At 43.2% G+C, this 57,671-nt stretch carries 53 protein-coding genes, 5 tRNA genes and 1 pseudogene; 44 read left to right on the forward strand and 15 right to left on the reverse strand.

Annotated features, from left to right (window positions below):
- Window positions 1-276: 276 nt before the first annotated feature.
- The 3 genes from Q7S57_05350 (at window position 277) to Q7S57_05360 (ending at window position 2,161) form a co-directional block, all read left to right on the forward strand.
- Window positions 277-864 (forward strand): hypothetical protein, encoded by a 588-nt coding sequence (locus tag Q7S57_05350; protein ID MDO8512677.1) that lies wholly within the window; start codon window positions 277-279, stop codon window positions 862-864.
- A 238-nt stretch (window positions 865-1,102) separates the two neighbouring features.
- Complete coding sequence (locus tag Q7S57_05355) at window positions 1,103-1,324, forward strand: helix-turn-helix transcriptional regulator (protein ID MDO8512678.1); 222 nt, start codon at window positions 1,103-1,105, stop codon at window positions 1,322-1,324.
- A gap of 3 nt (window positions 1,325-1,327) precedes the next feature.
- Window positions 1,328-2,161: a hypothetical protein gene (locus Q7S57_05360; GenBank protein ID MDO8512679.1), complete on the forward strand. Its 834-nt coding sequence runs from the start codon at window positions 1,328-1,330 to the stop codon at window positions 2,159-2,161.
- A 1-nt stretch (window position 2,162) separates the two neighbouring features.
- Here Q7S57_05360 and lexA read toward each other — a convergent pair whose 3' ends face one another.
- Window positions 2,163-3,740 (reverse strand): transcriptional repressor LexA, encoded by a 1,578-nt coding sequence (gene lexA, locus Q7S57_05365; protein ID MDO8512680.1) that lies wholly within the window; start codon window positions 3,738-3,740, stop codon window positions 2,163-2,165.
- A 130-nt stretch (window positions 3,741-3,870) separates the two neighbouring features.
- On the opposite strand from lexA, the gene Q7S57_05370 reads away from it, so the two are divergent.
- From Q7S57_05370 to Q7S57_05405, 8 genes are all read left to right on the forward strand, one after another.
- The gene (locus Q7S57_05370) at window positions 3,871-4,068 is read left to right on the forward strand and encodes a hypothetical protein (GenBank protein ID MDO8512681.1); all 198 of its coding nucleotides are present in this window, start codon (window positions 3,871-3,873) and stop codon (window positions 4,066-4,068) included.
- Between the two features lie 145 nt (window positions 4,069-4,213).
- Window positions 4,214-4,684: a hypothetical protein gene (locus tag Q7S57_05375; GenBank protein ID MDO8512682.1), complete on the forward strand. Its 471-nt coding sequence runs from the start codon at window positions 4,214-4,216 to the stop codon at window positions 4,682-4,684.
- A gap of 95 nt (window positions 4,685-4,779) precedes the next feature.
- Entirely contained in the window at window positions 4,780-5,343 is a 564-nt protein-coding gene (locus Q7S57_05380; GenBank protein MDO8512683.1) for an HDIG domain-containing protein, read from the forward strand.
- A 26-nt stretch (window positions 5,344-5,369) separates the two neighbouring features.
- Window positions 5,370-6,029, forward strand: a complete 660-nt coding sequence (locus tag Q7S57_05385) for a DedA family protein (protein ID MDO8512684.1) — start codon at window positions 5,370-5,372, stop codon at window positions 6,027-6,029.
- 149 nt (window positions 6,030-6,178) lie between these two features.
- Window positions 6,179-6,391 (forward strand): helix-turn-helix transcriptional regulator, encoded by a 213-nt coding sequence (locus Q7S57_05390; GenBank protein ID MDO8512685.1) that lies wholly within the window; start codon window positions 6,179-6,181, stop codon window positions 6,389-6,391.
- Between the two features lie 141 nt (window positions 6,392-6,532).
- Window positions 6,533-7,105, forward strand: coding sequence for a hypothetical protein (locus Q7S57_05395; GenBank protein MDO8512686.1), 573 nt, complete (start codon window positions 6,533-6,535; stop codon window positions 7,103-7,105).
- Window positions 7,106-7,618: 513 nt separating this feature from the next.
- Entirely contained in the window at window positions 7,619-7,876 is a 258-nt protein-coding gene (locus Q7S57_05400) for a GIY-YIG nuclease family protein (GenBank protein ID MDO8512687.1), read from the forward strand.
- Window positions 7,867-7,939 (forward strand) — tRNA-Lys (locus Q7S57_05405). The genes Q7S57_05400 and Q7S57_05405 overlap by 10 nt, the downstream gene beginning before the upstream one ends.
- A 22-nt stretch (window positions 7,940-7,961) precedes the next feature.
- Here Q7S57_05405 and Q7S57_05410 read toward each other — a convergent pair.
- From Q7S57_05410 to Q7S57_05430, 5 genes are all read right to left on the reverse strand, one after another.
- Complete coding sequence (locus Q7S57_05410; protein ID MDO8512688.1) at window positions 7,962-8,531, reverse strand: hypothetical protein; 570 nt, start codon at window positions 8,529-8,531, stop codon at window positions 7,962-7,964.
- A 64-nt stretch (window positions 8,532-8,595) separates the two neighbouring features.
- On the reverse strand, window positions 8,596-9,528 hold the full coding sequence (locus Q7S57_05415; GenBank protein MDO8512689.1) for a hypothetical protein: 933 nt from the start codon (window positions 9,526-9,528) through the stop codon (window positions 8,596-8,598).
- 204 nt (window positions 9,529-9,732) lie between these two features.
- Window positions 9,733-10,494, reverse strand: coding sequence for an SPFH domain-containing protein (locus Q7S57_05420; GenBank protein MDO8512690.1), 762 nt, complete (start codon window positions 10,492-10,494; stop codon window positions 9,733-9,735).
- Window positions 10,495-10,570: 76 nt separating this feature from the next.
- The gene (locus Q7S57_05425) at window positions 10,571-10,849 is read right to left on the reverse strand and encodes a hypothetical protein (protein MDO8512691.1); all 279 of its coding nucleotides are present in this window, start codon (window positions 10,847-10,849) and stop codon (window positions 10,571-10,573) included.
- A 107-nt stretch (window positions 10,850-10,956) separates the two neighbouring features.
- Window positions 10,957-11,805, reverse strand: coding sequence for a BRO family protein (locus Q7S57_05430; protein MDO8512692.1), 849 nt, complete (start codon window positions 11,803-11,805; stop codon window positions 10,957-10,959).
- 138 nt (window positions 11,806-11,943) lie between these two features.
- Here Q7S57_05430 and Q7S57_05435 point away from each other — a divergent pair, with 138 nt between their 5' ends.
- Entirely contained in the window at window positions 11,944-13,077 is a 1,134-nt protein-coding gene (locus Q7S57_05435; protein MDO8512693.1) for an ATP-binding protein, read from the forward strand.
- Window positions 13,078-13,093: 16 nt separating this feature from the next.
- Here Q7S57_05435 and Q7S57_05440 read toward each other — a convergent pair whose 3' ends face one another.
- The 3 genes from Q7S57_05440 to Q7S57_05450 all read right to left on the reverse strand — a co-directional run bounded on the left by Q7S57_05440 (window position 13,094) and on the right by Q7S57_05450 (window position 14,864).
- Window positions 13,094-13,687 carry a nucleoside triphosphate pyrophosphatase gene (locus tag Q7S57_05440; GenBank protein ID MDO8512694.1) on the reverse strand — a complete coding sequence of 198 codons (594 nt, stop codon included), beginning with the start codon at window positions 13,685-13,687 and terminating at the stop codon, window positions 13,094-13,096.
- A 319-nt stretch (window positions 13,688-14,006) separates the two neighbouring features.
- Window positions 14,007-14,091, reverse strand: a tRNA-Ser gene (locus Q7S57_05445).
- A 44-nt stretch (window positions 14,092-14,135) separates the two neighbouring features.
- Window positions 14,136-14,864 carry a phosphoribosyltransferase family protein gene (locus Q7S57_05450; GenBank protein MDO8512695.1) on the reverse strand — a complete coding sequence of 243 codons (729 nt, stop codon included), beginning with the start codon at window positions 14,862-14,864 and terminating at the stop codon, window positions 14,136-14,138.
- Window positions 14,865-14,990: 126 nt separating this feature from the next.
- On the opposite strand from Q7S57_05450, the gene Q7S57_05455 reads away from it, so the two are divergent.
- Window positions 14,991-15,428, forward strand: a complete 438-nt coding sequence (locus Q7S57_05455) for a hypothetical protein (protein ID MDO8512696.1) — start codon at window positions 14,991-14,993, stop codon at window positions 15,426-15,428.
- A 176-nt stretch (window positions 15,429-15,604) separates the two neighbouring features.
- Here Q7S57_05455 and Q7S57_05460 read toward each other — a convergent pair whose 3' ends face one another.
- Window positions 15,605-18,157 (reverse strand): ATP-dependent Clp protease ATP-binding subunit, encoded by a 2,553-nt coding sequence (locus Q7S57_05460; protein ID MDO8512697.1) that lies wholly within the window; start codon window positions 18,155-18,157, stop codon window positions 15,605-15,607.
- A gap of 181 nt (window positions 18,158-18,338) precedes the next feature.
- Between Q7S57_05460 and Q7S57_05465 the strand changes: the two genes are divergently transcribed.
- Together Q7S57_05465 and Q7S57_05470 are read left to right on the forward strand one after the other, a co-directional pair.
- Entirely contained in the window at window positions 18,339-18,833 is a 495-nt protein-coding gene (locus Q7S57_05465; protein MDO8512698.1) for a RecX family transcriptional regulator, read from the forward strand.
- Window positions 18,834-19,151: 318 nt separating this feature from the next.
- Window positions 19,152-19,589 (forward strand): annotated as a pseudogene (locus Q7S57_05470) (Clp protease N-terminal domain-containing protein).
- Between the two features lie 357 nt (window positions 19,590-19,946).
- Here Q7S57_05470 and Q7S57_05475 read toward each other — a convergent pair.
- On the reverse strand, window positions 19,947-20,834 hold the full coding sequence (locus Q7S57_05475) for a M48 family metallopeptidase (GenBank protein ID MDO8512699.1): 888 nt from the start codon (window positions 20,832-20,834) through the stop codon (window positions 19,947-19,949).
- 158 nt (window positions 20,835-20,992) lie between these two features.
- Complete coding sequence (locus tag Q7S57_05480) at window positions 20,993-21,544, reverse strand: LemA family protein (GenBank protein ID MDO8512700.1); 552 nt, start codon at window positions 21,542-21,544, stop codon at window positions 20,993-20,995.
- A gap of 298 nt (window positions 21,545-21,842) precedes the next feature.
- On the opposite strand from Q7S57_05480, the gene Q7S57_05485 reads away from it, so the two are divergent.
- The 11 genes from Q7S57_05485 to Q7S57_05535 all read left to right on the forward strand — a co-directional run bounded on the left by Q7S57_05485 (window position 21,843) and on the right by Q7S57_05535 (window position 36,587).
- Window positions 21,843-27,965, forward strand: coding sequence for a DUF2341 domain-containing protein (locus tag Q7S57_05485; protein MDO8512701.1), 6,123 nt, complete (start codon window positions 21,843-21,845; stop codon window positions 27,963-27,965).
- A 308-nt stretch (window positions 27,966-28,273) separates the two neighbouring features.
- The gene (gene pilM, locus Q7S57_05490) at window positions 28,274-29,491 is read left to right on the forward strand and encodes a pilus assembly protein PilM (GenBank protein MDO8512702.1); all 1,218 of its coding nucleotides are present in this window, start codon (window positions 28,274-28,276) and stop codon (window positions 29,489-29,491) included.
- A 232-nt stretch (window positions 29,492-29,723) separates the two neighbouring features.
- Complete coding sequence (locus tag Q7S57_05495) at window positions 29,724-30,374, forward strand: hypothetical protein (GenBank protein ID MDO8512703.1); 651 nt, start codon at window positions 29,724-29,726, stop codon at window positions 30,372-30,374.
- Between the two features lie 4 nt (window positions 30,375-30,378).
- Window positions 30,379-31,026 (forward strand): hypothetical protein, encoded by a 648-nt coding sequence (locus Q7S57_05500; GenBank protein ID MDO8512704.1) that lies wholly within the window; start codon window positions 30,379-30,381, stop codon window positions 31,024-31,026.
- Window positions 31,027-31,043: 17 nt separating this feature from the next.
- Window positions 31,044-31,337, forward strand: coding sequence for a hypothetical protein (locus Q7S57_05505; GenBank protein MDO8512705.1), 294 nt, complete (start codon window positions 31,044-31,046; stop codon window positions 31,335-31,337).
- A 74-nt stretch (window positions 31,338-31,411) separates the two neighbouring features.
- Window positions 31,412-33,157, forward strand: coding sequence for a GspE/PulE family protein (locus Q7S57_05510; GenBank protein ID MDO8512706.1), 1,746 nt, complete (start codon window positions 31,412-31,414; stop codon window positions 33,155-33,157).
- Between the two features lie 39 nt (window positions 33,158-33,196).
- Entirely contained in the window at window positions 33,197-33,586 is a 390-nt protein-coding gene (locus Q7S57_05515) for a response regulator (GenBank protein ID MDO8512707.1), read from the forward strand.
- A gap of 29 nt (window positions 33,587-33,615) precedes the next feature.
- Window positions 33,616-34,713 carry a PilT/PilU family type 4a pilus ATPase gene (locus tag Q7S57_05520; GenBank protein ID MDO8512708.1) on the forward strand — a complete coding sequence of 366 codons (1,098 nt, stop codon included), beginning with the start codon at window positions 33,616-33,618 and terminating at the stop codon, window positions 34,711-34,713.
- 23 nt (window positions 34,714-34,736) lie between these two features.
- Window positions 34,737-35,945 (forward strand): type II secretion system F family protein, encoded by a 1,209-nt coding sequence (locus Q7S57_05525; GenBank protein MDO8512709.1) that lies wholly within the window; start codon window positions 34,737-34,739, stop codon window positions 35,943-35,945.
- Between the two features lie 103 nt (window positions 35,946-36,048).
- Entirely contained in the window at window positions 36,049-36,180 is a 132-nt protein-coding gene (locus tag Q7S57_05530; protein ID MDO8512710.1) for a hypothetical protein, read from the forward strand.
- Entirely contained in the window at window positions 36,177-36,587 is a 411-nt protein-coding gene (locus Q7S57_05535; protein ID MDO8512711.1) for a type II secretion system protein, read from the forward strand. The genes Q7S57_05530 and Q7S57_05535 overlap by 4 nt, the downstream gene beginning before the upstream one ends.
- Window positions 36,588-37,046: 459 nt before the next feature.
- Here the strand turns inward: Q7S57_05535 and Q7S57_05540 are convergent, their stop codons facing one another.
- Entirely contained in the window at window positions 37,047-38,270 is a 1,224-nt protein-coding gene (locus tag Q7S57_05540; protein MDO8512712.1) for a hypothetical protein, read from the reverse strand.
- Window positions 38,271-38,417: 147 nt separating this feature from the next.
- Here Q7S57_05540 and Q7S57_05545 point away from each other — a divergent pair, with 147 nt between their 5' ends.
- The 10 genes from Q7S57_05545 to murD all read left to right on the forward strand — a co-directional run bounded on the left by Q7S57_05545 (window position 38,418) and on the right by murD (window position 48,406).
- Window positions 38,418-38,855, forward strand: coding sequence for a type II secretion system protein (locus Q7S57_05545; GenBank protein MDO8512713.1), 438 nt, complete (start codon window positions 38,418-38,420; stop codon window positions 38,853-38,855).
- Complete coding sequence (locus tag Q7S57_05550; protein MDO8512714.1) at window positions 38,855-39,610, forward strand: prepilin peptidase; 756 nt, start codon at window positions 38,855-38,857, stop codon at window positions 39,608-39,610. The genes Q7S57_05545 and Q7S57_05550 overlap by 1 nt, the downstream gene beginning before the upstream one ends.
- 15 nt (window positions 39,611-39,625) lie before the next feature.
- Window positions 39,626-40,246: a prepilin-type N-terminal cleavage/methylation domain-containing protein gene (locus tag Q7S57_05555; protein ID MDO8512715.1), complete on the forward strand. Its 621-nt coding sequence runs from the start codon at window positions 39,626-39,628 to the stop codon at window positions 40,244-40,246.
- A gap of 8 nt (window positions 40,247-40,254) precedes the next feature.
- Window positions 40,255-40,971 (forward strand): prepilin-type N-terminal cleavage/methylation domain-containing protein, encoded by a 717-nt coding sequence (locus Q7S57_05560; protein MDO8512716.1) that lies wholly within the window; start codon window positions 40,255-40,257, stop codon window positions 40,969-40,971.
- Window positions 40,968-41,576 (forward strand): prepilin-type N-terminal cleavage/methylation domain-containing protein, encoded by a 609-nt coding sequence (locus Q7S57_05565; GenBank protein MDO8512717.1) that lies wholly within the window; start codon window positions 40,968-40,970, stop codon window positions 41,574-41,576. The genes Q7S57_05560 and Q7S57_05565 overlap by 4 nt, the downstream gene beginning before the upstream one ends.
- Window positions 41,576-42,022 (forward strand): hypothetical protein, encoded by a 447-nt coding sequence (locus tag Q7S57_05570; GenBank protein ID MDO8512718.1) that lies wholly within the window; start codon window positions 41,576-41,578, stop codon window positions 42,020-42,022. The genes Q7S57_05565 and Q7S57_05570 overlap by 1 nt, the downstream gene beginning before the upstream one ends.
- Window positions 42,023-42,077: 55 nt before the next feature.
- Entirely contained in the window at window positions 42,078-44,072 is a 1,995-nt protein-coding gene (gene ligA / locus Q7S57_05575) for an NAD-dependent DNA ligase LigA (GenBank protein ID MDO8512719.1), read from the forward strand.
- 99 nt (window positions 44,073-44,171) lie between these two features.
- Window positions 44,172-44,462 carry an Asp-tRNA(Asn)/Glu-tRNA(Gln) amidotransferase subunit GatC gene (gene gatC, locus Q7S57_05580; GenBank protein MDO8512720.1) on the forward strand — a complete coding sequence of 97 codons (291 nt, stop codon included), beginning with the start codon at window positions 44,172-44,174 and terminating at the stop codon, window positions 44,460-44,462.
- A gap of 1 nt (window position 44,463) precedes the next feature.
- The gene (gene gatA, locus Q7S57_05585) at window positions 44,464-45,885 is read left to right on the forward strand and encodes an Asp-tRNA(Asn)/Glu-tRNA(Gln) amidotransferase subunit GatA (protein MDO8512721.1); all 1,422 of its coding nucleotides are present in this window, start codon (window positions 44,464-44,466) and stop codon (window positions 45,883-45,885) included.
- The gene (gene murD, locus Q7S57_05590) at window positions 45,878-48,406 is read left to right on the forward strand and encodes a UDP-N-acetylmuramoyl-L-alanine--D-glutamate ligase (protein ID MDO8512722.1); all 2,529 of its coding nucleotides are present in this window, start codon (window positions 45,878-45,880) and stop codon (window positions 48,404-48,406) included. Before gatA ends, murD begins: the two co-directional genes overlap by 8 nt.
- A 236-nt stretch (window positions 48,407-48,642) precedes the next feature.
- Here the strand turns inward: murD and gpmI are convergent, their stop codons facing one another.
- A complete protein-coding gene (gpmI, locus tag Q7S57_05595; protein ID MDO8512723.1) occupies window positions 48,643-50,238 on the reverse strand; it encodes a 2,3-bisphosphoglycerate-independent phosphoglycerate mutase in 1,596 nt (531 codons plus the stop codon).
- Window positions 50,239-50,350: 112 nt separating this feature from the next.
- Between gpmI and Q7S57_05600 the strand changes: the two genes are divergently transcribed.
- The 4 genes from Q7S57_05600 to Q7S57_05615 all read left to right on the forward strand — a co-directional run bounded on the left by Q7S57_05600 (window position 50,351) and on the right by Q7S57_05615 (window position 52,180).
- A tRNA-Met gene (locus tag Q7S57_05600) sits at window positions 50,351-50,424 on the forward strand.
- A gap of 625 nt (window positions 50,425-51,049) precedes the next feature.
- Window positions 51,050-51,122, forward strand: a tRNA-Met gene (locus Q7S57_05605).
- A gap of 65 nt (window positions 51,123-51,187) precedes the next feature.
- Window positions 51,188-52,114: an LAGLIDADG family homing endonuclease gene (locus Q7S57_05610; protein MDO8512724.1), complete on the forward strand. Its 927-nt coding sequence runs from the start codon at window positions 51,188-51,190 to the stop codon at window positions 52,112-52,114.
- A tRNA-Asp gene (locus Q7S57_05615) sits at window positions 52,105-52,180 on the forward strand. Before Q7S57_05610 ends, Q7S57_05615 begins: the two co-directional genes overlap by 10 nt.
- 45 nt (window positions 52,181-52,225) lie before the next feature.
- Here the strand turns inward: Q7S57_05615 and Q7S57_05620 are convergent.
- Entirely contained in the window at window positions 52,226-52,915 is a 690-nt protein-coding gene (locus tag Q7S57_05620) for a thioredoxin domain-containing protein (protein ID MDO8512725.1), read from the reverse strand.
- A 273-nt stretch (window positions 52,916-53,188) separates the two neighbouring features.
- Here Q7S57_05620 and Q7S57_05625 point away from each other — a divergent pair, with 273 nt between their 5' ends.
- The 4 genes from Q7S57_05625 (at window position 53,189) to pheT (ending at window position 57,568) form a co-directional block, all read left to right on the forward strand.
- Window positions 53,189-53,698, forward strand: a complete 510-nt coding sequence (locus Q7S57_05625; GenBank protein MDO8512726.1) for a hypothetical protein — start codon at window positions 53,189-53,191, stop codon at window positions 53,696-53,698.
- An 11-nt stretch (window positions 53,699-53,709) separates the two neighbouring features.
- Complete coding sequence (locus Q7S57_05630) at window positions 53,710-54,093, forward strand: hypothetical protein (protein ID MDO8512727.1); 384 nt, start codon at window positions 53,710-53,712, stop codon at window positions 54,091-54,093.
- A 46-nt stretch (window positions 54,094-54,139) separates the two neighbouring features.
- Window positions 54,140-55,147, forward strand: a complete 1,008-nt coding sequence (gene pheS, locus Q7S57_05635) for a phenylalanine--tRNA ligase subunit alpha (GenBank protein MDO8512728.1) — start codon at window positions 54,140-54,142, stop codon at window positions 55,145-55,147.
- Between the two features lie 78 nt (window positions 55,148-55,225).
- On the forward strand, window positions 55,226-57,568 hold the full coding sequence (pheT, locus tag Q7S57_05640) for a phenylalanine--tRNA ligase subunit beta (protein MDO8512729.1): 2,343 nt from the start codon (window positions 55,226-55,228) through the stop codon (window positions 57,566-57,568).
- The last annotated feature ends 103 nt before the right edge of the window (window positions 57,569-57,671 follow it).

The raw sequence follows: 57,671 nt of genomic DNA on the forward strand, positions 1-57,671 counted from the left end.
AGAAAAATACTCTTTTCATTAAAAGAAGAAAAAATCGGGCGCGCGCAAAATGAAAAGAGCAAAGAGTATTTTTCTGTGGTGTGGCGAGCTTGTCGAGCAGTGGCGGGGCTGGCTTCCTTATTGGGGGTTTTGCTCAAAAAAAGTTCGAACATCAATCAAAAAACACCGCAGTGAATATTTTTTATTGGCAGACCTATATGGAATAAAAATCATGTCACATAATCGGAATGAGTTCTGGAAATAGTTACTTTAATAAGGAAACAATTCTAGGTTGATATGAATCTTGAAAAACTAAAAGAATCAATTTTAGAATTTCAACAAAAAGTTCGACTTTATCGTACTTTATTAAGTACTTCTCGAGATCGGATTTTGCCTGAAATTCGCAATAATCACGAAGCTATCGCACGAATGCGCTCGGAGTTAAATATGGATTATGGAATGCTTGAACTATATCTTAAGAAGTTTGGGAATAACCCCCAAATGCGCGATGGAGTTCATCCTGAATATTATTTTGCTTACCCTAACGCCTTTTCAAGTGATGTTTTAGTTCGCGTAGGACCATCAGTCGATGCTGTACTTCAAGATTTGGACTATTTATTAGGAAGGCTGAACGCAATAAAAGAGGATGAATTCAGTGAAGTGCTACGACTCTCAAAACGAGAAAAATCCCAATCACCGTCAAATAAAAACTATTGGCAATTAACCAATCCCGTTTGGTTATTATGGCTATTTACAAAATGGATATGGCAACACAAGTTGATTTCCACCATATTTACGATCCTTGGGTTATTAGCTATTGATTATTCTCTTGCTTGGCGAAACGCAGTTTGGACTAAGAATTTTATTCTAGGACTTTTTCATTAGTCCCGACCCGAGTGCTTAAATCCTGTTCTTAAAAATACTCCCCAAAAATCCACATGGTTTCCCAAATTCCTTGGTACTTAACCCGAGTGGCCCGAATATTTTAAACGGGATAGAATCCCGTTTAAAATTGCAAGAGAGGGAGCGACACGCCTGCGCGTGTCGTGTTGGGATTCGAATCCCACCCTCCCGTCAATATGGCAATTTGGAATATAGCATTATGGAATAATATACTGCATTCATGCCTAGGGCAATATATACAAAAGATCACAACGCAATCGTGGAACGCTTAAAAAAAGCGCGAATTGAGGCTGGACTTGGGCAGGTTGAGGTAGCAAAGAAGCTTGGAAAAACGCAATCTTATCTTTCCAAAATTGAATCTGGCCAGAGGCGTTTTGATGTATTGCAATTGAAGGAATTTGCAAAACTCTATAAAAAACCTTTGGATTATTTTGTTAAATAACTTATGAGTGAAAAATTAACTAAAAAAGAAGTTGTAGGGTTTTTGAATATACCTGAAAAAGATTTCAAAAATTATTTTGAATTTAGTAAAGAAATTCAAGGTGAAAAAATTGGAAGTCGTTGGTATTTTGATAAGAAAAGTATTTCTGATTGGAGGAAGTTGAAAGAAGATAGAACAATACATCTGACAATGGATGAATATGAAACTTGTTTTGAGTTTGCTATCAAAATGGTATACGGAGGACTTTCTTTAAATGGAATTAGAGGTCAAAGGACTGAAATTCAAGCAGCAGACGATGTTATTTTGGGCATTCTCGCAGAACATGCAATCAAAAACTTCTTACTAAAAAAGTTCAATATCAAAATTAAATTAGATGAGGAAGTTCACCCTGAGCACATTACGCCACAAGATTTTGATCAAATTGAGGTTAATAAATTGTTTAGAACGCCCAAGCTTGGGGTTGGTATTAAGGCAAGTAAAATGAAAAATGCTTTTTTGGTTTTAGGTGCTAATGAAGTTGAATTTCCAGAACGACGGAGCGATGTTTACGTTTTTGCTAGGGTCGGTTTACCAAGTGATCATTTGTTTAGAATTCTAAGAGACCACTCATTTTTTGGTAAAGTCAGAAAATTCTTCGAAACTAATGATAGGTTTAAAAAAATAGAAAAGTTAGAAAATATACCTATTTGGATATGTGGATTCGCTTATATTGATGAACTTGAAAAGGTGACGGAGATTCCAGGTCAGGAATTTAGTAATGGTCATAGATATGTTAAGTCTGTTGGTAAACTTCACAATACAGATAAGGACTGGCGTAAATTGATTTCTAGACTTTAATTTATTCCATTGCTCTCATCATTTGTTTTCCTACAGCTTCAATAACAGGGACACTGACAGAATTTCCAAATTGTTTATATAAAGCTGAATCGGCAAGTTTTGGTATTTTGTAACTCGCAGGGAAGCCCTGAATACGTGCACACTCTAATGGAGTTAGTTTTCGAATTCCTTTCTTGTCTTTAATGATTGGTACATTGTGACCACCCGTGCCCATGTTTGCAGTTAGTGTAGGACAAACGCCACTCTTATTTTCTCGAACATATTGTCTTCGCCATTGGTAAACTCTGCCTTCTTCCTTTATAGAGCCTTTTAGTTTTTCGAACAGTGGTTTTCCATTGTAGTAGTATTTTTCAGGCACATTTTTTTCTAGCAAATCAGTAATTTTCTTAGTGAGCTTTACTGGGTTAGGAAATTCAAATTTTTCGGAATAATCTTTATTCTTAAAACCGACCATGTAAACACGCTCTCTATTCTGTGGAATATTTCCATAGTCCATACTATTCAAAACCTTTATTTTCAAATAGTATCCGAGATTTTCCAGTGTTTCTTGAATTATCCTAAAGGTTTTGCCGCCATCGTGGCTTCTTAAGTTTTTTACATTTTCAAGCAAAAAACCTTCAGGTTTTCGTGCTTCGATGATTCTTGCAATATCAAAAAATAAATTTCCCCTGCCTTTTTCATCGTTAAATCCTTGCCTATATCCCGCGATAGAAAAAGCCTGACACGGGAAGCCTCCTAATAGAAAATCAAACTTTGGTAAATCATCAATTCCAATTTTCCTAATATCTTCAACAATCAGCTTTGAATCTTTGAAATTCAAATCATACGTATCTTTGCATTGATGATCAAAATCATTTGCAAAAACTGTTTTAAATCCGGCGTTTTCAAATCCGAGGCGTATCCCTCCAACACCGGCAAATAAATCTATTGTTTTAAATCCGTGCTTGGTGTGTTTTTGTGTATTTTGTTTTTCATCTGTGTTGATATTTCGAATAATTTGGACAACAACACCTCGCACCTCAATTTCTTTTCTGTAAAAAGGGATCATGTTTTGGTTTCTTGGTTCTAGTCGAAACCGTGTTTTCTCTCGATATAATTTTTTGAGTGTAGCTTTATTGTCATCAATAATTGCGACGACGGTTTGTCCGTTTTCTGCAACGGATTGTTTTTTTATCACTACAATATCACCATCAAAAATACCTTCGTCGATCATGCTATCTCCAACCACGCGAAGTGCGTAGTAACCATTAGAGTTTTGGATACTCGGGTTAATAAGGGTGATTGTGTCTTCTTTATTTTCAATTACTTCAATTGGTTCGCCAGCAGCAATTCTTCCAAGAATAGGAATTTCAACGATGGCTTTTATTTCTTTTTTAGGAAATAGACTTCTGGCAGAATTTTCTGATTTTGAAAGGTACCCTTTTTCTTCTAGGGACTTAATGTGTTCGTGAATAGTTGAAACAGCGCGGAGTTTCAGCTTTTTTCGTATTTCCTCAATAGTAGGAGATATACCATTCTCGGCTATGTAGGTGTTTATGAAATCAAAGACAAGTTTTTGTTTTTTTGTAATATTTGACATATTGTTATAAAAATTAATTTACGCTACAATCACAGTATAACCGAAAGGAAGCCGAAAATCAAAGCATAGTTATCCACAGCTAGTATTAGTAAAAATTTAAAATGAAAAAAACCAATATGAATGAAGTTTTATGTCCAAATTGACTAGACAGCAAATCGAGAGACAGGATTTTGTGGATAATGAAATTTTTGAGTTGTTGCAAAGCGTTATACCTTCGTCCAAAAAATTGGAGTGGGATATTGAAATGATTGCTATGGTTAGAGAGGCGATAAGAGAGCAGATTGTTGACAATAAAAAATTGATGGGTGAAATGAAATTTTACCCATAAAATTATTTGTGGTTTTGTTGAATGAATAATAATGATATGTGCGTCATTTAACTATTCTCCATATCCGTGTTATACCCAAATTAGATTGTTTTGATGTTTGTTTTGGTTTGTCGCCACAAATTCCCTTGCAGAAATGAGGTGAATTATGGGAATTGTATGTTGCGAACACCCTGATCAGGGAATCGTTGTTGAGACAGCACCTTTTGTAAATCCCCATCAGAAAACCACAACGAATATTCAACGATACAATGCGTTCTTTGAGGGTGTGGCCGTTTGGGGAGGACAGGAGTGGCGGACGTTGAGTGTTGCCGAGATTGCTCTTTTTTTTCGGGAGGTGGCGGTGGATCTTCGCTTTGCTCATCAACAGCGTCATGACGTTGTGATGCGTGAGTATAATCGCCACAGTCGACTAACTCGGTGGTGGAAAAGATTACGGGGCTGGAAGGCTCCGCATATTTCCACGCAGGACGAGGTTGTTCAAGAGATTTCTGTTCGTTGCAGAAATCTCTCGAAAATGATGACGTGGAAACGTTCTTTTCCAATTTACACCGACACCGGCATGGACTTTCTCATTAGTAAGTCTAAAGAGGTGGCGGAGATGCTGGATGCGGGATGAGTAAGCGAGAGAGTGATCTCTTCGGGCGCGTTGCCAGTTCAACCCGCCTTTTTTATTATTTACAGACAGTGTTTAATATATTATTATAAATAAACATGGACCCCGTTCAACTAATTCAGAAATACTACAATCGCGAATCGAGAGCTTATTCGATTTTATTGGCGCACAGTTCGGCGGTGACAAAGAAAGCTCTGACGGTTGCTAAGCATGTTTCGCAATTTAACCCCGATTTGCAATTTATCGTGGAGGCCGGGATGTTGCACGATATCGGGATATTTATGACCTACGCGCCGGACATCGATTGTCATGGGGATAAACCTTACATTTGCCACGGCTATTTGGGGAGGGAACTTGTGGAAAAAGAAGGTTTTCCAAAACATGCGTTGGTTTGCGAGCGACACGTCGGTGTCGGTTTTTCGGTGGAAGACATTGAAAAGGATAAGTTGCCTCTCCCAAAGCGCGATATGCGTCCACATACAATCGAGGAAGAAATAATCTGTTTTGCCGATAAGTTTTATTCAAAAAACGGTGAAACATCCAATAAAGAAAAGAGTGTTGATAAAATTAGGGAAGAATTGCGAAAACACGGGGAGAACAGAGTGGATCGATTTGATCAATGGCTGGAAAAATTCCAGCATGATACTGTTAAAAAACTGTAAATTACCGATAATTACTAATAAAACCGATGGATATAATAATGGCGATAATTAATTTTATACTGCATATTGATACTCACTTGGGTGAAATAATCGTTCGTTACGGGGCTTTGTCGTACGGGATAATTTTCGCGATCGTTTTCGCGGAAACGGGGTTGGTTTTTTTACCATTGCTTCCGGGTGATTCTTTGCTTTTCGCGGGTGGTGCCTTCGCGGCAATTGGTTCATTCAATATTGTAGGCCTGCTTTTTATTCTTTGGGGGGCGGCATTTTTGGGGGACACGGTGAATTATTGGATTGGGTACTATTTTGGCCAGAAATTGATCGATAGTCCTAAAATTCCGATTAATCAGGCGCATATCGATAAAACCAACGCTTTCTACCAAAAGCACGGCGGGAAAACGATATTTCTGGCGCGGTTTGTGCCGATTGTCCGAACATTCGCGCCGTTTGTGGCGGGTCTCGGTCAAATGGAGTATAAAAAATTTATTTATTATAACGCGACCGGCGGATTTGTGTGGGTGTTTGGTTTTACATTGTTGGGCTACTTTTTTGGCAATATTCCTGTGGTCAAAGAAAATTTTTCACTGGTGATTTTGGTGATTATCGGGCTCTCGGTGGTGCCGATTGTATATGAATTTATAAAATCACGAATAATGAAGTCTAAGGTTGAAACCACGATCAGTTGAGCATGTTGTTTGCTAAAGTTTGAAATAAAATTATTAGATGTTTTGTATAAACAAGCTAGGGTTGTAATAAAAGATACTGCGTTATTGACACAAAAACGACATTCTAATACTATAAACAGTACCAATTTATAATTTATCAAATAAAACATATGGCAAAAAAGCCCCTACAACCGTTCGCGAAGCGTATTAGAGCCTTTCGACAAGAAAGAAAGATTTCTCAAGCGGAATTAGCCAAAAAAGCGGATGTCTCCAACATCACGATCTCCAAGATTGAATCCGGTGACAACGGGAACCCGACAATTTTGACACTAAAGAATATCGCTTCAGTATTGAAGGTATCGATCGTTGAGCTTGTAAAGTAAACCCAAGCAGATAATAAGTAGGCGCGGACTTCGGTCCGCGCTTATTTAAATTTAGTGAGCTCGTTATAAAAAACTTATTTCCAAAATCAGCAATCAGTAAGGACCTTCTGTTGCGATATGTATTTATGCTGCGGTATGATAATGTCAGTTTCAATTATTTATTTAAGTAGCTCACTAATTTTTATGAAAAAATACAGAAAATGGTTCGATCATTTGGCTATCATTGTTTTAGGAATGGGAGATTTGGATGCGTACTTATTCGATTGGGACGAACTTGCAGATGTTCAGAAGGGCGATTTTTTAAAAACTCATTTGTCTCAGTTGAATGATCGTTTTATTAAGAAAGATGAGAATTGGCAGACAACATGGAAGCCGTTTGCGCTCCTGGGTTTTTCGATTCCTCCTTCGATAATTGGCGATTTCGAAAACGGAGTGATGAAGTATGATCCTACTCATGCAGATGGTGTGCTGCTAATAAATACTGAGACTGACGGGGTATTCTATTGTGGTTCGGACAATCCGGACAAACTGGCGATCATAATGCCTAAAATTAAGAAGATGAAGATTCATGAATCAGTTATGGAAGAAAAATTTCCGGTAAGTAATATTAATTTTGATTACAAAATCAATACGTCTGAGTCGAGTGGCGCGGTGCTGGATGAGATTGACTCGCTCATGAAGATGTCGGGGCTCCCTGGGGTGCAATTTGTCTAGTACGTCGTTCGATCTTTTCGCGTGAGCCAAAGAGTTGGTTTGCTCTGCAACTAAGTGGAGGTTGTAATTTTACATAAAATAAAGCAGAATAGGTTATCGTTTTCGTATTTAAGCGCTCGTAGCTTCCACCTTTGCTCTTAAATCGTTCAGAGCTTCCATCCTTCGCTAGAGCTTCGGATGGCACAGCGGTGGACAAGTAATACTGGGTACGCGTGCAAAATACAACTGCTTGTATTTTGCAGGCCTACCCAGGCCCGGAGCCTTATCCGGCTTTGCAAAGCCGGATGGCGAGGGCGTGGCCAGCCCGAGTGAGCTTAAGCGAGCGAGAGGCGAGGCCGATTTCTCTTTCTCACGGAGTGGTATAATTTTGTTGTATTAAAAGGAAATACATTTTACGCGCTCGTAGCTCAATTGGCAGAGCAGAGGACTCTTAATCCTAAGGTTGAAGGTTCGCCCGCCAGCACGGCGGGCGCCCGCTGAGATAGCGGGCGATTCCAGTGGTATTATTAAATAATGTTTTACGTGTATGTTTTACGCTTAAATGATGGAGAGTTTTATGTCGGTCGAACATCTGATCTAAAAAGACGTATTGTTGAGCACAAGAACGGAAAAGTTCATTCAACAAAAAACAGAAGACCTATATGCTTAATTTATTACGAAGCATATATTGAAAGGCAGGATTCAGTAGATAGAGAACTATTTCTTAAAACAGGAGATGGAAGAAGAAGTCTACGCAAACAAATCAGGAGTTATTTAATTACGCGCTCGTAGCTCAATTGGCAGAGCAGAGGACTCTTAATCCTAAGGTTGAAGGTTCGATTCCTTCCGAGCGCACCTCTCGTTTCCAGTTTCTAGTTTAGAATCCCAACCAGTGTGCCAGTACGTCTGCTAATGGTTCGACAAAGTCTGGGTCTTGGGGAAGGTGATTGGAAATCGCATCAAGTACTTCTTCGTGATTAATGTCATCGGCAAGCGGGATATGGATTAATGGCATTAGAAGGCGTTTGCTTTTTAAAAGCAAATATATACTGGCACCGTGTTCCACAATGTTAAAGGCGGATAATTCGCGATATAGATAGATGCGTGAATCAATTCTGATTCCAGTCGTGCGCAGGTCGTATGAAACAATTTTTGGGGGACGTTCGCTGTGAAAAAAGATTAAAACGCCGGATAGAAAGAAAATAATACCCGTGAGAAAACTTTGCATAACGAACGCGACGAACAGGAGCAAGGCCAGTAGAATACCGAAACCGATATACCAAACGGTGGTTTTTTTATAAACGACATATTCCGGCGCTTCCCATTCCAGATAAATCTGGCCATGGCTTAATTGTCCGCCGGCGCGCGTATTGGTTTCGGGTGTTTCTTCGGTTTTTTCTGTTTTGTTTGTGCTGTCTAAGCGCAAATCCAGTGTTGGTTTCGCCATGACTTTATAATAGCACAAATTTTTTAAGAAGTTGAACAAGAAAAAAACCCCGAGCGTGTCGGGGTTAGTAATTGTTGCTTGCCAATGTCGGGGCGTATCCAGCGCGAGCTGCTGCGACAAGATGGCGTTGCAATAAGACGTGGAGTGCGCAGGCCGCATGGTGTGTTGACCACTGGCTTTCGCAAACACTGTCGAGGATGGGATCTGCGCTTGAAAGGTCGAATGGTATGATTTCATCCACTTCGTGTCGATCTCGTACACTTGCTTTGTGCCATCGCTCGACAAACTGCATAGCGCTAAGCGGACAAGTTGTTTCGAACAGCAGACTCGGTACAAAATGTTCGCGTGAGATGATTACGCCCGTGCAGACGAGTGGCGTACAGATCGCTGTTAATTCCTCACCGATTTCATCACTCATTCCTTGTAATGCTGAAAGCTCGACCGAAGGTTTGCCATGGTTCAAGAAACGTTGCTCGCAACACTTGACTTGTGTTCCAACGGTACATTGGAGGTTGCCTCGTCCAACGGCAATTTTCGGATGGTGGCTACGACGGACACAAAGTAGTTTGTCGTCTGCGGTCACTACTCCGATAGCAATCTTGAGAGGATTTCCAAACGGAAGGAGAAAATGGGTGATGACACCTGTGTTGTGTGGTTGAATATATTCCGTACCCAGAGGACTGTGTCGTTTTGACAACATCTTTCGGATAGATGTGTCGCCCGGCAATTCTAGGTCCATTGATAAGTTTGAGTACAAAATCTGGAAGAAGCTTGCCTCCGCTGTGTTTGCTTCAACACCTTCTTTGTTTACCGTAATACTTTGAACCGAAACCGATGGTCCATCGTGGAAATCTTGCGATATTCCACCCCAATGACTTCGAAGTACGTTTTTGTGTTCAAGCAGGGCACCAGGGAGGCGGATGGGCTTATGTTGGTGGTGTAGGGCAACAGTATTTTCGAGGCGGGTTGTAAGGATTTGTAATTTGAGGTGAGACAATCTACGGCTGGGGTATGATGACATCTAGTGTGCTCCTTGCAATAGCAAATTTGAAAAGAACGCGACAATTTCCGAACTCACAGACTATCAGATGATTTACATTCAGTCAAGGTAATTGTGGTGATATGTAATCTTGATAACAATTAATAAATGTATTACTAAAAAAGACACGGTGAAGACCGTGTCTTTTTGAAAAATACTTAGTTATTTGTTGATAATATTATCGTTGCTGATCATCTTCATCGCTTCTTGCACAGTGGTCATAAATTGGGCGGGGAAAATGATGGTCGAATTCTTCTCAACGCTGATTTCGGCCATCGTCTGGAGGGTGCGGAGTTGCAAGGCAACCGGGTGCGCGGCGATTAAGTCCGCGGCTTCGCCGAGTTTTTGGGCGGCCTGGAATTCGCCTTCGGCGGCGACGACTTTGGCACGACGTTCGCGTTCCGCTTCCGCCTCTTTGGCCATGGCGCGTTGCATATTGTCGGGAAGAACGATGTCTTTGATTTCTACTGCGGTTACTTGCGCACCCCACGGTTCCGTGTGTTCATCGATAACGTTTTTGATTTGGACATTAATTGCACTGGTTTGGGCGAGCAATTGGTCGAGGGTAAACTGACCGACGACATTGCGAACGGTTGTTTGACTGATTTGATTAACGGCATCGTAGACGTTTTCAATGGCAATAACCGATTTCATCGGGTCGACAATGTGGTAGTAAGCAACCGCGGCGATATCGATGGAGACGTTATCGCGGGTAATTATTTTCTGTGATGGGATATTCATCGTGATTGTGCGGAGAGTCGTCTTGTTCATCTTCTCTAAAACAGGAATCAAAAAGATGAGGCCGGGACCGCGGACGGCTTGGTATTTACCCAAGAAAAAGACGACTGCCCGTTCATACTCTTTTATGATACGTAGCGAGCTTAAAATTAGGACAACGATGGCGATTAGGATGTAATAAAACATTGATAATATAGATTAAGGATTTGTCTGGAGCATAGAGTAAAAGACGGAAAAAGGGAAGCAAAAAAACACCAAGAGGTTAGGTCTGGGTGTTTGCTGGACGCTTTTCACGGGCGCGGTCTTCATTTTGCAGATCAAGCTCGAGGGCCAAACGGCGACGCCGAATTAGCTCTAAATCGTAAGCATTTTGCTCGACCGGTGTCATGTGAAAACGTCGGCCCGCGTCAAGCTTTAGTGATGAATAAAATTTGTTGCCGTGCAAGCGCATGCGAAACCAGATAAGCCGTCTTATTGGGATAAGCCAAGCCTTGAATCTGCGTTGCTGATTAAACCACCAAGAATAAAGAGATTTAAACATGGCCAATGGTCTCCTTCTCGCAGAGTACTCAAAAGAACGGACGTTGGTTTAAGCATACAGGTAATAATAAATATACTGCAAGCGATTAAACATTGTTAGTTTGAGGATTATAATAGCCTATTTTGCGGTTTTTTGTTCAATAGGTCTTTCGCATTTTTACTTGTGAGGACGCGTTTTCCTGTCTTGGTTTCAATTTCCTTCCGCGCGTTTCCCGCCACGCTTCCGCCTTCGCGTGCCACCGTTTTATTTTCTTCAAAATCTTTTGGTTCACGTTTTTGGGATATTTCGGTCGTTGCTGTTTCCGCCAACATGTTCAAAACCAATTCCATATTTGTCATATTGTCGCGCAAATTTTCTTTCTTGAGGTTTTTAAGTTGTTTGTATTGTCGCGTGGTGATATCTGTCCACGCTTTTGTTATCTCGTCGGTTAAAATGGCAAATTCTCGTCCCTCTTTGACGGCTCTTTTTTCCCATTCGTCCGTTAGCGCTTTGCGGATTTCGATGCTTTTTAAACGCTGATTGATCCAATTTTGGCTATAACCTTTTTGCAGGTACGTTTTAAGGGCGCGGCTGATGGCCAGTTCCGGATCGGCGGTTTCTTCCAGCCGTTCATAGCCGACGCGTGCGAGCCAAAGTTTGAAAGGTTCGGCGTTGGGAGAGGGGATAGATTGGATTAGACGCAACATTGTTTCTGTGTCGGCAGCATCGGTGAGGCGCATTTTTCCGTCCGGGGCAAGCATTTTCAAAGCGTGACACTTTGTCACGGTTTCATTTCCACCTTCTGCCAAGAGCCTTTCCTTTAATTTTCGCCAATACGCGACGGCATCTATACTTTTAGTCAAAACAGCAATAATATCCGAGATAGAGAAATACCAGAGCTCTCTTTCTGCGTCCCAATGACGCCGAATTTGTTTGCCTTCAAATATCGTGATTACTTTGTTTTTTGGTTGTTTCATAGTTAATTGGGTTACTTTATGATTATACCGAACACTAAACGAATTGCCAATCGTCTGTTCAGGAAGGCAAAAAACAACATTATCCTTGAAATACCGCATATTTGACATAAAACGAGGTATCGTGATACTATGAATTATATGAAATTTGATAGAAAACAAACCATCGAGAGTGCAATAGAGCCCAAAAGGGTCTTGGTTATTTATGGGCCACGGCGGGTTGGCAAGACAACCTTGCTTAATGCGTACCTAAAGACGCAATCGGACAAAAAAGTCTTTTTTTCGACCGGTGATGACGCGCAATTGCGGGGGGTTTTTCAATCCGAAGATCGCGGTAAAATTCTTGATTTTGCGCGTCCTTATGACCTTATCGCGATTGATGAAGCGCAATTTATTCCTTCGATTGGGCTTGGCGCAAAGATGATGATTGATGCCTTTCCGGAAAAAAATATTATTTTGACCGGCTCTTCTTCGCTTGATCTTTCCAACAAAATCGGTGAACCGCTGACGGGTCGGCACTTCACGTTAACGCTTTTGCCTTTTTCGCAGGGAGAGATGGAAGGGAACCGTTTTGAATTGGAAAATAATCTTGAAAATTTTCTTTTATACGGGTCATATCCCGAAGTGTTGAACGAACCGGATTTGGAGCGAAAAAGAAAAATCTTGAGCGAACTTGTTTCATCATATCTTTTTAAAGACGCGCTGGCGTTGGAAGCGGTGCGTTCTTCCGATACGCTTTTGGATATCGCAAAATGCCTCGCTTTTCAGGTGGGGAGTGAAGTGTCGATTAATGAGGTCGCCCGGACAGCGCGTACTGACGCAAAGACCGCGGCCAAATATATCGATCTTTTGGAAAAAATGTTTATCGTAAAAAGAATTAGGGGCTTTAGTCGTAACTTGCGTAATGAGATTTCGAAAAAGGCCAAGTATTATTTTCTGGATAACGGTGTCCGCAACGCAATCATTTCCCAGTTTAATCCGTTGAACTTGCGGAATGATGTCGGCGCGCTCTGGGAGAATTTTATTTTTATGGAGTTGATCAAAAAGAGTGGAATTGAGGGTGCGTTTGATACGTATTATTTTTGGCGGACGCATCTGCGACAAGAAATCGATATTATCAAAGAGTCAAACGGCGCGCTTTTCGCAATCGAATGTAAATGGTCGGAGACGCAAGCGACCGCGCCGTCCGCGTGGAAAGAATCCTATTCGACTTCGTCGTTTCGGGTTGTTAATAAAATGAACTATTTGGAAATACTATTGGTTCCAAAGAGTTAGTTGGAAAAATTCGCGATTACTGTTCTAGTAAATTAACTCCAAAATCCAACATTGTTTGCGCGAGGCTACAAAGCGGTAAACCTAGGGTGTTTGTGTATTCGCCGTCCATATTGGTGATGAGAAATGCGCCACGACCTTGGCCGGCATAGGCACCCGCGTGGCCCGCAAGTGGTTCGCCAGAATTTAGATAAGCTGCAATATCATCGTCGCTTAGGCTTCTGAATGTAACAGTATTTTCAACAAATTGCGTTACTGTTTTTCCATTATTAGTGTCAATAACCGTAAAGCCTGTCAGAAAGACATGATCACGGCCGCTAAGATTTCTTAACATTGACTCTGCTTCCATTTTATCTTTTGGTTTGCCAAGAATTTTGCCGTCTAATACGGCCACTGAATCTGCGCCGATAATGATTGCATCATTATGTTTTTTGGCAACAGATTTAGCTTTTTCTAAAGAGAATGTCTTTACCAGATCACGCGGTGATAGATCGATGGACAAATCTTCCTCATAGTCACTAGGTTCAATCGAAAACTTTATGCCCGTCCGTTCAAGCATTTTTCTTCTGCTCCAAGAAGTGGAAGCTAAAATAATTTCTCGTTTTGTAGTCATGATGAAAGCTTATTACAAATTGGCGGAGAGGGCGAGATTCGGCCTCAAAACTTGCAATGATTTGCAAGTTTCTGAGCTGGCACCTTTCGTCCTGCCACCGGCAGGACTACAACAACCGCCGCTCCCGGCAAGCGGTCTTGCGAGACATCGCTTGCCGTTCGAATCTCGCCGTGAGCCAAGCAGTTGTATTGTGAGCAAGAAGATGCTCCGAAAATTCACGCCTCATGGCGCTCATTTTCGGAGTTCTTCGATTCTTGTGCCCCGCCAGTGGCGGGGTGTATGACATTGTATAGTTTCGCAAAGCGAAACAAATCTCGAGCGGAGAGGGCGAGATTCGAACTCGCGGTGCCTTTCGGCACACGTCCTTTCCAGGGACGCACACTAGACCGCTATGTGACCTCTCCTTATCCATAGAGATTGCCACAATATAAACCTGTGGACAAGTTTTCTATCCCCGGCAAATCACTGCGCCCCAGATTTCTTTTACTCCTTTTTCACTTAATACTTTTGTTGCTTCATTGATTGTTGAGCCACTGGTTGCTACGTCGTCTATTATGATTATTTTTTTTGGGATTGTTGTTGAATATTCTGGATTGATGCTAAAAGCATCCGCGATATTTTCTTGACGTAAATCAATCATTTTTGAGTTGAGGGATGCTTGGGGAGTGGTGGATTTTTGACGGACCAAAATGTTGACCGTGGGCAGGGAAAGCAGGGAAGAGACTCTGCTTACGAGCAGTGCTGACTGATTAAAACCGCGTTCCCGCTCGCGTTTTTTGTGTAATGGCAGGGGGACGATGGTAAAACCGTTAAGATCACTCCCCAAAGTTTGCAATATGCTCTTGGCGAGCAACTCTCCTAATGGTTCAGCCATGTCACGAACGCCCGAAAATTTTAAAGCGTGGACGGCGTTGCGTAAAATGGGATTTTTGTAGCCCCCAACACTGATTATACCCGCCAAATTATTGTGTTTGTGACAATCGCCACAGGTGATACCGTGTAATGTCTTTTCATTGCAAAAAATACAGGTGTCGATTGGGGCACCGATATTTTTCAAGCAGTCGTCACAAAGCCAAGGACCAAAATTGTCGCAACCAACGCAGGCGGGCGGGAAAAGGAGGTCGATAAGAATCGTATTTATTTTTTTTCCCAATTCAGTGACCTTGTTTGCCTTCATTGTTTAATATTTAACACATCATAGTGATAATTCCCAACGTCCTTGTAAAGGTTAATACTATATGCTAATAAAAAGCATAGGGTTTCTGATAGTTGGTTCTTTCTTGAAAAAAGGAAGGGTACGTAAATGGCGGAGATATTTTATCGGACGGATTTGAAGCGTTTTGAGCCGATTTTGGGGGAACTTTATCTGGTGATGATGGTGACGGGGGATAAGCCACGGTTGCATCTTGCCTATTATGGCAAAAAAGGCAAATACGTTGGAAGAAAAGGTCTGGCCATAATTGACGATTTTGTGGCCTCCGAATTTCGGCTGGACGGGTCGGGTATTTTTCATACGATTCGTAACATCGAAAGAGGTACTTCGGTTGTGGCTGTGCAAAAAGCTAGCGATAACGCAATTTTAGCTTTCGTGCGTTTGTGGAAAGAGGGACCCGATGATTTTCTGCGATACGTTGAAACGTGGACGAAGAAAGGGGGATTGAAAGCTGGGGAAATCAAAAGAGTTTTGCTCATCGCGCGCGAAGAAGTACGGCGACAACAGCTTTATGGCCACATGCGGTAAATCTCGTCCGCACAAAAATGCCATATTGCCACCAGTGAATGCTGGTGGATTTTTTTGTTTTGTTTCGATATGTCGAAACAAAACAATCCCCCATAGCTCATCAGAGCGACGGGGGATATTCATTGTCGGCCAATCAGGGTCCGACCCTGTTCTGCAGGGACGGACCCTGCTCGCCCCTACACGGTGACTTTTTGTTTTTGTTCTTTTTTTATTTCTATGGGTTCGATTTTGGTTTTACCTTCAGACCAAACGACATTGAATTTGTTTCCTTCCGGAAGGGAACCTTCGATGATGCCTTGCGCGACCGGATCTTCGATTAATTCTTGGACAAACTGGCGAATTGGGCGCGCGCCTTCACCGCTATTAAAGGCGCGTTCGGCGATTTGGTCGCGGACTTCGTTGGAAATTGAAGCTTCCAGGCGTTGCTTGCGGAGACGTTCCTTTAGTTCTTCTAAGTTTAGGGCGGTGATGCGACGCAGTTCCGGTAGGCCTAATGGTCGAAACACGACGATTTGATCGATACGGGAAAGTAGTTCCGGGGCCATTTCTTCGCGTAGATTACCCATCACGCGCCGTTTTACTTCATCGTAGCGTTCTTGGGATTCTTTTTTCGCGGTTTCGTCGGTGATGCCAAAACCCATCTTGGCTTCTTTGGCAAGCTCGGCTGATCCGATATTGGAAGTGAGAATGATAATTGTGTTGCGGAAGTTAGCCTTTTTACCGTGCGTGTCGGTAAGTTCTCCTTCTTCCATGATTTGCAGAAGAATGTTGAAAACGTCGTGGTGGGCTTTTTCGATTTCATCGAACAGAACGATAGAGTAGGGGCGACGACGAATTTTTTCTGTCAGTTTGCCACCATCTTCATAGCCGACATAGCCGGCGGGGGCGCCAATGAGACGCGACACGGCGTGTGCTTCCATAAATTCGGACATATCCACGCGGATCAACGCATCTTCATCTTCATAGATTTCGCGCGCCAAAACTTTAGCCAGTTCGGTTTTTCCAACGCCAGTTGGGCCCAAGAAAATAAACGAGCCGACCGGACGGTTTGGATTGGCGATGCCGGAACGGGAACGACGGATAAAGCGAGCCACGTTATTAATTGCTTCTTTTTGGCCGACAATGCGACTGCCCATGGTGCGTTCGAGGTGTAGCAATTTCTTTTCTTCGGCTTTCAGGAGGCGCGTGGTGGGAATACCGGTCATTTCGGCGATAACGGCCGCGATATCTTCACGCGTAATCGAATGGACGTGATTTTTTTCTTTTGGCATTGTGTGCAACAAATGAATTTTTTCTTCCAGACGTTTTTCTTCTTTTTTCAAAACCAATGCTTCTTCATAGCGTTCTTCTTCAATCGCGTGATTTTTTTGCGATTGTATTTCTTGTAGTTCTTCTTTGGTTTCTTGTAGTTCGCTGGTATCGGTTTTGGATTCTGTGCCGAGTTTTAAGCGGGCAAGGGAAGCGGCTTCATCAAGTAAATCCAAAGCCTTATCCGGCAAAAAACGCTCGGTGATGTAGCGCGTAGAAAGGGTGACGGCGGCTTCAATAGCGTCATCGGTAACTTCCAGGCCGTGATGTGTTTCATAGGCTTCGCGAACACCTTTTAAAATAGTAATTGATTCTTCTTCGGTTGATTCGCGTACTACGATTGGTTGGAAACGTCTTTCCAGGGCGGCGTCTTTTTCGATGTGTTTGCGGTATTCGTCCAGTGTTGTGGCGCCGACTACTTGTAATTCGCCGTTTGACAGAGCAGGTTTGAGGATATTGGCCGCGTCGAGTGAACCGCCGGCAGAACCGGCACCAACAATCGTGTGCAGTTCATCAATGAAGAGTAAAACATTTGGTGTTTCTTTAACTTCGCGAAGAATTTCTTTTAAGCGTTCTTCAAATTCGCCACGGAATGTGGTGCCGGCCAAAATGGCCGCTAAATCCAAGGAAAGAATGCGTTTTTCGGCGAGATTTCCCGGCACTTTTCCACTGGCGATGCGTTGCGCGAGGCCGATGGCAATGGCGGTTTTGCCAACGCCGGGATCGCCAATTAAGACAGGATTGTTTTTTGATTTGCGCGAAAGAATACTCATCATACGCATAATTTCTTTGTCGCGACCAATTACCGGGTCAAACTTTTTTTGCCTCGCTTGTTCCGTAAAATCGGTGCTGAAATAATCCAAACCCGGTGTTTTGGATTTAGATTTTTTTATTTGCGGTTCGGTGCCTTTGGGCATCTGGATTGGCATATTGGGCAAGCTGTTCATTCCGGAAAGGAAATTGGAGAGGTCGGGGAAATGGGCGGTGTTTTGCAAGACTGTTTTTACTTGGCGTAAGAGGGCCTTTATATCTGCCGGAGAACGTTCTAAAATGTGATAAGCGGTATTATCTTTTTGCGAAATGATGCCAAAAAGTAAATGTTCCGTGCCGATATAGCGGTGTTGGTGCTCGAAAGCTATACGCGCGGCTTTTTCAAACGCTTTTTCCGCTTGGTCGGATAATACCTCACGGAAACCTGTTTTACGGGGGAGGGTTTCCAGTTCGGTTCTTATGTATTCCGGAGTAATATTGAATTTGCGCAAAATAGTGGCGGCAATGGAACCGGTTTCTTTGGTCATTCCGTAAAGCAGATGTTCGGTATCAATTTCTCCATGTTGAAGATCGTTCGATACTTGCGAGGCGGTCGCGAGAACATGTTTTAAACGAGTTGTAAGTTTGTCTTGGATTGGAAAATTTTTCATGTTGTGCAAAAGTCTTTTTAAAAGTGTAACATATGTGGGATGATAATTGCTACGAAGTTATTGTAGGGGCAATTCCAGCCGTCGCTACCCACTTCACTAAAGCTTCGAGGGTCAAGAAAGCTAAGGCCGGCAGGCATGAATTGCCCCAATAGTGACAGATAATACTTATTAATCTCGTTCAATGACAAAAAATCCCATGAAAAAACGCGATAATTCTTGGTACGTGGCGACAATGCTTTTGGGTGTGCGACCGCGCTCGGTGGCGGAATTATTTGGACGGTTATCGGATAAAGGGTTTCCTCTGGACGAGGTGCAAAGAACGGTAGATAAGTGCCGAGAATTGGGTTATCTCAATGATAGGGAATTTGCCGTTGGTGTCTGTGACCAGTTGTTGGCGCGTAAAACCATGGGAAAAAAGAAGCTGTATGTGAAGTTGCGCTGGTTTGGTTTGAAGGAAGATTTAATTTCGGAAATTATGGCGGAAAAATTGCCACCGGAAAAAGAATTAGAGATGGCGCAATATGCGGGAAATAAAAAGAAACAGCAACTGATTAAGCGAGGAACACCGAAAGAAAAATGGTACCAAAAGATCAGTCAATACTTACTTGGTCGCGGATTTTCAGGGGAAGTAGTTGGAACAACTGTGAGCGGTTTATTAAAAATGAATGATGATTGATGATTTATGAACTAGAACAAATGCGGCGTCGTTCCTCCTCATCATTCATAAATCATTATTCATCATTCCATCACGCGTAATCGCTCACAGGTTAAGGAAATAGCCATAGCGATCGCTTCGGCGTTGTCAATCCGTGTTTGCGCTAACCAACACCGATCACGGAACGGAGCAACCTTGCTCCGTTCCGTGATCGGACGCGATGGTTATTCCTTAACCTGTGAGCGCGTACCATCACGCTGTTTGACAGCGTGATTCGTGTGTTTTATTATGCAGTGTTCCTGTGTTTCGTGTTCCTTTTATCATGAAAGCGAGTAGTTTATGTTTGAACGTTTCACTGATCAGGCACGGAAGGTTATGCAACTGGCCAACAGGCATGCACAACGGATGAATCTCGAATACGTCGGCACCGAGCATATTTTACTCGGTTTGATTGAAGAAGGTTGGGGGTTGGCGGCTGTCGTGTTGAAGAATTTCGGCGTCGATTTGGGTAGGACTCGATTGGAGGTGGAGAAGTTGGTCAAATCCGGACCCGAGATGGTCACCATTGGAAAACTGCCCCAGACGCCCAGCGCCAAGAAGGTGATCGAGTACGCGATGGAAGAGGCTCGCAATCTGAACCACAATTACATTGGCACCGAGCATATCCTGTTGGGATTGTTGCGGGAAAACGAGGGAGTTGCTGCCCAGGTGCTAATGAACCTGGGGGTGAAGATTGGGGATGTTCGCGCGGAGGTTCTCAATGTGCTTGGACATGGCCCGGAAATCAAGAAAGAATTCCAAAAAGATTCCGCTCCCGACGCGAATACTGTTTTGGAAGAACTCCTTGTTGCCGCCGGTAAGAAGCGCGAGGACTTGCCCGCTTTGTTGAGGGGGTTAGACAACAAAGAAAGCGATATTAGGGCTTTCATTACTTTTGTTCTGAAGCTAAGTGTCTTCAAGGAGTCTGAAATTAAAAAAGAAAATTCGGCCTCGGTTTCGGAGCAAAAGTGATCAATTCGGGTAACCACCCCACCCAGGCTTTGCAGAGCCTGGTTTTTTTTGTTTTATTTTGCCGAAGCAAAATAAAACAATCCCCCGTAGCTCATCAGAGCGAAGGGGGATGATGTGTCTTTCTCACCCCATTTTTTCGAGCACCGAGATGCGTTCTTCGATTGGTGGATGCGTGGAAAAAAGTTTACTGACCATTCTCCCTGAAAGGGGGTTTGTTAGGTAAAGATGAGCGGTGGCGGTATTGGCCTGGGTGACCGGCAACTGTTCTTGTTGGATTTTGCGAAAGGCGGAAATTAAGCCTTCCGGGTAGCGGGTGAGCAAGACACCCGATGCATCTGCCAGAAATTCCCGGCGTCTAGAAACGGCGAGTTGGATTAGTTGGGCGATAACAGGGGAGAGCAAGATTAGAACGACGCCGATTATTGCGAGAATTGCGCCGGCGTTGCCTTCGTTGTTATTACTGCGACGGCCACCAAATAGACGGGCGCGTAAAAATAAATCGGAAACCAAGGCGATTGTGCCCACGAAAATTGCCACAACCGTCAATAAACGAATGTCGTAATTGCCGATATGGGAAAATTCGTGGGCCAAAACTCCTTCCAACTCTTGCTTGTCCAGTTTGGCGAGCATTCCTTCGGTTACGGCGATTGATGCGTGTTTGGGATCACGTCCGGTGGCAAAGGCGTTTATTGCCGGCGAAGGGATAATATAGACGGCAGGAGTGGGGATTCCGGCTGTGATCGCGAGGTTTTCTACAATACGATAGAGTTCCGGCGAATCACTTTTGTTAATTTGCACGGCGGAATTGGCGGATAAGGCAATTTTGTCCCCGGCGTAGTAGCCGGTAAGAGAAGAAATGATTGAAATAATAATGGCAATTGGGAAAATTGCTGTTCCGCCTCCCTGGGTTTGATCAATGATGAAACCGAGGAGAAGGATGAACACTATAAAAAAGATAATCAATACCGCTGATCGGCGTTTATTGGAAGAGATGGAAGTGTAAACTGTCATAATAGTTATTAATTTTCAATTATCAATTCCCAATTTTCAAACAATTATCAATTATTTAATTGTCAAAAGTTGCGCGTTTTGGAAAATTGAAATTTGAAAATTAATTGATAATTGGTCATTGAAAATTGATAATTTTAAATTTTAAAATCCTGTGGATTTTAAAATTTAACTTGTGGTACCTCTTTTTCCGCCACGTCGTCTAATTCAAAGAAAGCACGCTGTTTGAAATTGAAAGTGGAGGCGATAAAATTGCCTGGAAATACTTGCATTGCGGAGTTCATATCGCGTACATTGCCATTGTAGAAACGACGGGAGGCTTGGATTTTGTTTTCCGTGTCGGAAAGTTCGCGCTGTAGCTCAAGAAAATTCGTATTGGCTTTCAGGTCCGGGTAGTTTTCCGCAACGGCAAAAAGCGATTTTAGGGTACCGGTTAGGGCGTTTTCCGCTTTTGCTTGGTCTTCCTGGCTTCCACTTTGCATAGCCTTTGTTCTGGCTTCAGTAACGGCCGTGAGAACACCGCTTTCGTGCGCCACGTAGCCCTTGACGGTTTCAATCAGATTGGGAATAAGATCGTGGCGACGTTTCAGTTGAACGTCAATATCCGACCAGGCTTCGTCGGTGTTGTTTTTAAGACGGATAAAACCGTTATAGGTTATTACAACCCAAAGAACGATAGCGACGACGATTACCAGGAGGATTAGCAACAACATATGTTTGTATAAGGATAATGTCTATAATGTATACCGTTTTTGCAAAGGAGCAAGGAGTTGCTAATTTCTAATTTGCAATTTCTAATTTTTTCGGCATTGGGGACTGACGTAAATAACCTGTTCATATTTTGTTTAAGTACGCTTAAGAATAAGATTACTATGATTGAACAACGTAAAGTTGCGTGACCACGTGGTTTTACGCGATGGTCGTCTAAAGGTATCAGGTACTTTTTTACCGGATAAAAAAGTACCTGATACCTTTCGTTCTGTGCTACAATAATCCAGAATACAAATACGTATGTTAAGAACTTTTAAATCGGTCTTCCCTGGTATCCTGACTGTTGTTTTATTTATGGGTTGGTTTAGTCTTGCCACGCCGAAGCTTTTTGCGGAGGAGGGGGTTGCTTCATCACAAGAGACCAGTACCACTCCCGAAGTGGACCCGTTGGCCACTTCGGGAGTGGTACTGGGTGAAGCAACTCCCGCTTCAACACCGACACCCACTTCTGATCCAACACCAACACCAAATTCAACACCGCTACCCACTCCCGATCCCACGCCCGCTGTCACTCCCCCAATTACCCCTGTTCCTAATCCCAGTCCCACGGCTACACCGGAGGGAACTGATCCCGAGAACGAAAAACCAAATATCACCAAGACGGAAGAAGATACGGATACGGGGAAACTAGTCACTCTTTCCGCGCCGGACGAGACGGTAAATAATCAAAACGTCGTCACCGGCACCGAGATCCCCGAGATCTACAAAGTCGGTCAAGAAGGAAGAATCCAAATCAAGTGGAAAAACAACAACGATCAGGCAATGCAATTCAAGGCCGAAGATAAAAACAACAACGGCAAGCTTGATTACGTCGAGTGGACCGTTCCTCATCTCTCCACCCAAGTCTTTGAAATCATCTACATCAGCAAAGCCTTCCAATTAGACGAGAACAAAGAAATAATCAGTGACATCTACGATAAGGTAAAGACCCAAGATAACAACTGGGCAACAGTAAAAGATGGCCAATCTGTCCGTGTAACCTTCCAACAAGTATTGGATAATACGAAAGATATCACGATTCACGCCAGACCAAAACAGAATCCTTTACTTTCTCTTTTTCAAGCCAAACCAAAAATCGAAGTTTATCCTGTTTATTCCACCACCCCTGAGACATCGGGGGTCCAAGCGTCCGAACCAATCGCCACGTTTCAAAGTATCGACAAAGAAAACACTTATCAAATCCTTCTCAAAGACTTAAAGACCCCTACCGATCAGTTTGATCTAAGAGTTATCAATGGCGACATTGATTTTGATTACATCGTAGATCCAGTAGGCTGGCTGACAAACTGGACTCACAGAAAGAAGATCACCATTGCCAACACCAATGTGGATGCGGATTTAACGGATTTTCCGGCACTGGTGAGCATTACTGCTGATGCGGATTTGGCAACCGCACTGGCAACTGGCTACGACATCAGGTTCACGGATTCCGGCGGAAGCACTTTGCTTTCCTACGAACGAGAATCTTGGTCAGGAGGCGCAGGCGCCAGCGCCACAGGAATCTTCTGGGTCAAAGTGCCAACCATCGACGACACCGTGGACACCGACATTTATGTGTACTACGGCAAAAGTGACGCCGTCGACGGCCAATCGGCCGTCAATGTGTGGGATAGCAATTACAAAGGCGTGTGGCACATGGACGACGGGGCAGACACAAGCCACATTAACGATTCGACTTCCAATGGAAAAACCGGAACAAAGGAGGGGGCAGCAACACCTTCGCAAACAACAGGATTGATCGGAAAGGCACAAAGCTTTGCCGCGCAACAAATCTCCACATCGAATATCGGGGTTTCTACGGTCGCTGGCGATAAAACAACGGTAGATTTTTGGATGAAGTGGGACGGAACGGACGAAGTGATGCCGTTCGGATTCGCGGCCTACGACCTGTATATGCATTTATCCGGCATAGGATTCAATTCCGCGCAAGGCGATGTATATGGCATCCCGACGACCGGATTCTCCGGGAACTGGAAGCACATAACGGCTGTGTTTTTTAACGGAGCATACACGGGGAATACGAAGATCTATGTCAACGGAGTCTCCCAAACACTGACGCAGCTGTTTGGAGGCGCAGGAAGCGCGACCGTCAGCGTCAATCCTATGATCAGTGGCTGGGGATATAATTCGGGGTATAAATTTTCCGGATTATTGGATGACGTGAGAATATCGAATCTTGAGCGCTCTGCGGAGTGGATTAAGTTTGAATATTATAATCAAAGCTCGGCAAATGCAGAACTTACTTTTGCAAGCCAAGAAAACAATGTAAGCTGGTTGGCTGGCTGGAGCAATAGAAAGAAAATCACTATTGATCATACTAAAGTTGGTGGAGGCACTGAAACCCAAACCAACTTCCCGGTTCTTATTTCCCTCACAGGCTTATCCGGCATCAATGCCAATGGCACCGACATCAGATTCACTGCTGATGATGGTGGAACATATCTTGCCCGCGAAATTGAAAGTTATTCCGCCGGCGCCCTTACCGCCTGGGTGAAAATTCCAACATTATCCCACACCGCAGACACCGTGATTTATATGTACTATGGCAATAGTAGCGCTACCGAGCCCGCCGCCAATTCCACGTATGGAAGCCAAAATGTGTGGGACAGCAGTTTTAAAGGCGTGTGGCATTTGAAGGAAGCAACAGGAGTAAACAATGCCGACTCAACCAGCAACGCCAACACAGGAACGCCAACGAATGGTCCAGTGCAAGCCACAGGGAAAGTTGATGGCTCATTGAGCTTTGATGGGGGGGATGATTATGTAAATGTAGGAACTATTATTAATGTCGGCAACACGTTTAGCGTCGATGCTTGGTTCAACGCCAATGAAGTAAAGACAGCCGGTTTAGTTTCAGTAATTGATTCAGGTGGGGACGGTCACTATGGCATTTGGACGAGAAACGACGGCACTGTTGAACTAATACTAGACTGGTCGACTGGATGGACAAGTGTATCAACCACATATAGCACAAACAATTGGATACATATTATTGGCACATTTGATGGTACAACACTTCGTCTTTACAAAAATGGAATACTAGCGATTTCAAATACACCATCTGGTACTCCGATAAATGCTTCCAACAACTTAGTAATTGGAGCGATAACGGCAGCGAGCTTTCCATTCAACGGTCTCCTCGATGACACTCGCGTTTCCTCCACCGCTCGCTCCGCAGGTTGGATTGCTACCGAGTATGCCAACCAAAACTCTCCGGGGACTTTTTATGCAACCGATGATACCGGCGGAACCAGCAACAACATTGTTTGGACAGATGGTTCGGGAGACAACTTGTGGAGCACCGCCGGCAACTGGCAAGGCGGAGTAGTCCCAACCGCCAGTGACACCGCGGTGTTTAATTCCTCTGCCACCGGAAACGTCACCATAGACACAAATGCCAGCGTCAAAGGCATCAACATTGCCAGCGGTTACACCGGAACTATCACGCAATCTGCAAGTTACACCGTCACTATAGGAACCAGCGGTTTTACCCAAGCCGACGGCGTGTTTTCCGCCGGAGCCGGAGCCTTCACCGTGTCCGGCAATTGGGCGCACTCCGCAGGAACATTTACCGCCAACTCCGGCACGGTCACGCTCAATGGCACCGCTCAAACCATCTCCGGCAGCACCACTTTCTACAACCTCACCAAGTCCGTAGCCTCTGCCGACACCCTCACATTTACCGCAGGAACAACACAGACAATTACCAACACCCTCACTCTCAACGGCGCCAGCGGACAACTGCTCTCGCTTCGTTCTTCCTCAACGCCAACGCAATGGAGCATCGATCCCCAAGGCACGAAATCATTCTCCTACCTGGATATCCAAGACTCCAATAATATTAACGCCGTCAAAGCCAACGCTGGTTCCACCTCCATCTCTTCCGGTAACAATACCAACTGGTTCTTTGATGACACACTTCCGACAATCCAATCCGTCTCTTCCGATAAAGCCAATAACACATACACGACCGGTACCGTCATCGATATCGACCTCACGTTCTCCGAACCCGTTACCTTAACCGGTACCGGCACGATCACCCTCGAAACAGGGACAACAGATCAAACCTGCGATTTTCAAGTTACCGACTCCGCTACAACAACCTGCAACTATACCGTGCAAACAGGAGACACCAGCAGTGATCTCACTGTTAAAACAGTGGAAGGAACAATCAAAGATTCAGCAGAGAATCAAATGACCAATTTTGTGCCCGCCTCCAACCTCGCCGTAAACAAACAAATTGTAATCGATACTTTCCCCACCGCACCCTCTAATCTAACCGCCACCGTTCTTTCTTCTTCTTCCATTAAGTGGGACTGGACGGATAACAGCAGTAACGAAGCCGGTTTTAAGTTGTACTCCTCCACAGGGACGCTTCTTGCGACCGTTTCTACAGGGGTAACCACATATACCGAGACAACGCTCACGGAAAACACCACATACAATCGCAAAGTCGTTTCATACAACAACGCCGGCAATTCTGCTTATTCTTCCACCGTTTCCGCGCTCACCAAACTAAACGCGCCATCGCTACTTTCCGGTCTCGCCATCTCTTCTACCAGTATTACCTGGAGCTGGACAGACAACAGTGGTGATGAAACAGGGTTCAAATTGTATGATGAAAATAATGATTTGGTTGCTACGATTTCGACAGTCAATCGAACATACTACACCGAAACAAGTCTCACCAAAGGAACCAGTTACACCCGCAAGGTTGCTTCCTATAACGATGATGGCACGTCAAGTTATTCCAACACCGTCACCGTCCAAACCCTCGCCCTCGCTCCCGCTTCACCAAAGCTTTTCACACCTGTTCCCGGCGCAGAGTTGGACACGCTCACGCCGACCTTCTCCTTTGGCCGTGTCTCCACCCTAGACGGCATCAAGTCGTACACCCTGCTAATCTACACAGAAGGAAGCACAACTAAGTCATACACGATTACTGATCTCCCTGATGGTTCCGTCGTCAACAACTCCGACTACACCGCCGAAGGTAATCAAGATTCCATAACCATCACCCTGAAAACAGAAGCCGGTCTTGTCAAAGGTCCCCACACATGGAAGGTGCGGGCCACGGACAACAACAACGCAACGGGAGACTCCGACTTCGCTTCCTTCACCATTGTCCTTACCGAAACCACCGCCGTCATCTCTCAACCCACTCCCACCGCGACCAGCAGTCCCGCTCCGTTGGAAGAACTGGCCGTTAAACCTCTTACTCCCGCCGAAGTAACCAAGCAGTACCAAGCAGGGAAGACTCCCTCCCGTACCAGTCCCTCACTCTGGCTTGATAACCTGGAGAAACAAGCGCAGATCAGAGCGGATAAGCAAACGGAGAATATGGATCAGCTGTTAAGCAAGTTTATTCCATTTGAGAAGATCCAAGCTTTTAATAACCGCCTGCAAGCCTTTATGCAAAGTCTCCAACAAAAATTAGCCAGTTTCTTTAATACAATGAAGAATCAAATAATCGCCTTCTTCACTAACACAACGCCTTCCAGTGTTCAACGTTTCTTCGCTTTCCTTTCTTCCTTCTTCCAAAACACAAGCAATTGGTGGGCGGAGCTGATGCAACAGGGCCGAGCGAACAGACTGGCGCTCGCGGAACAGGGAACAAACATCTTTGTCGTTTCGTTTAATCCCGTGAACAAAGTGGTGTCAAGTATGCAAGCGGGTGTGTTTAACATTATTGAGAAGTTCCAAGGCATCAACACGCCCAAAGATGCCATCCTTGCCGATATCACGGCCAACCAGACCGCGCTTAAGCAATCTACCAATCGTCTGGTCGAAGGTACCGTCGATTTCTTCGGCCGACAGTTTAACGCGACGAAGAAAATCGCCATCTCCCTCTTCGCGGGGGCGCACACCACGTTCCGTTATAAGGTTTTGGCGGGAACGGGCGTAATTATAAGGAATACCGGTACTTGGCTTCACAATCTAATGAGTCAAGGCCGAGAGAACCGATTGGCGCTGGCGGGGAGTGGAACGAAGGTAGTAAACACCATCATTGATCCTGTACAGAGAGTGAGAAAAGCCGCCTGGCTTGGTTCCATTCAAGCATTGGAAGTTCTGGAAGGCAAAGACCAACTGAAACTCGCCATCGCCGACGTCCATCTTTCTGAGATACTAAACAACGAAGCCACGCTTAATTGGTCCACCAATCGTGTGACTTACGCCAAAGTCAACTACGGCGAATCCCTGATGTATGGCGAAGAAGTATTTATCAACGACTATCAAAATAAACAAACAATAAAGTTGCCAAACCTAAAACCCAACACGAAGTATTATTTCGAGATTATTGTTACCGATCTGCAAAAAGAACAAGCGTACGACGCGTATTATAGTTTTGTGACGAAAGAGTAGACGGACTGCCAGGGTCGGATATCGGGTCGGACTGCTGTAGCGGTCCGACCCGCATTGGTCGGCGACACGTTGCCGCCAATCAAGGTCGGACCGCTCGGCAGTCCGACCTTACGCAGACGGGTCCGACCCTGAACCCAACGTGGTTCAGGGGTCCGACCTTAATGCGTCGTCTAATTCAGTCCCCTAAATGACGATTTTAGAAATTAGATATTAGTAATTGGAAATTTTTAAAACGATATGATTTTGTCATATCTGCTATTTAGCGTTATACTATCTTTATCAAAAAACAAACTAACATTTCGTAACACATGTCCCTATTTTCCAGAAAAGAATCTTATATCGGTTTAGATATTGGTACGTCTTCAATAAAGATTGTTGAATTGAAGCGAGAGGGGAAGGATCAAATAAGATTAGTTACCTATGCGTCCGCGAAGAGCGCGGAGTCTTTGGCGAGTGATCAAAACAATTCAGCCGTCGCGCATGTTGCGACAATCGCGCACGAGATATTACGGCGCGCGGGGGTGACTTCTTCGGAAGTGGTAGCCGCGCTTCCCAGTTTGTCTGTTTTTTCTGCTGTACTTTCTCTCCCTGATATGAGTGAACGTGATTTGGAAAAGGCGGTTGTTTTGGCGGCCAAAAATTATGTACCATCGCCATTAAAGGATGTTGTTTTGGGTTGGACGGTGATGAAGGAGGGTATTTCGTCAAAACCGGCATTGCCTGTGGATAAATCCAATAATCAGATGCAGTCGGTTGTAGGTGCCGTGGGAAAATTTGTTGATTTGAAAAAAAATGAAAATTCGGGCCAAGAGAAGCAAATTGTTCCGGTTGTTCCCGAAGATAGCGCCGAATTGAAAGTGCGTCGCCCTCTTGCGAAGAAAAACTCGGAAATATTTTTGACGGCTGCTCCCAAGGAATTGGTGCAACGCTATTCGGCGGTGATTGATCGATTGAATTTGAGCTTGGTTGCGTTGGAAGTCGAATCTTTTCCACTTTCACGTTCTCTTTTGGGGAACGCGAAGGAACCGGCGTTATTGGTGGATATTGGCGATTTGGCGACAAATTTTTCGATTGTGGATAACGGTTATTTGCGCATCAACCAGAGTGTCGATATTGGCGGAGCCGTATTAACCAAGGCTGTTGTCTCAAAATTTGGTGTTTCGTTGGAAGTGGCGGAAGCGCGCAAGTTTTCCTTTGGTTTAACTTCGGAAAAAGATAATGAAAGTACGGCAATGGCTTTAAAACCGGTAGTAAAAGATATTATTGATCGAAGTATTAATCTAAAACGTATTTTTGAAAGAAAAAGCAATAAGGTTGTTGGTCGCGTGGTATTGATTGGCGGGGGGGCGAACCTAAAAGGTCTTGCGCAATTTTGGCAAGAAACATCGGGGATGTTTACCGAGGTGGGAAATCCATGGAAAGGCGTGCGGGTTCCGCTCACTTTAACTAATAAGTTAATTGCAAACGGGCCTTCTTTCGCGGTGGCGGTTGGTTTGGCATTGCGCGAATTGGAACTTGGGGACTGACGTAAATAAACTATCCATCTTATGTCCACTACATCTCTGACTACAATTACTACTCAATCACAAAATCTCTCACCGTACTTACAGTACGCCTCAAGATTTTGTTCAATCGTAGTAACCGTATTCAGAGCGTATTGAACAGAATATGGACAGGTTATTTACGTCAGTCCCCAAAGCGAGTAAAATAGAATAAGTTATTCACAGGAGAGATATACACACTAAACAAAACACTACAATGCCGAAAATAAATCTAGCTCAAGAAACAATGCGAAACCAAGCCATTGCGCGACGACGCAAGGTTGTGTATTTATTTTCGATTGTCGTCTTGGTGATTGTTGGTGCGTTTTATTTTGGCGTTTTGTTGCTAACAAAAAATTCTGAGGGAAAAGTGGCCGAAGTTGATAAACGTATCAAGGGTTTGGAACAACAAATTAAATCGCGCGAAGTCTCGGCAAAACAGATCAAGGCGTTTAGTATGCGTTTAGTTAATGTGGAGAGTCTTCTGAAAAACCATACGCGCTGGTCAACGACTTTGAGTGAGCTGGAGCGCCTAGTTTTGCCATCTGTTAGCATCCTTGGATTAAATGGCGGTGCGGATACCAAAGAGATCACGATGGATGTTTCGGCGCCAACAATCGAAACCGCGGCCGATCTTGTCGTGTCGCTAGAATCGGAGGCAAAAAATAATGAAACATTTTTCAGTAACGTTATTGCGTCATCATTGGGTTCGAGTAGTTCGAGCAGTTCAACGCCTAACGCAAGTACTGTTTTTGCTACAAAGCTTAAGTTTATAGTTAAACCGGAAGGGTTTCTTGATAAGAACATTTCCGTTTCTTCAGCCGAGTCTCCGGCTGTGGCGACGCCCGTTAATCCATTAATTCCCTAATCTTATGGCACGCGCAACAACTGGTCTTTCTTACCTAACATTTGGTGTTGTAGTTTTGGGCTCATTAGTCTTTGGTGTTTTCGTCTTAATTCCGCAATTTGGACAATACAATTCGGCAAACGCGCAATTGGCACAGGCGTTAACGCAAGAACAAAATAACCAAGCCTTCTTGGATAATTTGGATCTGCGAACTGAAGAGTTGAAAAAATATAGTGCTGATGCGAAAGCGCTTAGTGTGGTTTTGCCGGATAGATTTATGCAGAGCAGTTTTTGGGTAAATATTAATGATTTGGCCATAAAGGCGGGAGTAGTGGTAAACACGATAAGTGATTCAAAAAAAGAAGCTGTTCCGCAAAGTAATACAAATCAACCAGTGGTGACCGCAAAATCCGTGTTGGCGAGTGACGGCACTCCGGTTGTTCAGGAAAATATTGTTTCGTCTCCAACCTCGAGATTGGAAAAATGGGTGACGTCTATTCAGGTTAAAGGTAACTATTCGCAGATTAGGGCGTTTATCAAGAATTTAGAGAGTTCTCTTATTCTTTCGGATTTGAAGGAGCTTAAGTTGTCTCCGGGAGCGTCTTCCGATAAAAGTACCGTAGTGGATATGCTTTCGGCCGACATGACGATTCGAACATATGTTCAACCTTAGTTCATAATACCGATACCATGAATTCACAAAATATCAGAGTTGTCGCTTATAGTGCAGTGGGGGTATTAGTATTAGTGCTTGTTGGTATTGTTAGTTACATTTATTTATCCGGCCGACAGCCGGCGGGTTTACAGCAGGTTGCGCGTTTAAATGTGGGCGGTGTTTCGTCGAATGAGGCTAATAGTCCCTTTAATGTCGCGGTGTTAAACAGTGGTGCGTATAAAGCGCTGGATAAGTCCTTGCTTGATGCGGATAAGTTGCCCGTAAAAGTGCCGGAAAACAGAGGTAAAGCCAATCTTTTTGGAATATAGTTTTAATGAGAGGAGAATGAGTGAAGAAATATTCAGGGCGGTAACGCTTGAGTAATTTGCGATTTTTAAAAAATATGGCTCAATATAATCAAGGTTCAATCGAAGATGTCTTAGAAGAATGGGGTTTTCTTGCGACTGATCAAAAAGAAACACTTAGGGATACGGCGATTAAAAGTGGTCGCACGATCGATGAGATTTTGTTGAGTGAAAGAGTTGTTCCCGAAGAGCAGTTTTATCGTGCCAAAGGAAAAGTACTTGGTATTCCATACATCAATTTGGCAGATTTAGAGATACAACCGGACGCCGTTTCAGTTATTGCCGCGGATGTGGCAAAGAATTATAATTTTTTAGCTTTTGCTAAAGACGGGACGACATTGCATGTGGCAATGGCCCAACCGGACGACTTTCAGGCGTTGGAAGCATTAAAATTTCTAACAAAAAATACGGGCTTAAAAACGGAAATTCATATCGCTTCGGCCACATCTGTTTTGGACGCGCTTTCAAAGATTTCCGGTGGCTTGACCGGGGAAGTGCAGAGCGCGATCAGAGAGTTTAATGAGGAATTGGAAGATGTTCGAAAGGATGTAAGGGGCGGTGACAGAGATGTGGAAAAAATAGTCGGCGAAGCGCCCGTTACAAAAGCGGTGGCGGTTATTTTACGCCACGGCATTGAAGGAAAGGCGTCGGATGTACACATTGAACCAAGCGCGGAAAATTTGCGCGTCAGATTTCGTGTTGATGGGTTGCTATATACGAGCCTTCTTTTGCCGTTAAAACTGCATAATCCGTTAACATCGCGTATTAAAATTTTAAGTAATTTAAAAATAGACGAACAGAGATTGCCACAAGACGGTCGGTTTTCCACAAGCGCCGGTGGGCATGAATATGACATCCGTGTCTCTATTTTGCCAACGGTCTACGGTGAAAAAATTGTTTTACGTATTTTGGACAAATCGCAAGGGGCGGTACCGTTTGAAAAACTTGGTTATACCGGTGTGCGCTTGGAACACTTCAAAGCATCTTTAGCTAAGCCACACGGATTAATATTGATCACCGGCCCAACCGGTTCTGGAAAATCAACAACGTTATACACAGCTATTGATAGCATCTGTGATTCAACTCTTAATGTTGTTACTCTCGAAGATCCTGTTGAATATCGTATCGCGGGCACCAATCAGTCACAAATTAATTCGGATATTAATTTTTCTTTTGCTAATGGTTTACGAAGTATTTTGCGTCAAGATCCCGATATAATTATGGTTGGAGAAATTCGTGACAAAGAAACGGCCGAATTGGCGGTACATGCCGCGTTAACCGGTCATTTGGTGTTGTCTACGTTGCATACCAATGACGCAATCGGCGCAATTCCGCGCTTGATCGACATGGGACTTGAACCGTTTTTGTTGGCTGCCGTGTTTCGCGTGGTTGGCGCGCAACGTTTGGTTAGACGTCTTTGTGAAGCGTGTAAAAAAGAAGTTCCCATTCCAATGGAATTTCGTGATATAATAACCAATGTAATCGCAACTGTTCCTGATTCAGAAAAAACGGAAGCAAATCAGAAAGATCCTAAGGTTCTTTATGAAGCCGAGGGATGTAAGGATTGTGGTGGCAAGGGCACGAGCGGGCGTATCGCTGTCGTGGAAGTTATCCCAATTACAGAGGATTTAAGGCAGGCGATGATGTTGCGTAAATCGCAAGCGGATATGTATAAGATTGTTGTAAAGGAAAGAATTCTTTCAATGCGTCAAGACGGTTTTCTTAAAGCGTTACTCGGAGTAGTATCATTAAGAGAGGTTCTCGAAGTTACGTCAGAGGATTAGTAAGTGTAAAATTTTTTATCATTAGCAAACCATCTGATTATGGATCCAGCCAAAGCAAAAATATTACTAGTTGAAGATGATACGTTCATTTCGGGCATGTACCAAACAAAACTTTCGATGCTTGGCTATTCAGTGCGGGTTGCTTCTGACGGTGAAGCAGGGTGGGCAGAGTTGCAAAAAGAGGCACCGAATATTGTTTTGCTGGATATTGTTCTTCCCAAAAAAGATGGCTTTGAGATTCTTAGTGAAATCAGAGCAAGCGCGACTTTAAAGAATTTGCCGGTAATTTTATTAACAAACCTTGGTCAAAAACCGGACGTTCAGAAAGGTTTGGAATTAGGCGCCGATGACTATATTATTAAGGCGCATTTCACGCCAACTGAAGTTGTGGAAAAGATTGAAAAAATGTTAGCCAAAAAAATAGCCTGAAGTAGTAGCAGATTTAATAACATAAAAAAATGATCGGACGAACACCGGAAAATCTTCTTAAAGACCTTTTCGAGCATGTAATTAGTCGTAATGCGTCTGATTTGCACTTGTCGGTGGGGAGACCGCCCGTAATTCGTATCGATGGGAAACTTTTTTCGGTTCCGGAGGTTGGTGTGTTAACAAAAATTGATTTAAATGAGGTGTTTAAGGCGATTGGTGGAGAAGAAAGGGCCAAGAAATTTGATCAAGGTCAACAAGAGGTGGATTTTGCCTTTGCGCATGAAAGCGGTTTCCGCTTCCGTGTTAATGTCTATTTAACTTCTCAGGCGATAACAATCGCCATGCGGACAATTCCTCGCGACATTCGTACCTTGGATGAATTAAGTCTTCCGCACGAATTAGAGCAGTTTGCAAAACCGTCGCAAGGTTTTGTTTTAATTACCGGCCCAACTGGACACGGAAAAACAACTACCATGACGGCGATTGTGAATATAATTAATCGATCGAAAGTTGCTCATGTTATTACTATTGAAGATCCTGTGGAATATGTTTACGTGGAAGATAAATGCCTGATTCATCAACGGGAAATTGGTCGTGATACCGAATCATTCTCGCAGGCGCTGAAAATGGCTTTTCGTGAAGACCCGAATGTCGTAGTGGTTGGTGAAATGCGTGATTTGGATAGCATTGCTACGGCTTTAACTATCGCGGAAACCGGTCACATGGTGTTTGCCACTTTGCACACCAACAATTCCGCGCAAACCATCGACCGTATCGTTGATGTTTTTCCTGTCGGGCAACAGGCCCAAATTAGAACGCAGTTGGCGGGAACATTAACAGGGATTGTTTCACAGCGGTTAGTGCCGGCCAAGAACGGTGGTCGCTTACCGGCAGTTGAATTGCTTTTGGCCACACCAGCCGTTCGAAACTTAATTCGTGAGGGTGAAACGGCGCAAATTCCAGGGGTAATTCAAACTAGCGCCTCCCAAGGGATGATTCCTTTGGAAAGATCACTTAAATCGTTGGTTGATCAGAACCTTGTAACAGTAGAGGAAGCAATGGTTTTTGCTTCCGACCCGTCGCTTCTTGGGTATAGCGATTTTGCGATGGGCAGTTCTATGGTATAATTTAGTCACACAAATAAACACACATGGCGGACTATCAATATCGCGTACGTAATCGGCAGGGAAACATTTCACGGGGTGTTATTAAAGCATCATCGGAAGAAGAGGCTGTTGAGATGTTGGGACAACACGGGCTCGTGCCGATTGAAATCCGTGATTCTAAAGATACATCTTTTTTCAGCAAAGAATTAACACTCAAAAACGTATCGGTGCGCGATCGCGCGATATTCTCGCGTCAATTGGCGACGATGATTTCTTCCGGTATTCCTATTTTACAGGCCCTGCGTATTCTGGTTTCTCAAACGGAAAATTCCAAGCTCGCCGATATTTTGAGAGAAGCTACATACGATATTGAAGGCGGGGAATCGTTGAGCAATGCGTTAGAAAAATATCCGCACCAATTTTCTGAATTCTTTATTAGTATGGTACGCAGTGGCGAGCAAAGTGGACGCGTGGCGGAGGCGTTGGAACGATTGGCAGACAACGAGGAAAGGAACTATTCCCTTATTAGCAAAGTGAGAGGCGCTCTGATTTATCCCGCCTTCGTTATTTCCGCCATGCTGGTAATGGGTCTATTGATGGTGGTGTTTGTTATTCCGCAATTAACGGGGCTGTTTGATCAGTCGGATGTTGAATTGCCGTTTATCACAAAAGTATTGATGGGAAGTTCCACGGTCATTGGGACTTATTGGTGGTTTATTCTGCTTTTTATAATCGTTGCAGGTGTTTTAATTTCGTTCTATGTGCGTACAACGGAGGGTAGGTATAATATGCACGCGATAATGTTGCGATTGCCAATTGCCGGTCGGTTACTTCAGAAAATGTACCTCGCGCAGTTTACCGGAGCGATGGAAGTGCTGGTGAAAAGTGAAATTCCCGTGGTGCAGGCCTTGATGGTGGCGCGTGATATCATGGGTAATAAAATTTATCGTCAAATCATTGACGAAACGGCCGAAGAGGTTAAAAACGGTTCAACCATTTCTTCTGCTTTTGAAAAATATCCGGAAATTCCAATGATGGTTTCGCAGATGATCAGTGTTGGTGAGCGTAGCGGTGAATTGGGCAAGTCTTTAAGTTCCGTGAATCGTTTTTATCAAAGAGAAGTGAACGATGCTGTGCAAAACATAACGCAATTAATTGAACCGGTTGTTATCGTAGTTCTTGGTGTTGGTGTGGCCGTAATGATTATGGCGGTGTTGATGCCAATTTATCAGTTGGTAAATGTGATACAATGAGGGTAGCTTTTAGGTTAATTTTGAACTTAGAAGCAAGATGGGCCTTGAAGAATAACTGGTTTATTTACGCCCAAAATTACCAATGTCCAATTACCAATTTCCAATGAAATTTCAAATTCCAAAAACGTCGTCTTTGCGCCTGCCGGCCGTAGCTTTAGCGAAGGCTGGAGCCAATCTCCTGAACTTTCGTATTGAAAACATTACTATTTTATCGAGAGGAGGTGATCGCGTGTGAAAAAGTTAAATAACAAAGGTTTTACCCTCATCGAATTGTTGGTTGTTATTGCGATCATCGGATTGCTAGCATCAATGGTTTTGGTGGCGGTATCAACAGCAAGAGCAAAGGCGAAGGATGCCCGCGTTAAAGCTGATGTTCAACAAATTAGGGTTCTTGCGGAAGCTTCGGCGAGTGATTCTGGTTCTTACTCAGACACGACTAGTTGGCCTACAGCAGCACAAACATCTTACGGAACACTTTCTGGTGATATTGGATCTCAAGGAGGTACGGTTACAAAAAATGTTAATGGAACAACCTCGTTCTGTATTAGTTCAACTTTGCCATCTGATAGTACTAAGAGTTTTTGTTTGGCGACTACAGGCAAAACTGGTACCGTTGCGTGTGGAACAGGAGATTGTCCGTAAAGATACAAATGGAAAAAAACAACGCGGAAAATCCCGCGTTGTTTTGTATTGTAGTTTTCCCCGACTTCGTGCCTACTCTCTGTTTAGTTCCCGACTTCGGAGGTGTTTGACATAACAATAAAATATGATTTATTAATCAGCTTGCATTGGCCAATTATGTGATTTTCAACATATGAAAAAACGCACTAACGCGACGTTTTTTTCACTTTTTTGTCTTTGACAAATTCTAAAATATTTAACTTAATAATTAGCTTATACTAGCTAATTATTTTTGATTTACACCAGTAAAAAACTTTTTTCAAAGGATTGCAAAAAATTGTTTTATTTTCGTACATGAGTGTTTATAAAGAAACGCACTAAACCTCCGAACTCAGGACAAATGGAAAAAAACAACGCGGAAAATCCCGCGTTGTTTTGTATTGTAGTTTTCCCCGACTTCGTGCCTACTCTCTGTTTAGTTTATAGGTGGGTTTGTGTTGATTTTTTTTCTAGTGATGCCGTAACAAATATTAAGACGATAATGTAAAAGATAATTATTCGGGAGAACCATAGCGCAAGGTTGCTAAACGATGGGACAAACAGCGCAAGTAATTGTAATGGCAGGATTGTAAATAACGCGAGATAAAAAATTTGTCGGGCATATAAATTAAATTTGATAAACAATTTTTCATACAAAATATCCATCGTAAACAGCGAAAGAAAGATGTGCAGAATAAAAATTATTTGATAAAAGAACCGTAAATTATTCATTGATGATTTTAAGAGCAAGACCGTTGTTACACTTATGGTTAAAAATAAGGCCATTAGAAACAGTCTTGGAATTGTTAATTTATGCTTTAAGGTAATGAGGAAAGAAAGAGAAATAAACGCGATAAAGGTAAGCGGTGCGTCTAAAATGAAACTGCTAAAAGTCACTTCTCGAAAATAGTAGGCGGGTATAATGTTTGTAGCGATATCGGTATCGATTAAGCTTGTAGTTCCCAAAAGTGATGAGCTCAAGAACGAAAAAGGGGAGTGCCAAAGATAGGGATCGGTTAGAAAAAATACAGCAATAGCAATTATTGCTAGAATAATCATGTTTTTGAATGAGTGATAATACCAGATCAGAACGGGTATAAATACGGCCAGCATTAGGGTCATATGGATTCTCGAAGCAAGTGCTAGCCCAATGCAAACACCAATGAATAAGGTGTCTAATGGGAGTGTTTTTCTTTCTTTAACGTGATAAAGCGTGATAATCCAGGCTAATCCAAGCAATTTAGCGGTGATTATATCGGAAGGGTTGGTGAAAAGCGCATAGTCGCTACCCAGTAAAATTGCAATCCAAACAAGCCACCAGAGATTGTTTCTGTATATTTTAAAAACATAGAAAAGGATAAAAAACGTCGCAAAAGAGTCTATAATTACACACGCTAAGCGAATACTGCGCAGTGGTGAAAACAGATTTGAAGGAAAAAGATTTGATACCAACAAAGGAAATGTTCCCGGGTGCGTGGAATGGATACTCGGATTAAAGTCGAAACTATGCGTCCGCAGGTCGTTTACTAGTTGGATTTTCTTTCCAACCCAGTAGCCCCCGTCAGCAATACCTGCGGTATTCCAAAGAAAAAGAGAAATTAAAAATATAGCCAGAAAGATGATGGGAAAGCAACGAATGGGGTTTATTTGGCTAATTTTGTACATTAGGGCTTATTTTGTGGATTTATTATTTTATTTAGCTAGTAAAGTGTAAGGTACAGATTTTGGTTATGAACCGCAACTATAGGTTGTATTGTGTGCTATAATTAAAAAAGTGATTAATGGGGGGATAATTCTTATTAGCGAATCTAAATGAAAATAAATACACAGAAAAACAAAAAAGGGTTTACGATGATAGAGTTGTTGGTTGTAATATCGGTGATTGCTTTACTTGTCGCCCTCGTGCTTGTTGCAGTCTCAATGGCTAGGGTGAAGGCAAATAATTCTCGGATTAAGGGCGATATGGACCAGTTGCGGAAGCAAGCAGAAGTGATATACGTAGCAAATGGAATGACAACATATTGTAAGGGCGTAGTTGCGGGGGATTGTTTTAGTAATGGTCAGAACCCTCAGGTAATTTTGCTTCGTGATGATATTGTGAAAAGAAGTTATGCTGCAGCTTATCCAAATCTGATCGCAAATGATATTGGATATTGCATTTCATCAAAAATGGCAAATAATAATAGGCTTTGTTATGATTCTTCGGGCAAACAAACGACGGGTATGTGTTCGGGCATCGTGTGCCAATAATGTTGGTAGTAATTGTTGGGGTTGCCCTTATCATTGGTAGTTTTTTGACGGTCGCTTCGGAAGACCCGGATGGGTTTGATTGGTTGACGCGAAAACGGTCGAAATGCATGGAATGTGGGCATGTTTTGGATTTTTATGATCTTTTTCCGGTTTTTAGTTACTTGTGGTTGAAGGGAAAATGTCGCTATTGTGGAAAACTTATTGCTCCATATCATTTGATCACCGAATTAACGACTGTTTTCGTTTTTGTATTAGCTTATTTAGTTACTCCGAAACCGCTACAAATAGGTTTTGTTTTTTTGTTAGTGATGCTGACACTATTATTGGTGCTTACTTTAACAGATCTGAAGTTTTGGACGCTACCGGATATCTTCGTCGGTCTATTGGCGCTTGTTGGTATTATTCGCGCCATAGTTATACACAGGCCGGATATAAAAGACTGTCTGGCGGGTGCGGTTGTGGGTTTTTTGTTGCTCGGTGGTATTCACTATTTTTCAAAAGGGAAGGCAATGGGCTTTGGGGACGTAAAACTGGCCGCCGCCATGGGGGTTGTACTGGGACTAGGACAAGTTGTTCTGGCCTTAATGATTGCTTTTGTCTTGGGAGGCATTGTTGGCGCTGTGCTTATGGCTCTAAAGAAGGCAACCGCAAAAAGCATGGTGCCGTTTGGGCCGTTTCTCACAATTGCAACGGCACTATTGTTGTTATTTCCACAGTTATATGGACGTATTCTTCTTTTTTACGGTCTGATGTAAGATATAGACAGACACATGTTACGGCAAAAACAAACAATAACTAAAAATTCCGGCTTTACGCTGATTGAAGCCATTGTGACGATAATAATAATGTTGTTATTAATGGGTATTCTTTTATCCGGTTATAGTCAGGCCAAACAGCGTTTCTTGGTACGTGATTCAGCTCAACAGTTTGCCGATGTAATTAGGCAGACAATCGCTGACACAAAAAACGGCATAAGGGTTGTACCCGTTGCACCCATTACTTGTGTGCCTGACACCTCAAACCCTGCTACCGCAGATTATCGTCAATGTTCTAATTATAAAATAAGAGCCACCTCAGTGGATGACGCAGGTGTTACATTTAATAAATATGATAAATATGTAATAGGTACGGGAGTAAAGTACGCAAATGATCCAATGAATCATCCGTTGCTGGTTGGGACGGCTTTTTTGGGGGAATTAAATCTTGATTTTACTTATTCTACCGGGACATTTCCGCTTGTATCTATTGGTATGACGGGTAATGGTGGTAGTGTTACGTCGAACGAGACAATTCAGCTGACGATAATAAGCTTGAGCGATGGAAATATAAAAACTAATATTTGTATTATGAAGTCAGGTTCTGTGTTGGTTCAAGCAGATCCTTGTAACTAGAAAAATTTATGAAAAAATATAAATTTTTAAAATCAAACATAAAACAGAGAGGGTTTTCCTTGGTTGGTGTTTTGGTGGCGGCATTTATCGCGCTCCTTGTTCTTACGGCGCTTCTTTCAATGCTTTCGCAAATTTTAGCACTGGGAAGGGTTTCTAAAAACAAGTTCGTGGCCGTCAATCTGGCAAAAGAAGGGATTGAGCTGGTTCGCAATATGCGAGACAGTAACTGGTTGTATTATCCAGTCGTGAGTGGGACATCGGTACAAGCGATGCAATGGCGGGGATGTCAAGGTGGTGGTACTGCTACAGATTGCGTGAAATTAAAAAGTTTGTGCAATGGGGGGCCATATACAGTCGATGCTTTGGATGATGACCTTATTTTGAAAAGTGCCCCCAACCTCACCGATAGAGAGTTGAAACAGGTTACTTATGGAGGGGCAAAAGTGTTTACACATCAAGCAGGTGGCACTACTAACCCCATCTTTAGTCGGTCAATAACAATTGGTTCGGCGGACATAGAACCCTCTGAATTGTCTGAAGATTATTTACCAGTCTTGCTTGGTTGTGGCGAAACGGCTGATTTCTCGAGCACTAATTCTTTAAAAATAAAACCAAGAGGTATTGTTGTTACTTCGAGGGTTGAGTGGCTTGAACCGGGGACTGGCACACCTAAGAATGTCGAGTTGACGGGAATTTTATATGATTGGTTAACACAAAGGCCATGAGGTATCAAGAAAAAAATAGCGGTTTTTCGTTGATTGAATTAATGGTGGCCGGTTCAATCTTTATACTTGTCTTGGGCTTTGTGGGTGGAATATTTTCAATGTTTGTTAGTCGACAGAAGCAACAGGTTGATACACAGTTACTACAGCAGGAAGTGCAGAACTTTTTGGAAGTTATCGAACGTGACGTTAGGACAGCGTACGGAGAAAAGTTTAATGATCCGAATGCATCATCAAATCAATCGATTTCATTTATGAATCAAGAGCAAAAGTTTACGCTCCCTGTTAGTGAGCGAGTTGAACATCAATATTCTTTAAAGACCGATATGGTCGAAAATTGGATAGGGCGAGTATATTATAATGACGGCAGTGGATCATTATCTATGCCTATTCCTATTACATCCGATAAAATTAATGTAACAAACCTAGAGTTCAAATGGAATAAAGGGAAGTTCGCGACAGACAGTAGTGGTAACCATTATCTAACCGGAGTTCCTTTACGGCTAACTATCGCGCTTGAGGTGTGTAGACGAGATGATCTAACCTCGTGCCTGCAAACTCAGGCCACGATTGCTTCTCGTCAAACTAAGCCGATAGATGAAAAATAATGCTTAAATATATTTTACAAAAAAACAACAATAAGGGGGAAGTGGCGCTAATTTATGTTTTCATTATTTTGTCGATACTGATTGTAAGCGCATTTACTCTTTCCGCGATCGCTATAAGTACAATTAAGGGGTCCGGGACCGCCGAATATGTTGCCCGTGCTCAAGTCGCCTCCGACAGTTATCTTGAAAAAGCGATGTTTCAATTTCATTGGTCAAAACTCACAGACAGTCGATGCTTGAATACGGTAACACCCGTTGACGGTGATGGCACGAAGGTTACTGTAATGGTGGACAATGGTGAAAAAGGAGTGTGCCCATCGCTTGATGGTGTTGTTACAAAAAAAGATGAAAAGCTCTGTGTGTATTCATTTGCTGAAAATCACGGCGTTCAGAAAAAGGGATCGGCCGGAGCGGGTGACCCTACAAAGGGTTGCGAAGTGAGATAGGATTTGAGAGATCTTAGCTACTGCTAAAAGGTCCAGCTTGCTTTATGATTCATCTATGGACAAAAGCAGTGCTAAAAAACGTATAATCAAACTTCGTGAGGAAATTGAGTATCATCGTCACCTTTATCATGTTTTAGATAAGCAGGAGATTTCGGATTCTGCGTTGGATTCGCTTAAGCACGAGCTTTACGGGCTAGAACAGCAGTTTCCTGACCTAATTACAAAAGACTCTCCAACACAGCGCGTGGGCGGGGAGCCGTTGAAAGAGTTTAAAGAAGTTCAGCATCAATCCCAAATGCTTTCTTTGGAGGATGTTTTTTTGGCGGAAGAATTGACCGACTGGGAAGAACGCAATCGTAAAATTTTTCCACAAGGTAAATACAATTATTATTGCGAATTGAAAATCGACGGCTTGGCAATCGAATTACGATATCGTGACGGAGTATTGTTTGAAGCATCAACCAGAGGTGATGGAAAAACCGGTGAGAACGTTACGGAAAATATAAAGACCATCGAAAGTATTCCTTTGAGAATTATTGGTAAGGCACCCAAAGAACTAACAGTGCGTGGCGAGGTGTATATGAATCAAGACCAGTTTGACGCGCTAAACAAGGAACAGGAAAAACTTGGGAAACCGCTTTATGCTAATCCGCGTAACGTGGCGGCGGGCAGTATTCGTCAGTTGGATTCGAAAATTACCGCCAGCCGAAAATTGCATTGTGTGACATATGACATTGTTGATGATCAGTCGTTTGCAAAGCATCATGAAGAACATTTGGCATTGAAAAAATATGGTTTTCGGACAAGCGCGCAAACGGAAGAATGTGCTGATCTTGCGATCGTGGCCAAATATCACGCGAGGTGGCAACAAAAACGCGATTTATTACCGCACTGGATTGATGGGGTGGTGGTTTTCATTGATGACAATGAGACATTTCGTCGTCTGGGTGTGGCTGGAAAAACTCCACGCGGGGCAGTGGCATTTAAGTTCCCGGCCGAAGAAGCGACAACGGTTGTGGAAGATATTCTCGTTCAGGTGGGTCGCACGGGTGCTCTTACTCCTGTTGCGGTTCTACGGCCTGTTTCTGTGGCAGGAACGACGGTCAGCAGGGCAACACTACATAACGAAGATGAAATTCATCGAAAAGATGTACGCGTGGGTGATACTGTTGTGATTCACAAAGCCGGCGATATTATTCCGGAAGTGGTACGCGTTTTGCCAAAGTTGCGTCCGAACAAGACTAAGGAGTTTAGAATGCCCGTCAAGTGTCCAATTTGTGATGCTAGGGTGGAAAAAGAAAAGGATGGTGCGATTTCGCGTTGTACAAACAAACAGTGTTCCGCCCAGCAACTTGAGGGACTCATTCATTTTGTCTCGAGAACAGCAACAGACATGGAAGGTGTTGGTCCGAAATTGATTGAAAAATTGGTGGAGATTGGATTAGTGCGTGATTCTGCGGATTTGTACGGATTAAAAAAAACGGATGTGGTTAGTCTTGAACGTTTCGCGGAGAAATCAGCCGACAATGTGATTGAATCTATTCAGGGCCGGAAAAATCTTTCGCTGGGAAGATTCATTTATGCGCTTGGGATACAGCATGTAGGTAATGTTACGGCCGTAGCATTGGCGGAGAAGTTTTCAACTCTGACAAATATTCAAAAAGCGTCCGAAGAAGAATTGTCTGCCGTGGATGGCGTGGGTGACGTGGTGGGAAAAAGTATTTATGAATTTTTTCAGTCGAAGCACGCCGGGGAATTATTGAAAAAATTTGAGAAAAATGGAGTGGTGGTAGAAAAAGCAGTGGTAATAAAGAGAACAGGCATTTTTTCAGGAAAAACAGTTGTGGTAACAGGCAGTTTAGGTGATTTAACACGCGATGAAGTATGGGAAGAAATTCGCAAGCGTGGAGGAAAAATCACGGAAACAGTTTCTAAAAAAACCGGCTTATTGATAGTGGGGGAAGAACCGGGATCAAAGGTGGTAAAAGCGCAGAAGTTGGGAGTAGAGATAATGGACGCGAAAGAATTTTTGAAAAAAATAAAAGAATGATTACCTGCACCACATTCCAAGTGGAGCAAGCTTGCTCCACTTGGAATGTGGTGCAGGCTTAAGGTTGCGCAGGATCCCAAAAATCGCTAGGGTATAGGAATGGAAGAAGTGCAAAAAGAAACTATTGTTCCTCATTTGGCTGATTTGGCGCGTATTGAGCTCACGGCAGAAGAACAGGTTCGTTATGAACGAGATATTACCGAGATCATCGAATTTGTCGGCAAAATTGCCAATGTCAAAGTATCGTCGCAACCGTTAACAACAACAATTTCTGGTGTCAGTCAGGTGATGCGGGCGGATCAGGTGGAGCAATCTGATTTAGCAGATAGTCTTTTGGCGCAAGCGCCGAAAACGCGTAATCGGTTAGTTTTGGTTCCAAAAATTCTATAATATGCAATCGGAAATAAAAAACCTTGCGGAAAAATTGCAATCCGGTGAAACAACCGCCGTTCGATTATTGGATTCGGCTTACAAAATAATTGAAGAAAAAGAACCCAAAATCAATGCTTTTATCAGTCTTATGAAAGAACAGGCGCAAAGACAAGCGGAAGAGATTGATGGGCGGCGAAAAGCCGGTGAAAAATTATCGGTATTGGCTGGAATTCCTTGCGCGATTAAAGACATGATTTGTATTGCCGAAACAAAAACTACTGCCGCTTCAAAGATGCTGGAAAATTTTGTGCCACCCTATGACGCGGAAGTAATTACGCGTTTGCGAAATAATGGCGCTGTTTTTGTTGGAAAAACCAATTTGGATGAATTCGCGATGGGATCCTCCACTGAATTTTCGATTGTCGGACCGACGCATAATCCACTGGATAATCGTCTGGTGGCTGGTGGTAGTTCCGGTGGTAGCGCGGCGGCCGTTGCATCCGGAATGGTGCCATACGCGCTAGGAACAGATACCGGCGGGTCGATTCGCGAGCCGGCGAGTTTTTGCGGGATAGTGGGTTTTAAACCGACGTATGGCAGAATTAGTCGCTCCGGTGTGATTGCTTACGCTTCTTCTTTTGATCAAGTTGGGCCTCTGGCACGGACGGTGGAAGATACAGCCTTGGTTTATGAAGCGATTGCGGGGCCAGATCCAAAAGATTCGACGACGCTTCCGGCGTCAGTGCCGTCGGTTTTGCCGACGATGCGTGATGGCGTAAAAGGTCTGCGTATTGGTGTGCCGAAAGAGTTTTTTAGCGAAGGTGTGGATAAAGAAGTAGCCACTACTGTAAAAAAGGCAATTGATGAACTGCAAGAAAAAGGTGCAATTATTACCGAAGTTTCCTTGCCGTTAACCGATGTGGCGCTTGCCGTTTATCTTATTCTTACTCGCGCGGAGGCGTCGACAAATTTGGCACGATATGATGGAGTTCGTTTCGGATTGCGTTCCGACGGAAAAACAATGGAAGAAATTTACCGCAAAACACGGGGCGCGGGGTTTGGGGTGGAAGTGAAACAGCGTATTATGTTGGGTACGTTTGCGCTTTCTTCCGGTTATGCCGATAAGTATTACCGACAAGCGACGGCGGTGCGTAGAGAAATTGCGTTGGAATATGCCAGGATTTTTGAACAAGTTGATGTTTTGGTTGGTCCCGCGACGCCAGAGGTCGCGTTTCCAATCGGTTCGAAAACCAATGATCCATTGCGAATGTACGCGGCGGACGTTCTGACTGTTCCGGTAAACGTGGCCGGTGTGCCGGCGATTGTTGTTCCGTGTGGCAAAGCGCATGATCTGCCAGTTGGTCTGCAGATTATTGCCGCGCAAGGTAGGGAAGATTTATGTTTTCGTGTTGCCGCGTCAGCTGAAGCGTCCAATGGTTAAGGCTAAGGAAATTGCAAAAAGAAAAGCGACAACGTTCGAATTTATTTCCGCAAAGTTTAACAAGGTCACAAGAGAGGCTCAATTTAACTATCGAGTTTGTTTTGAGAATTTAGAAGAACTAAATTTTGTTGAAACATTAATCTTTCCCCAGGAGCGAGATATTGTCATCGGGGATGATGATTTAATTCAGACAGCATTATCGGATTTACATCTAGTTTTGGGAGTCAGTTATTACAAACTTTATTGTCCGTCAGATGTTGTTTTGAAACGGAAACTCACGCTTGAGCAAGCTTCTTTTTGGACAAAACTATACACCGAAGGGATGGGGGAATTTTATTTTCGAAATCAGTTAGATCCAAAAAAGTTTCAAGGTTTTAAGGGGGAGCCGGGATTGAAAGCAAAGAGTTGGTCTGTTAGTAGAAGTGCCAGGAGTTTGGTTGGTGTTGGTGGCGGTAAGGAGTCGGCTGTTGCCGTAGAGCTTATGAAAGAACACGCGCATGATGTGACCGCTTTTGTCCTGGAAGCCAGACCATCCACCATCGTGGATGAATCGATTAGGGTGATGAGTGTTCCGTCATTGCGTGTTCAAAGGGTGTTAGATCCTAAATTGTTTGGGGGATTGAGCGATACATATAACGGTCATGTGCCCGTGTCGGCAATCATTGCGTTTGCCGGGTATTTTGCGGCGCTTCTGTATGGTTTTAGAGAAGTTGTTGTGGGCAATGAATTCAGTAGTAATTTTGGCAATGTTGATTATAAAGGAATCGCGGTAAATCACCAATGGAGCAAATCGCAAGTTTTTGAGAGTGCGTTTCAAAAATATACGCGAGAAAATATCTCGCCGGATGTAGAATATTTTTCTTTATTACGTCCGTTTTATGAAATCAGGATTGCGCAAATGTTTTCCAAATACAAACAATATTTTTCGGTATTTTCCAGTTGTAATCGAAATTTCAAGATAAAAGAAACAACGGAAAAGAAGTGGTGTGGCGAGTGTGCAAAATGTGTGTTTGTTTTTACGTTGCTGTCCGCATTTCTCACAAAAAAAGAATTGGTTGGAATTTTTGGCGCGAATCTTTATGACAACAAAAAATTATTGCCGATCTTTCGCGATCTGTTAGGGATTGGAAGAATGAAGCCGTTTGATTGCGTGGGAACATTTACAGAGACGCGAGTTGCTTTTGAAATGTCGGCAAAAAAATATGGTAAAACACCGGTGCAAAAAGCGTTGTTGGGAGAATTTAAGGTGACAGGTCAAGAGCGTAGTGAAGTAATGCAAATGCAAAAAACTGAACTACAACCGCCCTATTTGCTTTATGGTGTAAATAATATTCTTCTGGTTGGCTATGCGCGTGAGGGTGTGGAGTCGGAAAAATTTCTCAAAAAACATTTTCCTAAAATAAAACTCGGTATTGCCGATAAAAAATTTGGCGATGATTATTTAGCTAAACAAAATGATTTTGATTTGGTAATTAAAACCGCAGGTATGCCGGGCCGTTTGATTAAAATTCCGTATACAACGGCTACAAATTTATTTTTTGCCAACGTTGATCGCAGGAAAGTTATTGGTGTTACCGGCACAAAAGGAAAGAGTACAACAGCCACTTTAATTGCGTGGATTATTGAACAAAGTGGTCGACCGGTGCAGTTGCTGGGAAATATCGGCAAACCGATGTTGCATGCCCTCGACAAACCCTTGGTGGAAAATGAGCTGGTTGTTTTGGAATTATCCAGTTACCAACTGGAGGATCTGCAATTTTCACCGCACATTGCCGTCGTTACCAATCTTTTTCCGGAACATATGGATTATCACGGCGATGTTAAAAAATATTATCATGCTAAGAAACAAATTATTACAACGCAAACAAGCGATGATTTGTTTGTTTACAATGCGGATGATGAGCGTTTGGTCGGGTGGGCGAAAAAGAGTAGGGCAAAAACGGAGAAGTTTGTCGTCAAACTACCACTAAAAGATAAGGAGATTCCGTTGCTTGGTGAGCATAATAAAAGAAATGTGCGAACGGCGGTAACCGTGGCTCGTCATCTTGGAATTAATGATGCTGTTATCGCACAAGCAATTAAAACATTTACTCCGCTTAAGCATCGCCTACAATTCGTGGGAGAATATCATGGTATTAAGTTTTACGATGATGCTATTTCCACCACTCCGGAATCAACTATTCAGGCGTTGGAAACTTTAAAGAAAGTGGCAACAATCTTTTTGGGTGGCCAAGATCGCGGTTACGATTTTTCAGAATTGCGAAAAAGCTTAAAAAAATATGGCGTAAAAAATGTTGTGTTGTTTCCTGACAGCGGGGAAAAAATTATCGATTCCGCGAAAGGTTTTGAAAACGTCCTGAAAACCTCAAGTATGAAAGAAGCGGTTAAATTCGCATATAAATTTACCAAGCCGGGTGAAATCTGTCTGTTGTCCTGTGCGTCACCCAGTTACAGTATCTGGAAAGACTTTGAAGAAAAGGGCGATTTGTTTCAGGAGGAAGTGAAAAAACAAGCGAAGTAGCGATACCCTCCCTTATTCAAGGGAGGGCGAGGGTGGGTTTTGTGTGTGTATATTTTATTTTTGGTAAACGGTATAGGTATTTAGGCTTGTTCATCATAGCTTCGTCTTCGTTTGTATCGATATATCGATACAAGGTTTTGGAAATTTTGAATTTCATTAGAAATTAGATATTAGTAATTAGTCATTTTGGGCGTCGATAAAACAGTATTAGCAGAGTTAAACAAGATGTTTATATTTTAGACCAAACTGCGCAATATACTCATCGCTGTCATTTGCGGGGGTTGTGGAATTTGCATTATTTCCAAGACTGTTGGCCCGATGTCGGCCAGGCAACCAATTGGGGTGGAGAGCACTTGCATTACCATTTCTTCTTCCTTTGGGGGGTCTTGTTTGTTGTTGGCGGTTATATAAATAACAGGCACAGGGTTGGCGGTGTGGTCTTTCGAGATTTGGTGTGTGGTTGGATTCAACATCTCCTCGGCATTTCCATGATCGGCGGTGATAAGTACCGCGCCGTCTTTGGCTATTGTGACATCAATTATTTTTTTCATTTCCTTATCCAGAAACTGCAATGATTCAACCGTGGCATCGTATTCTCCCGTATGACCAATCATGTCGGGGTTGGCAAAGTTCATTATGATGAGGTCGTATTTGTCTTTATTGATTTCTTTTACAACATGGTCGGCGATCACCTTCGCGCTCATTTCGGGAGTATCGGAATAATTTTTAACATTCGGTGAGGGGACCATGACGCGGTCTTCGCCTGGAAAAGATATTTCACGTCCACTGTTAAAATAATATGTGACGTGCGCGTATTTTTCTGTTTCGGCAATACGGAGCTGTGTTTTTCCGGCATCGGAAACAACACGGCCGGTGGGAAATTCTGCTTGTTCTTCGGGGAAGGCGACTGTAACCGGTAAATCCTTTTGGTATTCGGACATGGTGACAAATTCCAGGTCCGTCCAGTTTTGCACGGGGAAATCGTTAAAGCCTTTTGTTGTAAAAGCATAAGTCAGTTGGCGAGCGCGGTCCGGGCGAAAGTTAAAGAAGATAACAGTATCGCCATCTTGGATTTTACGTAACGGTTCGCCGTGTTTGGTAATTACGTAGGCCGTGACAGTTTCGTCGGTTTCTTTTTTCTCATAAGCGCTTTCGAGCGCATCTTTCCAACTGTCGGTATGTTCGCCAATTCCGTCGGTCAGTAAATCGTATGCGACCTTCGTGCGGTCCCAATTATTGTTACGGTCCATTGCAAAGTAGCGACCAACGAGAGAAGCGATTCCACCACTTTTTGTGTGATCGATGGCTTCTTGTACTTTTTTCAGATACGATCCGGCGCTTATAGCGGGAGTATCACGGCCGTCCAAAAACGCGTGGACAAATGTTCTATTGCTCACTCCTTCTTTTTTTGCGAGTTGTAATATGGCAAGAAGGTGGTCGACGTGACTGTGTACTCCGCCGTCGCTAACACAACCAATCAGGTGTAACGCGGAATTGGGACGTTCTTTGACGTGATTCGTGGCTGCTACAAATGCGGGGTTTTTGAAAAAGGATTTATTTTCGATGGACATCGTAATCTGAGGGAGAGGTTGGTAAATGATGCGTCCCGAACCCATGTTTTTGTGACCAACCTCGGAATTTCCCGATTCGCCCCACGGTAAACCAACTTCAATCCCTGAAGCTTTTATTACAGCGGATGGATACTCACGTACCCAACGTTCAAAATTTTCCATTTTAGCGGCATAAATCGCGTTGCCTTCCTGCAGGAAGGAGATACCAAACCCATCGAGAATCATTAAAACTAACGGTCGAGGAATTTTTATATCGGACATGAGTAATAGTATACACTGGGATGGGGGAAGCAGGAATGAAGAGTTTTTACGTTTGACTAACAGTGTCGTTGAGAGTAATCTATTTTCAGCTGAATAAGTTCAGCTTTAATGACGCGGGGAAGAGCAGCCCGGTCGCTCGCATGGCTCATAACCATGAGGTCGCAGGTTCGAATCCTGCCCCCGCTACTATTACTAAAAAGACCCCTGTGGGGTCTTTTTAGTAATAGAATGTGTGCAGGATTCGAACGGTTCATATTTTCGTCGCACGAAAACATGAACCGGTGGCCAGAATTATGCAATATCAATTGCATAATTCGAGGCCAAATCCTGCCCACAAAATACCCCTGTGGGGTATTTTTATTGTTATGATCGAGTGCAGGATTTGAACGGTATCGTTGTTTCGTAAAACAACGATACCGGTGGCCAGAATTATGCAATATCAATTGCATAATTCGAGGCCAAATCCTGCCCCCTGCGTGGCTCGTGTTTTATTTATAAAATTTCGCAAAGCGAAATGACAATAATGACGAGCGATATCTTCGAACCAATACTATTGGTTCGAAGATATCGCTCGGATTTGAACGCCGGAGCATATTTTGCGAAGCAAAATGCGAGGCGGTGGCCAGAAACTTTCGTGTCAACGAAAGTTTCGAGGCCAAATCCTGCCCAGCGCGTAAATCAGAAATCGGGAGTGGAAATCGGAGATGACGTCTTGTCCATTTACAAATGCAAAAAATTTAGTAGTATTACTCTAGTTTGGGAAGTCGGATGGATCCGACCACCGACTATCTGATTTCCGATTTCCGCGTTTGGCTGGATAGCTCAGCGGTTAGAGCAATGGCATCATAAGCCATGGGTCGCAGGTTCGAATCCTGCTCCAGCTACAAATTATTCGTAGGGTATTTGTACATTGTTCGCAAAACGTACGGATACGGTATATAATAGTAGCATGAGAGCAAAAGTTGTGGAAAAGTCGCGGGCAATTCAATTGCGTAAAAACGGTTTAAGTGTGAAACAGATTGCTCAAAAATTAAGCGTCAGCAAGGGTAGTGTCAGTCCTTGGGTGAAGCTGGTTGTTGTTCCGAAAGAAAAGAGAAAAAAGATCCGCGAAAGAATGTTAATGGGCGGAGAGAAGGGGAGAAAGAAAATTTTGCGAGGTTGGGATGAATATCGAATATTGCATCCAAAACCGCCACCATATGTTAAACCAGTCCGTTTAATTGACACTTTTTTTGACAAGTGGTCGCCCGAAATGGCGTATGTGCTGGGCTATTTTGCAGCGGACGGCTGTATGTTTCGAAACAAGCGTGGGTCTTATTATATCGAATTTACCTCCACAGACATTGAGTTGATTGCATGTGTAAAAAGTATTTTGGAATCAACAAACAAACTTGAACGATACAAGCTTAAAAACCCAAAATATAAAATCAGGTATAATATTCAGCTTGGGAGTAAAAGTGCTTTCTTGTCGCTTAATAAACTTGGTTTAACACCAAATAAGAGTTTAATAATCAAGTTTCCAGCTGTGCCTGATGAGTATTTGGGGCATTTTTTGCGTGGTAACCTTGATGGCGACGGCTGTGTTACTTTCACAAATTATTTTCGAAAAGACAGGGGAAAAAGATATTTGAGTTTAATGATCCGTTTCACCAGTGGAAGTAGAGTGTTTTTAGTCGGGATGAAAAATAGGATTGAACAAAAAATACCGAATATCGGTGGAAGTTTGATATTATACACTCCAAGGCACCATGTTTTGGCGTATTGCACGTCAAGTGCTAGACAACTGTATAAGATAATGTATCCTAATAAATTAGTGCCCTGTCTAAAGCGTAAACGTGACATTTTTCTTAGGGCATTTGAGATTTTGGACCCGTAGTTTAATCGGTAAAACACCTGCTTGTCACGCAGGAGACAGCGAGTTCGATCCTCGTCGGGTCCGCCAAAAAATACGCCTTTCGGCGTATTTTTCGATGTTCTACGAAATCTGTTACTTAACCGAATTGACCACTTTTGCCAACTGGTCGGCACCAACAGCGCCCCTTATCGGTGTTGCACCTTTTGGTCCGATAATAATCGAAGTTGGCGTGCCGGTGATTTTTGCAACGCGGGCGGCGTCAAGATAGATTTGGGTTTTCGATCCGTATTTGTCCGAGCTTAAACATTGAGAGAACACTGTTCCGTCTAAACCTAAATCTGTGCCGATTTTTGCTAAACGGGCCGGATCGATAATGTTTTCCGTGTCGGTGGAAGTATAAATTGCGTCAAGATATTCCCAGTATTTTCCTTGGTCATTTGCGCAATCCATCGCTTTTTCTTCCACTTGTCCTGTGGGCTTAAACGGAGTTGGACGATAAACAAGACGGACATCCGGGTTTTCGGATAGAACCTTTTTTAACTCCGGGTAGAAAACACGGCAATATGGACATTGAGTATCCGAATAGAGAACAATTGTTGTGGTCGCTGTCGCAGAACCTTTAATGTAGTCTTGGGCTGATACAGCGGGAATAGAGGCTGGATCGAATGGTGGTTCTGTTGGCGCGCTACCGGCTTGTTGAACAGCTGGCTTTGTTGCTGGTGGCACTTTTGCTTTAGTAAGCAAAAAACCCACGACAACCACAATAACAACTAAAACGATGATTGCCGGTAATGTTGATTTGTTTGATATGTTTTCTTCCATAATGATTGATTGAAGTGTTAGATCTATATGATGAGCATATAGAAAGGATGGAGGAGAAGCAAGCGCAAATTTTCAATTATCAATTTTGCAATTTTCAAATAATTTTCAATGATTTAATTATTTGATAGCGTCACCATCTTTGAGAATTAGAAGAATTGATAATTATTTGAAAATTGGTCATTGAAAATTGAAAATTTTGTATAATTATTCATATAAATTCTATATTGGAGATTATGGCTTTTATTTACTGGGATTTTTCTCTATAATGTTCCCATGGGCTTACATGAACAACGAATCGAAAACTTAACACGGGAGATATTACTCGTTTTAGACGAGCTGGTGTCGAAAGGCGCGGGCATTCCACGGCCGATTATCGGTCTAAGTAAAGAAATGCCTTTTTTCTTGCCGGTGCAACAGCGTTGCGTGGCGAAATTAAGGAAGATAGCGCAAGACAATAAGGCGGAATTTCATCCGGCAGTCATTATGATGACGGTGCATCCATATCAGGATCCATCAAGCAAACGTGTTGCTCAAGTAGCTTTTCCGTATAACGAATTGGTTACGGGTGACGTTATTGATCGTTTGGATGATGAGTCAGAGGTTAAGCTGGCAAAAATTGTTATGAAAGACGTGCCGAAGGATTGGGAAAGCGAGCGCGTACTCGATTTACGTATGCAGGCAATCAGTAAGCACGTTCGTTATGGGGAAGTAATGGCAACAGCAAAAAATGTAAACTTACGCGTTCCGCGAGTAGCGATTCCAGGCAAAGAGTCCGGGGTTTAGAAGCTATTTGAATGACACTACGCAGTTCACTGGTAATATTTGGAATTTGGACGGCGTTAGCGCTGGCAACGCTTGTTTTTGTGATTACGTCGGTAGCGCCGGGGGCTAATGGGCTTTATGCGGAAGCCTTTTTCTTTGGGGCGCTCTTTTTGGCGACAACTGGTGCTATAACAATATTGGGTGTATTTGGTCGTTTGCGTAATTCAACAGAACTTCCGGCAAATCAGCTGGCCCCCGCATTTAGGCAGGGGATATTGATTGCTATTGCACTTGTGACCGTATTGCTTTTGCAGAGATTTAGAATTTTGCAATGGTGGAACATCCTTTTGCTGGGAATAATTCTGGTTTTGATCGATTTGGTGTTCGCGAGCACAAAGAGGAGGTCTAAGGTTTAGATTGCGCGTTGTGGTTTTTTTGTTTTTAGCATAAAATTGGGCGGTGATGACATTAAACGAAGAGCTCTACAAAATCGAACAGGATGCGCAGAAAGCGCTGGAAGAAGCCAAGACAACTGAATATTTGGAGGCCTTCAAATTGGAATATCTTAGTCGTCATGGTGTTTTGTCGACTTTTTTAAGGGGAATTAAGGATGCTTCGATTGATGAAAAGCGTACTGTAGGAAGTCGTGCGAATACACTGCGCGCGGAATTGGAACAAAAATATGAATCAAAATTGTCTGTATTAAACAAAGGTTCGGTCAGAAAAATCGATGTCACAGTTCCCGGGAAACGTCCGGCACAAGGACACTTGCACCCGCTCACGATCGTGCGCCGTGAAATTGAAGATATTTTTTTGAGTATGGGTTTTGAAATTGCTGATACGCCGGAAGTGGAAGAAGCAAAATTTAATTTCGACTTGGTTAATATGCCGAAAGATCATCCCGCCCGGGATTTGATGGATACTTTTTGGTTAGCAGATGGACGTTTATTGCGTGCTCATACTTCCGCTGGACAGGGAAGAGTGATGACGGGAAGAAAACCGCCACTTCGTATACTTATTCCTGGACGCGTTTTTCGTAATGAAGCGACAGATGCTTCGCACGAGTCCACTTTTCATCAATTCGAAGGAATGATGGTTGATAAGGATATTTCCATGGCCGATTTGAAGGGTGTTATTGAGGTAGTGTTAAAGAAGATATTAAATCGTGATGATGCCAAGCTTCGATTTCGTCCAACGTACTTTCCATTTGTTGAACCGGGCATTGAAACACACGTCTCCTGTTTGTTTTGCAAGTCTGGTTGTGCGACATGTAAATATTCCGGTTGGATAGAAATTTTGCCGGCTGGGATGATCCATCCCAATGTTTTGCGCAATGTGGGTATTGATTCCACAAAATATCGCGGTTTTGCCTTTGGTGGCAGTATCGATCGCCTGGCGATGTTGAGGTTTGGTATTAGCGATATTCGCTTGCTTTGGAGTGGAGATCCGTCTTTCTTAAAACAATTTTAATGGAAATTGTTTTAGGGATTTTCCTTTCGCAGGAGAATCCCTAAAACGGGAGCTTATTGAATAGACTATAAAAATATTATGAAAATATCCTATAACTGGCTAAAAGAATACGTAGATTTACCCGTTAATCCGGAGGAAATTGCACGTCTTCTGACCGAACATTCGTATGAAGCGTCGGTTGTTGGTAACGGGCCTTTAGTTGATTTAAAGCGGATCGTTGTCGGTGAAGTCGTAGAAACCGCGAAACACCCAAACGCCGATCGATTGTCTTTAACAAGAACAAAAGTCGGTAACAAAGTTTATGAAATCATTTGTGGTGCATCCAACGTGAGAACTGGATTAAAGGTGGCCGTCGCGTTTCCGGGTGTGCAAGTTTTGGATAAAGAGGGGAATTTGGCAACTTTGGAAAAGGCGGTAATTCGCGGAATCGCCAGTGAAGGAATGTTGTGTTCTGAACGCGAGTTGGGACTTGGGGACAGTCACAGTGGAATCATGGAATTGCCGGTCGAAACAAAGAATGGCTTAACACTGGACAAATTGTTTGCGCCAAATGTTGTTTTGGATATCGATTTGCTTCCCGATCGGGCGCCAGATAGCTCATCATATTTTGGTGTTGCGCGTGAAGTTGGCGCCTTGCTACAAAAAAAGACAAAACTACCAAAGGTTTCATTGAAACTTTCAAAAAAGAATTCTTCCGCGATCAAATTAAATATCGAGAACAAGAATCATTGTCTTCGTTATATAGCGATGGAAATCGACGGAATCAAAAATGGTCCTTCGCCGGAATGGCTTCAGGATGATCTGCGTTCGCAAGGTATCAAGCCACAAAATCTTATCGTGGACGTTACGAATTTTGTGTTGTGGGAATTGGGTCAACCAACACATGCGTTTGATGCGACGGCCATAAACGGACAAATTGGTGTGCGTCAAAGCAAAGCCGGCGAAAAATTGGTTACGTTGGATGACGTGGAACGAGTTTTGCCTAAAGGCACGTTAATTATTACTTCTAATGATTTGCCGGTGGCAATTGCCGGTGTAATGGGCGGTAAGGCAAGTGCGGTAAAACCTGATACAAGTAAAATTGTTTTAGAGGCAGCTATTTTCGCGCAACCGATTATCAGACAATTTGTAAATAAAACAAATGTTCGCACTGATGCATCCGATCGGTTTACGCGCGGATTAACACTTGATCATGCCGCTGCTGGAGCAAATCGCGTGATCGAGTTACTTGTTAAGTACGGTGGCGGAAAAGTGGTTGCACAGCAGGAATTTTCCGTAAAGCAAGAAAAGACAAAATCCGTCACTGTTACGCACCAACAAATAGAAGATGTTTTGGGCACAAAAGTTAAACCGTCTGAAGTTATAAGTATTTTAAAAAGATTGCAGTTTTCTGTTTCGGAAAAAGCAAAAAAATATGTCGTGAAAGCGCCCTTATTCCGTCGTGATATCGAAATTCCCGAAGATGTAATTGAAGAAGTGGGAAGAGTACTTGGATACAATAATCTTCCAAGCAGACTTCCGGAAGCACCACTTACACCAACACAGTTGCCCCAGTTAGCAAAAGATATTCGCGTTCTGCAAAACGTTCTGCGTGGCGCCGGTTTTCTTGAGGCTTATTTCTATTCAGTCGTTAAAGATAATATTGCGAACATTCTTGAGGTAAACGTCGACGAAAGTTTGGTTGTGGTTAATCCACTTCGCAGTGATGAAAAATTACTGCGTCAAAGTTTATTGCCGAATATCTTGGGTGCTTCGGAAAATATCGTAAAAAAAGAACTATTGACAAGGATTTTCGAAATCGGGCATGTCTATGCGAAGGACTCCTCGGAAAAAAGTTTCTTGGCCGGCGCGATTGTGCGTCGCGGAACAGCAGAAACACAAGATTTTTTTGAATTGAAGGGAATTGTTGAATACCTATTGGAACAGTTGGATTTACCGGAGATTACGTTCAAACCACTTGCATCTTGGAATCTTGGTACGGCTGGTGCATCCATTTCTGTTGGAAAAACAGTGGTAGGAGCAATTGGATTAATCGACCAAGAAATTTTAGGTAAGCTCAAGGTGCGGGGTGGTATCGTGGCATTTGAAATAGATTTGTCATTAGTCGAAAAATTACAGCGTGAACAAACGACGTATAATCCGCCCTTGCCATATCCAACCGTCGAGCGCGATATAACACTTGTCTTTCCGGAACAGGTTTTGGTGGATGCGGTGCAAACAATGATTATGACAGCTGGTGGTAAAAATGTTCAGGATGTGGATTTTGTCGATCAGTATGATGATGAAAAACAGCGTAGCGTGACATTGCGAATCCTATACGGATCATCTGAAAAAACGCTGACCGATGGGGAAGTAAATAGTCTTCAAAAAAATATTTTGTCCGAACTGGCAGAAAAACTTGGTGTAAAAGAAAAAGGATAGGGCAAGAAAACAGGATACAGGATTGACCAGGGTTGACCCTTGGACAAGCCTGTCCAAGGTTCAACCCTGGTCGGCGTCAATTGGTTGCCGGCGCAACTATTTT

It is taken from the genome of bacterium, from assembly GCA_030647555.1.
Taxonomy (GTDB): Bacteria; Patescibacteriota; Andersenbacteria; order UBA10190; family CAIZMI01; genus CAIZMI01.

Excerpts from the sequence above, each read along its gene's own strand:
- Q7S57_05350 (MDO8512677.1), top strand. The coding sequence starts at position 277 with ATGAATCTTGAAAAACTAAAAGAATCAATTTTAGAATTTCAACAAAAA.
- Q7S57_05355 (MDO8512678.1), top strand. The coding sequence starts at position 1,103 with ATGCCTAGGGCAATATATACAAAAGATCACAACGCAATCGTGGAACGC.
- Q7S57_05360 (MDO8512679.1), top strand. The coding sequence starts at position 1,328 with ATGAGTGAAAAATTAACTAAAAAAGAAGTTGTAGGGTTTTTGAATATA.
- lexA (MDO8512680.1), bottom strand. The coding sequence starts at position 3,740 with ATGTCAAATATTACAAAAAAACAAAAACTTGTCTTTGATTTCATAAAC.
- Q7S57_05370 (MDO8512681.1), top strand. The coding sequence starts at position 3,871 with ATGTCCAAATTGACTAGACAGCAAATCGAGAGACAGGATTTTGTGGAT.
- Q7S57_05375 (MDO8512682.1), top strand. The coding sequence starts at position 4,214 with ATGGGAATTGTATGTTGCGAACACCCTGATCAGGGAATCGTTGTTGAG.
- Q7S57_05380 (MDO8512683.1), top strand. The coding sequence starts at position 4,780 with ATGGACCCCGTTCAACTAATTCAGAAATACTACAATCGCGAATCGAGA.
- Q7S57_05385 (MDO8512684.1), top strand. The coding sequence starts at position 5,370 with ATGGATATAATAATGGCGATAATTAATTTTATACTGCATATTGATACT.
- Q7S57_05390 (MDO8512685.1), top strand. The coding sequence starts at position 6,179 with ATGGCAAAAAAGCCCCTACAACCGTTCGCGAAGCGTATTAGAGCCTTT.
- Q7S57_05395 (MDO8512686.1), top strand. The coding sequence starts at position 6,533 with ATGTCAGTTTCAATTATTTATTTAAGTAGCTCACTAATTTTTATGAAA.
- Q7S57_05400 (MDO8512687.1), top strand. The coding sequence starts at position 7,619 with ATGTTTTACGTGTATGTTTTACGCTTAAATGATGGAGAGTTTTATGTC.
- Q7S57_05410 (MDO8512688.1), bottom strand. The coding sequence starts at position 8,531 with ATGGCGAAACCAACACTGGATTTGCGCTTAGACAGCACAAACAAAACA.
- Q7S57_05420 (MDO8512690.1), bottom strand. The coding sequence starts at position 10,494 with ATGTTTTATTACATCCTAATCGCCATCGTTGTCCTAATTTTAAGCTCG.
- Q7S57_05425 (MDO8512691.1), bottom strand. The coding sequence starts at position 10,849 with ATGTTTAAATCTCTTTATTCTTGGTGGTTTAATCAGCAACGCAGATTC.
- Q7S57_05430 (MDO8512692.1), bottom strand. The coding sequence starts at position 11,805 with ATGAAACAACCAAAAAACAAAGTAATCACGATATTTGAAGGCAAACAA.
- Q7S57_05435 (MDO8512693.1), top strand. The coding sequence starts at position 11,944 with ATGAAATTTGATAGAAAACAAACCATCGAGAGTGCAATAGAGCCCAAA.
- Q7S57_05440 (MDO8512694.1), bottom strand. The coding sequence starts at position 13,687 with ATGACTACAAAACGAGAAATTATTTTAGCTTCCACTTCTTGGAGCAGA.
- Q7S57_05450 (MDO8512695.1), bottom strand. The coding sequence starts at position 14,864 with ATGAAGGCAAACAAGGTCACTGAATTGGGAAAAAAAATAAATACGATT.
- Q7S57_05455 (MDO8512696.1), top strand. The coding sequence starts at position 14,991 with ATGGCGGAGATATTTTATCGGACGGATTTGAAGCGTTTTGAGCCGATT.
- Q7S57_05460 (MDO8512697.1), bottom strand. The coding sequence starts at position 18,157 with ATGAAAAATTTTCCAATCCAAGACAAACTTACAACTCGTTTAAAACAT.
- Q7S57_05465 (MDO8512698.1), top strand. The coding sequence starts at position 18,339 with ATGACAAAAAATCCCATGAAAAAACGCGATAATTCTTGGTACGTGGCG.
- Q7S57_05475 (MDO8512699.1), bottom strand. The coding sequence starts at position 20,834 with ATGACAGTTTACACTTCCATCTCTTCCAATAAACGCCGATCAGCGGTA.
- Q7S57_05480 (MDO8512700.1), bottom strand. The coding sequence starts at position 21,544 with ATGTTGTTGCTAATCCTCCTGGTAATCGTCGTCGCTATCGTTCTTTGG.
- Q7S57_05485 (MDO8512701.1), top strand. The coding sequence starts at position 21,843 with ATGTTAAGAACTTTTAAATCGGTCTTCCCTGGTATCCTGACTGTTGTT.
- pilM (MDO8512702.1), top strand. The coding sequence starts at position 28,274 with ATGTCCCTATTTTCCAGAAAAGAATCTTATATCGGTTTAGATATTGGT.
- Q7S57_05495 (MDO8512703.1), top strand. The coding sequence starts at position 29,724 with ATGCCGAAAATAAATCTAGCTCAAGAAACAATGCGAAACCAAGCCATT.
- Q7S57_05500 (MDO8512704.1), top strand. The coding sequence starts at position 30,379 with ATGGCACGCGCAACAACTGGTCTTTCTTACCTAACATTTGGTGTTGTA.
- Q7S57_05505 (MDO8512705.1), top strand. The coding sequence starts at position 31,044 with ATGAATTCACAAAATATCAGAGTTGTCGCTTATAGTGCAGTGGGGGTA.
- Q7S57_05510 (MDO8512706.1), top strand. The coding sequence starts at position 31,412 with ATGGCTCAATATAATCAAGGTTCAATCGAAGATGTCTTAGAAGAATGG.
- Q7S57_05515 (MDO8512707.1), top strand. The coding sequence starts at position 33,197 with ATGGATCCAGCCAAAGCAAAAATATTACTAGTTGAAGATGATACGTTC.
- Q7S57_05520 (MDO8512708.1), top strand. The coding sequence starts at position 33,616 with ATGATCGGACGAACACCGGAAAATCTTCTTAAAGACCTTTTCGAGCAT.
- Q7S57_05525 (MDO8512709.1), top strand. The coding sequence starts at position 34,737 with ATGGCGGACTATCAATATCGCGTACGTAATCGGCAGGGAAACATTTCA.
- Q7S57_05530 (MDO8512710.1), top strand. The coding sequence starts at position 36,049 with ATGAAATTTCAAATTCCAAAAACGTCGTCTTTGCGCCTGCCGGCCGTA.
- Q7S57_05540 (MDO8512712.1), bottom strand. The coding sequence starts at position 38,270 with ATGTACAAAATTAGCCAAATAAACCCCATTCGTTGCTTTCCCATCATC.
- Q7S57_05545 (MDO8512713.1), top strand. The coding sequence starts at position 38,418 with ATGAAAATAAATACACAGAAAAACAAAAAAGGGTTTACGATGATAGAG.
- Q7S57_05550 (MDO8512714.1), top strand. The coding sequence starts at position 38,855 with ATGTTGGTAGTAATTGTTGGGGTTGCCCTTATCATTGGTAGTTTTTTG.
- Q7S57_05555 (MDO8512715.1), top strand. The coding sequence starts at position 39,626 with ATGTTACGGCAAAAACAAACAATAACTAAAAATTCCGGCTTTACGCTG.
- Q7S57_05560 (MDO8512716.1), top strand. The coding sequence starts at position 40,255 with ATGAAAAAATATAAATTTTTAAAATCAAACATAAAACAGAGAGGGTTT.
- Q7S57_05565 (MDO8512717.1), top strand. The coding sequence starts at position 40,968 with ATGAGGTATCAAGAAAAAAATAGCGGTTTTTCGTTGATTGAATTAATG.
- Q7S57_05570 (MDO8512718.1), top strand. The coding sequence starts at position 41,576 with ATGCTTAAATATATTTTACAAAAAAACAACAATAAGGGGGAAGTGGCG.
- ligA (MDO8512719.1), top strand. The coding sequence starts at position 42,078 with ATGGACAAAAGCAGTGCTAAAAAACGTATAATCAAACTTCGTGAGGAA.
- gatC (MDO8512720.1), top strand. The coding sequence starts at position 44,172 with ATGGAAGAAGTGCAAAAAGAAACTATTGTTCCTCATTTGGCTGATTTG.
- gatA (MDO8512721.1), top strand. The coding sequence starts at position 44,464 with ATGCAATCGGAAATAAAAAACCTTGCGGAAAAATTGCAATCCGGTGAA.
- murD (MDO8512722.1), top strand. The coding sequence starts at position 45,878 with ATGGTTAAGGCTAAGGAAATTGCAAAAAGAAAAGCGACAACGTTCGAA.
- gpmI (MDO8512723.1), bottom strand. The coding sequence starts at position 50,238 with ATGTCCGATATAAAAATTCCTCGACCGTTAGTTTTAATGATTCTCGAT.
- Q7S57_05610 (MDO8512724.1), top strand. The coding sequence starts at position 51,188 with ATGAGAGCAAAAGTTGTGGAAAAGTCGCGGGCAATTCAATTGCGTAAA.
- Q7S57_05620 (MDO8512725.1), bottom strand. The coding sequence starts at position 52,915 with ATGGAAGAAAACATATCAAACAAATCAACATTACCGGCAATCATCGTT.
- Q7S57_05625 (MDO8512726.1), top strand. The coding sequence starts at position 53,189 with ATGGGCTTACATGAACAACGAATCGAAAACTTAACACGGGAGATATTA.
- Q7S57_05630 (MDO8512727.1), top strand. The coding sequence starts at position 53,710 with ATGACACTACGCAGTTCACTGGTAATATTTGGAATTTGGACGGCGTTA.
- pheS (MDO8512728.1), top strand. The coding sequence starts at position 54,140 with ATGACATTAAACGAAGAGCTCTACAAAATCGAACAGGATGCGCAGAAA.
- pheT (MDO8512729.1), top strand. The coding sequence starts at position 55,226 with ATGAAAATATCCTATAACTGGCTAAAAGAATACGTAGATTTACCCGTT.